The sequence below is a fragment of the Arthrobacter sp. P1_C12_2 genome (genome assembly GCF_056406415.1).
The window spans coordinates 112909-170015 of the sequence record NZ_JBFUAF010000010.1 but is presented as its reverse complement, the minus strand read 5'-3'; the positions used below and the strand labels follow the sequence as shown (position 1 = coordinate 170015).

Sequence of the window (57107 nt, the reverse complement as noted above, 5' to 3'; positions counted from 1 at the left end):
TGAGGGCGACGCCGGTGGCTGTCTCGAAGCCGGCACGCACGGCCGCGGGCAAGGGACTGGCTCCGACCATGGCGTGGCGCAGGCTGCTGATGTCGGCGTTCACGGGGGACGCGGCGAGCGTGGCGTAGACGGTAGGGACGGCGCTCATGGCGGTAAGCCGGTGGTGTTCGACCAGCTTCCAGAAGACACCGTAGAGGGCAGGGTCGCGGTAGCCAAGCGGTCCGGACCACACGACCGACTGGCCCTTGAAAAGGGGAGCGAGGACGGTCACAACGAGGGCATTGACGTGGAACAGCGGCAGTGCGGCGAAGTACACGGCGTCCTCGTCGGGGAGGTCATTGGCTGCGAGCATCCAGGCGTCGGCGACCTCGTTGGCGTGGGTGTGTGCCGCCAGTTTCGGGGTGCCGGTCGTGCCGCCGGTGTGGAAGAGTGCCGCCAGATCGCCTGGTCCGGGCTGATTGCCGTGGAACTGCTCGGACGACGCGTTTGCTGCCCGGCGTGTCAGGTAGTCCACGCTTGCGTATCCGACGGTCGAGGCCGGGCCGGCGGGTGTCTGTCCGGTCGGTGACATGAGGAGCACATAGTCCACCAGGCCCTTCTTCGCGAGGCTGAAAGCGGCCTCGGTGACGACGGGATCGAGATCGGGCCCGGCCGCCACCAGCACACGCGCGCCCGAGCGCTGGAGCAGCTCGGCGATGTGGTCCTCGGACAAGCCGGGGTTGATCGGGACGGCGATTCCGGCTGCCTGGGCGGCCAGGGTGGCCGAGATGAGCTCCTGGCAGTTGGGAGAGAGCAAGGCCACGGTGTCGTGGCGGCCGACCCCGATTTCTGTCAGCAGGTTCGCTGTCCGGTTCACATTGGCGAGAAGCTCAGCGAATGTCAGCTTGACGGGTTCCTGCCAGCGTTCGGTGTTGCGAAGTACTGCCGCCGCCGTCTTATCCGGCCAGAGCCGGGCGGCTCGGCACAGCAGCTCGTACGTCGATGCCGGAAGTCCGCGTTCGGAGAGGGGGGTCCTCTCGATGTCGGCGATGTCATCTGGGCTCGAGTACCGCGGCCAGAGAGGCATGCCGCTCACCGGGCGTCCCTCACCGTCGTGCGCTGGCGCCCCAGGTCGATCTTCCCGTCGTCGGTGCTGATGGCGATCTCGATGACGTCACCGCTCTTGAGGTATTTCGGATTGCGGCCCTGGGCCTTGAAGAACAGGCGCCACTTAGTGGCCCGGGGGAGCAGATTGCTGATGATCTCGACCGGCTTCGGTGGCGCGCTCAGTGCGGTGCCGATAGGGGTGCCAGTCAGGACCAGGTCGCCGGGGGAGAGGCGCTGGAAGCGGGTGAGTGCCCGCAGCGCCTCGACGGGTAGGTAGATCATGTCGGCCACCGTCATGTCCTGACGGATCTCGCCGTTTACCCACAGCCGTAACCGCAGCTCACCAAAGCGGTTCCAGTCCTCGGCGTCGAAGAGCACGAGGGTCGGTCCGGTGGGCGTAAAGCTCGGGTAGGACTTGGACTCGTAGAACTGGGTCTTCGGGAGTTGCAGGTCGCGGGCCGAGATGTCGTTGGTGATCACGAGCCCAGCGACGTAATCGGCGATCGTGTCATCGGTGATGACAGAGCCGACCGGGGTCTCTTGGCCTATCACGAGGCCGATCTCAGCCTCGTAGTCGAGGAACCGCACGTGCGCGGGCCGGACGACGTCGTCATGGGGCCCGCTGATCGAGCCCGAGGACTTGCGGAAGAAGGTCAGTGGGATTTTTTTAGGATCCATGCCGGCGTCCTTCACATGGGAGGCGAAGTTCGTCATCTGGGCGACCACGCGGCACGGCACTGTGATCGGCGAGATCAGGTCCAGGTTTTCCACCGGCACAGTTTCGCCGCCGCCGATCGCGGCTTGGATGGCCGCCCGATCGGCGATCAGCTCGCCCGTGGTGGTCGCAGGAGTGGCGATACGGGCGGCACCGGTGGGCGTGTGGACCCACCAATCGTCGGCGGTACGCAGGATGGAGACGGTCATGAGGTGGCTACTTTCATCAGGCCGCGCAGGCGCGCGAAATCGAACTCGTTGTCGTCGCGGAGCGCGGAGACCATCGAGGCCAGTTCACGCAGCGACTCCCGGCCAGGGGCCATACCGAGGAAGTCCTTGCTGGCCGGAGGGCCCCACTGGGCGAGATTGGACGCGGACATTTGTGCCCAACCGGGCTCGAGGGTGCAGTCAAACATGTCCCCATCGGTGAAGTGCTCGACCAGGAAGCCGTTGGGATCGCGCCAGTAGTCGAAGATTTGGCTGCCCTGGATGTGGCGGCCGATCCCCCACGAACGGTGGTAGCCAAGGTCGTGCAGAAGCTCACCGCCGGCGGCCAGGGCATCGATGTCAGCAACCTGGTATGCCGAGTGCACGTAGCGGTTCGTCGGTCCCAGCGTCATGGCGATGGTGTGATGATCGGTTGGTGTCGAACCCCGGTCGCAGCGGATGAAGCTCATTGTCGGACCGCGCTCACGCTGGCCGGGGTAGTAGAGGAAGTCGCTGACGATCAGGCCGAGGTGCTCCAGGTACCAGTCGAGCGTTTCACGGTACTTGGTGCTCTGCAGCACGACGTGACCGAGGCGCTGAACGGTCGCGGGTTGACGCAGTGGCCGCTGGGTCTGGTTGGTCCGCGTCAGCTCGTGGCCGGTGTTGAACGTGAGGGGCGTCTGGGCCGGCAGCGAAGGGAGTTTGTGCGTGTCTGCGACGACGCGAATCGCGGCGCCGCTCGGATCCATGAGATCGACCCCTATGCCGCCGATCGTCTCCGGTAGTTTTTTTGGGGTCGTGCCGGTCGCGTTAGCCAGGCGAAGGACGTCCGAGGCCTCGGCCGCAGTGAACGCGGCGCCCAGGTATTTTGATCTCGGTCCGCGCCGTACGATCACGCACGGAGCTCCGGTGTCGGTGCCCCGGAGGTGCAGCTCGTCAGCGGTGCGCAGGCTCGTGGCGAAGCCGAAGGCGTGCGCGAAGGTCTCAGCAGCGAGCAGGTCTGGCTTCTGGAACTCGAGCCAGGCGATGTCATGCACCTTGATAATCGGGTTCGCCGCCCGTCCGCGGTGCTCGCCTCGCAGCGCCCCTTGCTCGCTGTGCAGGTCAGTGTGCAGGTCACTGTGGGTCCCAGGGTGGTCATGGTGGTCGTTCATGGATGCCTCACTTTCTGAATATATGTTCGGTTATGAAGATATCGTCAGTCAAGAGGAGTTGAAGATTTCTTCACTGTTGATGGGGCGCTGGTAGGATTCCTATGACCGGATGACTTCAAGGAGCCAGCGTTGACCCAAGCCCCAGCCTCGTCCCCGGAACCAACCCGGTCTCATCGACGGAAGGCGCAGACTCGCGCCGCGTTGGTCCGCGCGGCACAGTCCTTCCTGGCTCGAGGACAGACCAACACGCCGGTGCTGGAGATCACTCAGGCCGCGGACGTTGGGATCGGCTCCTTCTACAACCACTTTGAGTCGAAAGACCAGCTGTTCGAGGCGGCAGTCGAGCACGTCATGGACCTCCTCGGCGCGGTCCTCGACGAGCTCACCACAGACGTCGACGACCCCGCCGTCGCGTTTGCGACCAGCTTCCGGTTGACCGGCCGCTTCCACCGCCGTGAACCTCAGCTCAGCAAAGTGATCCTGCACAACGCACTCGATCTCCTCGGGGCGCAGAAAGGACTGACGCCGCGTGTCCGGCGTGACATCGAGGCCGGCGTCGAATCCGGTCGGTTCACAATGACAGACGTCGACGTCGCGGTGGTGTGCGCCGTCGGCGCGGCAACCTTTCTCGGACAGCTCATCCATGCCGAACCGGACCGCGACGACGCCGAGACGACGGATCGGGCGGCCGAGGCGCTCCTGCGAATGCTGGGTGTGTCTGCCAGCGAAGCGCGCGCAATCTGTCGCAGTCCGCTCCCCGAACTCCACACTGCCGGACTGCGCGGTGCCGACGACGAGGCGACAGCGAGCGGAGGCGCTGCCCGCTGAATTGCCCGACCTCGGGATGCGGACGGAGGTTCGTTGCTGCCTCAGTGACGCTTATGTGGGTCTGAGCCCGGGACGAAACAGTCCACGAGAGACCGGCGCCGGTGCTCCCTCAAGCACCGGCGCCCACTCGCTCCTTCCGAGGTGGTCTTGATGAACTTCTGTTCAGGTGTCAGGGCACCAGGATGAAGCGGATCGGGTCGCCGATCTTGTTCGCCAGCCGGTTCACCGCGTCGGCGGCCTCGGCGAGCGGGAAGTGGTCGGTGATCGAGGGCGCGAGGTCTAGACGGCCGACCTCGGCCAGCCGGACCAGTTCGCTGACGGACTCGGGCGTGCCGCCGTAGTGGCCGCGCACCTGCTTGCCGAGGTAGTTGAAGGTCATGCCCTCGGTGATGGTGAGGGGCCTGGGGCTGATGCCGACCAGGATGAGGGCGCCGTTGAGGCCGAGTACGGAGGCGGCCTGCTCTCGGACGGCGGGCACGCCGGCGCAGTCGAAGGCGAAGTCCAGGCCTCGTCCGCCCGTAGCCGTGCGGATGTGGTCGGCGAAGTCGTCGGCGGCGGGGTCCAGGGCAAAGTCCGCACCGAATGCCAGGGCACGCTCGCGGGCGCTGGGCAGCGGGTCGACGGCGATGACCGGCGCGGCGCCGGCCATACGGGCGACGCGGACGTTGTGGGCGCCGACTCCGCCGGCGCCCCAGATGCCGACGGACTGAGCGGGGCGCACCCCGGCGGTGGCAACGACGGCGGCGTAGGGGGTCGAAACCGCGTCGGGGATGATCGCGGCCTGATCGAAGGGGAGGTTGTCGGGGATGGGGATGAGCGTGTCCTCGCGGGCGAGGGTGTACTGGGCCCAGCCGCCGTCGTAGTCGATGCCGGCGGTGAGCATCTGCGTACAGGGGCGGCGGCGTACGCAGCCGGCGCACTGGCCGCAGGTCTTGCCGGCCTCAAGGGTAACGCGGGTGCCGACGGTCAGGCCGCGCTTGAGGTCATGGCCGAGGGTGTGGATCACACCGGCGACCTCGTGGCCGACGGTGACTGCGTCGGAGGTGGCGAACAGCGGGACGAGGGAACCGTCGAGCAGGTGGACGTCCGACAGGCAGACACCTGCGGCCTTCACCTCGATCAGGATTTCACCCGGGCCCGGAACAGGGATGGGGACCTCCTCCACGGCGAACTTCTTGCTGTCCAGGTGGAAGCGTGCGGCGAGCATGGTATGCATGGTGATCTGCTTTCTCTGAGCGGCATTTCCTGGCGGTTCGGGCCGACGGCTGCCGTGTGGTTGTGGTGTTTCGCAATCGGATAGTGGCCGGGAGGGTGCGGTGTCGGTCCGCCGCACCCTCCCGGGGTCTGGGGATCAGGCGAACGTGTGGGCGCCGCCGCGGTATTCAGTCAGCTGCGGGCTCGCAGTACCAGCCGGCCCATGGCATATGGGTTAGCTCGCCAGCCCGGTGTTCAAGGTGAGCAGGCGGAAGTTGCGGGGGCGGTAATGTCGTTGCATCGGTTTTGCCTGTGGCTGTCAGGATGCCGCCTTGGGCGGCCGTAGCCTGGGTTTCCGTCGCCATGGTGACTCCTTTGTTGACTTGCTTGCCTGGGTAGGTGAAGGTCAGGCCCCCGGTGATGGTGAGGGGCCTAGGGCTGAAGTCGGCCAGGCTGTCCAGGTGGAAGCGTCGGGCGATCATGGCGTGCATAGTGGTCTGCTTTCTGTGTGCGGCGTTTCCCGGCCGTTCGGGCCGATGGGTGTCGTGTTGTGTTTCGCCGGAGAGTAGTGGCCGGGAGAGTGCGGGGTGTCGGGACCRCCGCACCCTCCGGCGTCTGGGGGATCAGGCGAAGACGTCCTGCTGGTAGCGCGCATCGGCTTCGAGCTGGGCGAGCCACTGCTGGGCGGCCTCGTCGTCGCTGCCGGTCCGCTCGCGGTGAATCGCCGCGAGGGCCTCGCGCACGGCGGGCGCCATGCGGCGGCCGTCACCGCAGACGTAGATGTGCGCACCGTCTTCGATGGCTTGCCATACTGTGTCGGCGGCGTTGGCGATGGCGTTCTGGACGAACCGGGCCGGGTGGCCGGTCACCGCGGAGTAGGCGGTGTGCACCTGGGCGATCCCGGCCTGCTCCCAGTCCTGCATCTCCTGCCGGTAGAAGTAGTCGTGCTCCGGGTGGCGGCAGCCGACGAAGACCTGCGACAGACCCACCTTCGTGCCGCTCTCGTGCTGCGATGCGCGTTCCTCCAGGAAGCCGCGCAGTGGCGCGATGCCGGTGCCGGGGCCGATGAGGATCAGCGGCGTGGCGGGGTCGGCCGGCGGGGCGAAGGTCGGGGAGGGCACGCGCACGTAGCCGTAGAAGACGTCCCCGGGCTCAAGGCCGCCGATGTAGGACGAGCAGGTGCCCCGGTACTGGCCGTCACCGGACAGGGCCGGGCCTTCCAGCAGGCCCACGGTCAGGCGCACGTGACGGGGGTTGGCCAGCGGGGCGGAGGAAATGGAGTAGAACCGCGCGCGGATCGGACCCGTCATGTCCAGGAAGACCGCGAGCGGCAGCTCGACCGCCCGGAAGCGCTCCAGCAGGCCCAGCACGGAGACACGCTTGCCCAGGATCTCAGTCTGATAGCGCTCCTCGGCTTCGGCGGTGTCGGCCGTGTAGGCCTGCAGCTGCGGTCGGGTCCACGGGCACTCCGTGTGCTCAGCCAGCGTCTGCATCTGGGAGCGGGTGGCCACGTCCTGCAACTCCAGGAAATCGGTGAGCAGCAGTCCTGCCGTCACAGGGGTGCCCACAGGGAGGTGGGTGCGGCCGCCGGTGGGCAGCTCCAGGCGCAGGACCTGATCGCGGTCGACGCCGAGCGCCGCGAGGGCACGGTTCACCAGGGCCGGTTCGTTCTTGGCGAAGACGGCCAGGTGGTTGCCGGTCTCGTAGGTGACACCCTCCGGCAAGCCGATGGTGATGGACTTCGCCGCCGGGCGCGGCGGCTCGAGGCTGAAGTCCCACAGGCCGGTGGCGTCGGCCACGAGTTCCTCGTTGGCCACCACCGTGAGGGGGTAGGCCTGCTCGGAGACGATCGCGGGGCGCACGTCCGCCTCGGTGAGCAACTGCACCTGGAAGCGCGGGCTGCTCACCTCGGAGGTGTCGGCGGCGTACTCCTCGGCCAGGGTGGCCCACAGCGTTTCCATCCAGCGGCTGGCCATGCCGTCGAAGTCACCGGCGGCATCCGCGGCGCCGCGCTCGATGACGGGGGTGGCGCCGGCGGCCAGCAGGCCTTCTTCGATCCGCTTGGGGAAGCCCTGGTAAGTGGCCACCCACTGGGTGTTGCCGGCCCCCAGCAGTGCGAACCGCACGTCCGACAGCGAACCCTCCGGGAGTCCGGAAGCGAGCAGGTCGTCGAAACGCTGCGCGTTGTCCGGGGCCTTGCCGTTGTAGCTGGAGGCCACCACGACAAGCACGCCCTCGGTGGGCAGGTTGTCGCCCAGCTCGTCCAGACCGATCAGCGTGGTGCCGAAGCCGGAGCGCTCACTGCGGTCGGCGATGGTGCGCGCCAGGTCCTCGCACGAGCCGAGGCTGGAGCCGTAGGCGACGGTCAGGTTCACCCCGACACCGCTGACTGCGGCCTGCGCCGGCGTGTCGCCGGTCTGCAGGTCCACTGCGCCGAACACGGTCCGCTCGTGCTCCTGACGGGACCGCACTTCCAGTTCGAAGCCGCCGGGCTTGCGCGTCAGCGCCTCCTGGACGTCCATCTTGTAGTCGTTGGTGTCGGCGAACTTGAACTTCTGCAGCACCAGCGCGAGGGCCAAGCGGGCCTCGGTGAGCGCAAACTGCCGGCCGATACAGGCACGCACGCCGTTGCCGAACGGCTTGTAGGCGTGCGGGTGGTGGTTGACCCGGTTCTCCGGCAGCCACCGGTTGATGTCGAACTCCTCCGGCCGGTCCCACGCCTTGGGGTGGGTGTGCAGCGGGCCCTCGAGGATGTTGACCCGCGCTCCCTTCTTCAGTTCGTAGCCGCCGCCGATGACGGTTTCCTCCAGCGGGGACTTGCCGATCATCGGGATGGGAGCCCACAGGCGCAGGGTTTCCTCGAGGATGCGCGGGATTACGTCCATCTGCATGATCGTGTCGTAGTCCGGGACCGTGTCGCCCGGAAGCAGGCGGTCCACCTCTGCGTAGGCCTGGGCCAGTACGTGCGGGTTGCGCATCAGCGAGTACGTGGCGAACGACAGCAGACCACTGGTGGTCTCGTGACCGGCGATCAGGAACGTCACCACCTGGTCACGGACGTTGTCGTCGTCCAGCCCCTTGCCGGTCTCCGGGTCGGTGGCCTCCAGCATCAGACCCAGCAGGTCATCCTCAGCAGTGCCCTTCCCCTCACGGCGCTCCCTGATCACACTCTCGACCAGGTCCCGCATCTGCTGGATGTTCGCGCGGTACTTCTTGTCATCGGCCTTGCGCAATTTGGTCATCATCGGCAGCTCCTGCGTGCGCCGCAGCGACTCAACCAGCGACTCCAGCAGCGCGTTGAGGAAGGGGTGCAGATCCTCCTTGGCGAAAGAGTCGAACCGGTAACCGAACCCCGACAGGGCGATGGTGTCCAGGGTCAGCCGGGTGTAGTCGTCGGTGATGTTGACCGGCTGGCCCTCCCTGCGCTCCCACTTGCCCACCAGGTTCTGGGCTATCTCCAGCATCTGCCCGTAGTAGCCCTTCATCGCCCGCTGGCTGAAGGCCGGGAGAAGGACTCGGTGCGCCATGCCCCATTCCTCCTCGTGCTGGTGGGCCGTGAACAGGCCGGCGCCCGTGAAGTCCCGGACATGGGCCAGCGGCGTCTTGTCGATCTGCTTGAAGAACCGCGACTCGTCGCAAACCTCGGCCACCAGGTCCGGGTCCCAGACGAAGACCTGCTCGATGCCGGCGATCTCCATGCTGTAGAGCCCCTCGGGGAACTGCTTGGACAGTTCGCCGAAGTACTCCACCGGGTTGGTGCTGGGGATTTGCGGCGTGTGGCCGAAGAGCGGGACCCCGCGCGGAGACCTGATGGGTCGCGATTCGTTCTTGAACTGAGTGGTCATGGGTTTGCTCCTTTGTGCAGGGCGTGGATGGGCTGTTGCGTCGGTGATGTTGAAGAAACATACGCTGTATGGAATTGCAACCATACATCGTATGAAAGGTTGATCGCAACCCCGAATTGCGGCCGCCTTCCACCTGCCGCACGGGCGGGGTTATTTCCATACGTTGTACGAATCTGATACTGTCCCGGTATGGAAAAGACGAAGAGCTCCCCGCGGGGAACCAGGAAGAGAGAGGTGCCTCTGACCGAGGCCGGGATCTACGCCGCCGCCCTGCGGCTCATCGATGCCGACGGAGTCGAGGCGCTAACCATGCGCAAACTTGCGACCGCGCTAGATGCGAACCCGATGTCGCTCTACTACCACGTGCCGAACAAGGACGCCGTGCTGCGCGGCGTGGCGAGAATGGTCGGCGCCCAGTTCCACACTGTGACGCTGGAGGACGCTCCCTGGCAGAAGCGCATCCGCCTGCTCGCCTCGGATTTCCGGACGCTGGCGCACCGCCACCCCAAATTCGTGGGCTACTCGTTCAGCCTCCAGTCGGACTTCATCGGCCCCGACGACCCGTTCTGGGTTGAGCTCACCGCGATCCTGGACGCCGCAGGGGTGCCGCACTCGGAGCTCTCTCATTTCACCGCTTTCGTGGGGTTCGCCATCAACGGTGTCCTCACCGCCGAACTTACCGGCGCGCTCCATCGGTGGTCGAGCCTCAAGCCCCCCAGTGTTGGCGAAGACGGGGTCACCCCTCCAGGCCATGACGAGAACCGCGTCTTCGACCTGGCGCTGGACACGATCATCATGGGCTTGGAGGGCCAACTCGCCGCCTTTGGTGCGGGCCAAGGCGCCGACCATTGATTGTGCGGTCATGAAGCGTCGCGGTCTCAGAGCGCCCGTGGGTCGGCCGAGCCCAGGCCGCAACGCATGAGGAATGGACGGCTGCTGGGGGTCATGGCCACGCGCGGGCTCTTCAGCACCACGAAGCTGATCCCGGTCCCACCGGCTGGCTGCGGAGAAACCGAAGAAGCTAAATCTGAGGGTGCTCAGGCCTTGATGGACACCCTTGATTGCGCCGCCGATGGCTTGATCGGGAAGGTGACCGGCCTTCGGCGAAGGACCCCGCCCCGGGGTCTGACCGTGGAGCTACGGCGTAGGGGGGAAGACCATCCTGGCCGGGGGAGTTCGGCAACAGCCGCGAAAACCTCTACCAGTACCTCTGGTCAGGGAGCTGACGCACGGTCGCTGTATATCCGCAATGCGTGGCCCGTGGTCAGGCACTCGGTAATGCAGAGGCGTATTCTTTGACTTTGAGGGTGACCGGTGGCTCCACGATCCGCATCCGGCAGGGAGTCGCCGAGGAGTCGATGCCAGAGGCAAGACTGGACTGGCGGGCGTGCTCCTGGAGTTCATCGAATGCCGCGGCCACCACCCCTGCATGCGCGAGATTAACCACCACCTCATACCCTGGAAACTTGGCGACGACCCGGCGGCAGACGACGTAAAGGGCCCGGAGGTTGGTCTGCGTCAGGACGCCTCGAACGGCGACTTTGGCGGTCTCTTCGACGGCGTCTAGTCGCACGACTACTTTGAGCCGCAGGTCCCTGTGGGGCGAGTGGGCAAAGTACGAGCTGGAATGGTGGTGTTGGGAATGATTCACGGAGCAACAGAGCTCCCCTGCAGCCCAAGATCCGCCTGAGCCCCGAGAGGCTCCTTGTGGATTGACATTTGGACGTTGTTTCATGCCCTTTCCTGGGAGGCTGGATACCGCAAATTGTCATTTCCTTCCGGTACCTGCTAATGGTTCGCTTTTTGGGTGGCCCCGACGGTGTCCGGTTGCACTCGCTGGCAGATATTGCGGCCAGATATGGAGGGCTCACGCCAGGTGGGATGACGACGGCGTTGCCGCAGATCTCGCGTCTCGGGGTGCTGCTGGCATCCGGAGAATGGCGGAGGCCTCCATGTCCACGAGCTTGCGTGTTCCGGTCCTTGAGCAAATGATCCAGAACATCTCCACGGACGGCAGGGTCTGGTTCACCCTTCCTCGGTGCAGAAGCTTGCCGAAGCGCCAGGCTTCGATCTCGTCTCCGTACGAAAGTTCCGAACATGAGCGGATAGGTGAGGACTGGGCTGGTGCCATGGTTGTCTCCTTCGGCGCGGTTGCCGCTTCGGTACGACACCTCCCGGTTTTCTAGTGCCGTGGGCGTAATGGGTGTTTGGGCGTTAATTCAGTGAGCTCGGCGAGTTCGGCGAGCCGGTGCGCCCGGGCGGATTCGGCCGGGGTGAAGGGGGCTCGGGGACGGGAAAAGCCGAGAGGTCCATGCCAGGGCGATGGCACTTTCAGAACGGTCCCATCACATGCCGGTTTGCTGGCCGCGGATCCGGTGCTGTCGCAGGGGGGCGCCGCGACGGGTTCGGCGTCGAGCAGTTCGGCGATCGCGAGTTGGAGTTCGTCCGGGTCCTCCACGACCCGCAGGGCCAGGGCAAGCGCCTTAGTCTGGCCGTCCGCCTCGGTTAGGGCTGTCGCCGGCCACGCTCGGACATCCCGCCCTCCGCCCCCGGCGGCGGCAGCGAGCAGTTCCGCGTGGGTGATATGGTCCGGCGCGGACACGACCAACTCGTCCAGCATCCCGCCGGGAACGGCGTGACTCCGGCAAGTGAGAATCTCGGCGTCGACACGAGAGACACCCTCTATCAGTTTCTCCTGCCCTTCGACGCTGTCGTCGATCAGAGTGCGGACCCGCCAAAGGGCTGCAGAGTCGTGCAGCCGGCGCCGGTGGCGCAGGGCCGGTGCGTGCAGCCAGCCCCGCAACGCGCGCCGGACGGAAGGCTCGGCGACCCAGATCACCAGTACGGTGGCCGTCAAAGTCAAGACCAATACCTTCAGAACATGGGGCAGTCCCGCGTTCACCACGGCGGCGTGAACCACCAGCTCAATCGGCAGCATTGCTACGACGTTGGCCAGGGTAAGGCGGGTTTTCGAGGGGTGGGGCAGTTGGCCGCAGGAGTCACACAGCAGCGCTTTGATGGGGTTCGTTCGAGGCGTTGACGTGGCTAAGCCGTGGACGCGCGGAGACCGGCTGGATGGCAGGTCGTTCGTGAATTGTACGGTCATGGGTTGCTCCTTCGTACAGGGCGGTATGGGCAACGGGGCCGACGATGCGGGGTGCACCACAGAAACATACGTTGTATGGAAGTTCAACCATACAACGTATGGAAGGGGGCCGCAATGCGGAGCCGCACGGGCGATTGCCATCCCGCCGCGCGGTCGAGGCAATTTTTCATACACTGTATGAATCTGGTACCGTCCCCGTATGGAAAAGACGAAGAGTCCCCCGCGAGGAACCAGGAAGAGAGAGGTGCCTCTGACCGAGGCAGGGATCTATGCCGCCGCCCTGGGGCTCATCGACGCGGACGGGGTCGAGGTGCTCACCATGCGCAAACTCGCGACCGCGCTCGATGCGAACCCGATGTCGCTGTATCACCACGTGCCGAACAAGGACGCCGTGCTGCGCGGCGTGGCCAGAATGGTCGGCACCCAGTTCCGCACCGTGGCGCCGGAGGACGCTCCCTGGCAGGAGCGCATCCGCCTGCTCGCCACGGATTTCCGGACCCTGGCGCACCGCCACCCCAAGCTCATGGGCTACTCGTTCAGCCATCAGGCGGACTTCATCCAGCCCGAAGACCCGTTCTTGGTTGCGCTCACCGCGATCCTGGACGCCGCGGGGGTGCCGCACTCGGAGCTCCCGCAGTTCACCGCTCTCGGGGGCGTCGTCATCACCGGCGTCGTCACGGCCGAACTCAACGGCGCGTTCCACCGGTGGTCGAGCCTGAAGCCCCCCACTGTCGGCGAAGACGGGCTCACCCCTCCAGGCCGCGACGTCCGCGTCTTCCGCCTGACGCTGGACACGATCATCATGGGCCTGGAAAGCCAACTGGGCGCCGAAGGTGACTTCCAGGGCGCCGACCATTGGGTTGGGCAGTCCTGAAGCGGGGCATCCTCAGAGCGCCTTGGCGGGCGCAGGCCGCAACGCATGAGGGGGCATCCTTGACTTCCGCAAAGGCCCTCTCCATGCGGCCGCTGCAGATGCGCGGCGTGCTGCGGCTAGCTTCACGCCGTCGTGTCGGTCTTCCGTTATCTGTATCGGATTTTCTCGCAGCGCCGGTGCGGGCGGATGGTGTCGCGGTGGGGGACCGGCTTGCGGGTGGCAGATTCAGCTGGAGGAGGCAGGCTGGTCAGGGCGAGCCAGGTCGGCCTGGATCGCGCGGATGATCGAGGCGAGGATTCCGGACGCGAGAAGTCCTGGCCCCAGCGGACCGGCGGAATTCCCCCCGAGAGGTGGCAAGCGCCGAAGCGCGGACCGGGCTTCGGCGCTCATGTGCTCGAGTTGCCAGTGGATCTCGTCGTCGACTGTCTGGGGCCGATCGGGCGCCGCCAGTCCGGCCGCTTTTGCGGCATACGCGGCTGCCCCCAAGGCGTGCGCACCCATGTGGGCGACGGCTGCGGCTTGCGTGGCGGACCGGGCGGCAGCTACCGCAGCAGGGCTATCCACCTCGCGTGCGGCACGGCCAGCCACAAACCGTCGGCGGATCTCTTCGGCGGCACTGAGCTCACCGCGAGCGAAGGCACGGGCTCGGGCGATGGCGTCGCGGGGGCGATCATCTGCCGGCGCCTCTGCCTCAAATAAGGCCACGACCCGCTCAGCGCAGTCTGCGGCCCAAGCCGCGACGACACGGCGCTCGGCCGCGCTTAGCGTCTGCGGAGAAGCCATATCAGTACCATACACACGGCTTGCAGACCGATCCCCTATGCCAACTCGGAGGGCAAGCACGTGCTGTTCTCCCAGGAGCGAGTGAGGTTCAAGGCTCGCTACGGCAACCTCACGGTTCTTACGGCCGGCACAGCTCGACGATGGCACAATGTGGCCCACGTCCTACTCCATCGCCGAGCTCTCATCGGCCGACGAGAAGGTCATCGCGGAGCTGGTACGGAAGGCCACGGGCCAGCTCTGATTCATATCGCCCGGATATCGGTTTGGGGCCGCCTCACGTGGGCTGCGTGCCCGGAAAACGAGGAAACTGGGGGAGTGTCCGCACGCCGATGGCCTATTGGCCTTACGTTCCTGAGGCCTAGCAACACGGGCTAATTGGGCCGATCCGCGTGTCAGTCTTTTTTCAGTTTCTCGGCGAGCATCACGAGGATTCCGCTGGGGCCGCGGAGGTAGGTGAGTTTGTAGACGTCGCCGTAGGTCGCCACGCCGCGTAGCGGATGGCATCCGTGCTTCGCAGCTACCTCAAGGGCCTTGTCGATGTCGTCGACCGAGAAGGCCACGCGGTGCATGCCGATGTCGTTGGGGCGGGTTGGGTTCGACTCGATCGCCTTGGGGTGGATGTATTCGAAGAGCTCTAGTCGACCATGACCGTCTGGGGTCTGGAGCATCGCAATCTTGGCGTGGTTGCCATCAAGTCCGACGGCAGTGTCGGTCCATTCGCCGCTGACCGTGTCACGGCCGACGACCGTGAGCCCGAGGTCGGTGAAAAAGGCGATTGTTGCTTCGAGGTCGCGAACGGCGATACCCACGTTCTCAAGTTTGATGGCCATGCGTTGAAGCTACCAAGGCGGAGCGATTAGCTCCAGTGGCGGGCCGGGACTCGACGTTGATCCGAGCATGAACCTGTACTCGATCGCAAACTGACGCTAGAGGGGACGGTTCAGGTCAAATGGTCGAAGTCGCCTCGCGCCCAAGCAGCGTGCCGTTGGGCGGAATCGTGCAGAATGGCCTGGGCTCCGGACGCGATTACATTGTTGAAGTTGCCGTAGGTCCGGTCGAACTTGAGCTCTCCCAGCTGCGCGGCGATTCGCACCGCCACCGCGCCGGATAGCGGCAAACGATTTGGGTAGCTGCGCATGAAGGCTATGGAACGACGGTCTGGATTCGGAAACACGCTGTCACCGGTCAGCAGAACTCCTCTGCCGCCGGCCCCTGCGGCCCAGTGCACCACCGCGCTGCCCGGGAAATGCCCCCCGGTCTGGTGCAGTGTCAACCCTTCGGCGATAGCTTGACTGCCGGACCAGTACTCGATGATCGGATCGTTGCGCCCCAGCCATCGCCGGTCAGCGTCGGCCACAAGTACTGGGACGCCACCGAGCCGATGCGACCATTCGACCTGCACACCGAACATGTGTGGATGGCTAGCGGCGATTGCCAGGACCGGGCCTCGTTCGAGGACTGCCTTCACAGCGCTGTCATCGACATATCCGACCGGATCCCACAGCAGCGAACCCTCGGGTGTCACCACAAGCTGAGCGGTCTGGCCGATCCCGACTTTTGGCTCCGTCGTGATCCCGATCAGACCCGGCTCGTTCTCCTTCAACACTGTCTGCTGGCCCTCCTGCGCCAGCCCGTCCAGTGTGAGCCACTTTTGCCCGTCCTCGGGCACATACTGCCGCTCATCGGCGCAGATCGGGCAGACCGCCGGCGTAGGTTCGTCGCGTTCGACGGCGCACGTTGCGCAGATCAGCATGGTCGGTCCCTTCTAAGCCTCTTGTGTCCTGCTTTCCCGCCTTCTTCACCTTCGGCCGCAGGCTGGCTTGCCCAGACTATGGCACGCGAAAGTGTTCTAGGAAGAGAGATCCTTGCGATAACGATTGGGTTGGCGGGCCGTCTTCACGTTGGCCGGGCGAACGCCACACATCCGCGGCACCACGAACGACCGCAGCGTCCGCTACAGCCGGGGACGCTCCACCTCACCCATGGCCGTCGCAGCCTTCACCTACGACAACCTTCCCCAACGCCGAAGAAGTTCGGTCACGTTCGAGGCACATTCCGAACCGCTGTCTTTGGGTGCCGGTCAGGCTTAAGGGATCGAAAAGGAAGGCGACAGGGAAGGGGCTTCCCTGCCCTAGTCCCCAACTGCGATGGATGTTCTACTGGTGTGAACGACGCGTGTTGATGTTGGCCTCCGGCCAGATCCCGCGGCGAGCGTTGACGGACAATGAGCCCGTTGGAGGTCCGGTGTGAGCGAGCGGGATGACTTCATGGCCTGGATTGGGTCGCGTCTCAAAGACGCCGAGATCGCCCTGCACAACGGCGATGCCGCTCCGCGGTTCGCCATCTGGTCAAGTAAAGAGCCCGTCACCGTGCTCGGTGCATGGATGTCCGGCAGCGGGCCCGAGGACGTGGGGTACATCTTCCGTCAGCTGGAAGCCTCGTTTTCGGACTGCACGTCTTACTCGCACGAGGTCATCGCTGCCGACGTGATCGGCAACATGGCCTACACCGTTGGCTACGAGCATACAAGTGCCTCGGTGAATGGAGAGCCGAGGGACTACACGCTGCGGGTGACTCAGGTCTACCGCCGCGAGGACGGCGAGTGGAAGGTCGCTCATCGCCACGCAGACACGCTGGCGCAGCCGGACAAGGGGCAGGACGGTTGAGCCCCGTCGCCGAATTTCGCTGGCGATCATATTCGGCCTAATCCGTGTGGTCCCAATGCCTTGAGCTGGCCAATTTGGGTTTGGTGCTGATGGCTGTTGCCGCGGCCACGGAGGCGGCCCGGGCTTGCCAAAGGACTTCGCCGTCGTTCATGCATCGAGCCTGGCTAGCCTGGGGATTTCTTGTCAGGAGGGCAGCGCAGCACGGGTGCGTCGGGCGTCTCTGGAGCGCGGACCGCGGTTGTGATCATGGTCGACATGACTTCGACGGCGTCATCGTCGGAGAGCGCGTTGTCATGGCAAAGGGATCGCCAGGTCCAGAAGGAAACCGCGTGGCTGAGCACGGCGTTAAACCTGCGGTTCCTGTTCGGCTCGGGGAACGGCTCGAGAAGAATATTCCGGAAATGGGCGTTCGTGGAATCGAGGCCTGTGCGGCGTGTTTGGGGGAGCGCATCCCAGTCCGCATAGATTCGGGTGAGCATGGCCTCACCGCGGCGGTAGAACCGGTACAGATCGGACAGGCCAACGCTCAGGCGTTCGACTGGGTCGGCGTGCCGGGACCATTCCTCGGGGTCCGGCAGTTGCTGTTGCGAGAGCCAGTGCGAGGAGCAGGCGGAGAATAGTGCCTCGTCGTCAGGAAAGTGCCGGTAGACCGTCAGCCGGGTGACACCTGCCTTTTCGGCGATGCCCGCGATCGTAGTGCGAGCCGGCCCGATGGAACCGTGCAGGGCCACGGCCGCGTCGACGATGCGCTGGTGAGTTCCGCTTATCTGTTCTGTCCTTTTGCTCATTTCGTAACGGCGGCTCTCGGATGAACGCTGGTGCTCACGCAATGTATTGACTCGGCTCCTTCCCGGGCGGACAATTTCGGTACACACCATTGTATATTGAAATTAGAGGGGTGGTCTGTTATGGACCTTGAAAGGGCTCCGCGGTTGACAGTCGTGCAGCCGGGCCAGGGGCGGGAGGGCAGTCTCGGAACAATCGGGGTTGTCTTCAAGCTTTTCGGCGAGCACACCAATGAACAGATCTCGATTGTGGAGCACCCGTTCCCTGTCGGGGCTCTGGTACCCCCGCACACCCATACGAGGGAGGACGAATACTCGATCGTCCTTGAAGGCGAGATAGGGTTCCGGTCCGGCGATCGTGAGGCGGTGCTCGGAGCGGGAGGCTACATCACGAAACCGCGGGGGGAGCTCCACACGATGTGGAACGCCGGCAAAGTCCCTGCGCGGATGATCGAGATCATCAGCCCGGCCGGGTTTGAGCATTTCTTCTGGGGACTGGCCGATCACTTTGAAGCCGGCCCGCCGGATCCCGAGGTCATTGGCAAAATGGCCGCCGAATATGGGCTTCAGTTCGGCGAGCCGCCCTGGCTGCCGGACATCATCGCCCGGTACGGGCTGACACCTCCGATGGGCTGACACGAGCGGGGCATAGGCATCCTGGCGTCACTTGACCAGGTACGGTTAATGATCCCGGGAATAGGCACGAAATAGCGAGTGGCGGCACCGCCCCAAGCTCTTCGGCACGCCCCTCAGGAAAATGCCGAGGCCGATGCGGTGTTACTTCAAGACGCTGAGGAGGGGAGCTGAGCAGTCGCTTGGAGTCCGCATCGATCGGTCGACGGCGTTGGTACAACGTGCACACTTCGGGCTTCGGACTGGGCAGTACCGCGGTCAGATCCGGTCGGATTCCGCATGTTTCCGCGGGAGTCCCGTGGTTGCAAGGGCTGGAATGCAGTCCGAGTCCCACCTCCGGCACGTGTTTTCCCTGCTCAGGGGCTTGTGAGCCTCTGACTGTGTACAAAATCTCCTTTTATGGGCCCTGCGGGGCCCATTTTTGTTGGTGGCCGTTGCCGTCTGCCGGCTCCTTCTCTTGACTTGGACAGCGGTGTTGCTGCGTACTCCTTCATGGCCGGGAGCGCCTGGACCTGCATGACTTGCTGCGACGACGCGGCGCGCCGGGTTGGGAGGGCGGCAATATCATGACATGTGGGCGGTCGTATGCGGACAGCTGTCTCCAAGCAGTGAACCGACACGCCGACGGGAAAGGCAGCCCCTGCCCGGGCTGGTGAATGGCGTCCGGTGGTTAGCGGCCGTTGTACTCGTCGTCTGTGATGTGCTCGCCCCAGGTGGTGGTCTTGGACGGGTCTTCACCGTTTTGGAGCATGGCGAGGTGTTCCATGAAGCAGCCGGGGGCGGCGGCGTGCCAGTGCTCCTCGCCGGGCGGGGTGTAGATCGTCTGGCCGGGGCGGACTTCGATGATCTTTCCGTCCCGGGTACCGAAACGGCCTACTCCTTGGGTGACGCGTAGGTACTGGCCGTGTTCGTGGGAGTGCCAGGCGGTGCGTGCTCCGGGCGCGAAGCGGACGGTCGCGACGACCATCGTCTGGTCGGACTCATGGGGCAACGCGATCGGGTCGAGCCAGACGTCGCCGGCGAACTGGGCCGCCGGGTTCTTGGTGGTCGGCACAGTGGGTTCAATGTTCATGGTCGTCCTTACTTGTTGTCTGTGAAGAGTTGCTTGGCGACGCCCATCGCGGACATGCCCTTGGGCCAGCCGGCGTAGAGCGTGACATGGGTGATGGCTTCGACGAGCTCTTCCTGGGTGACACCGTTTTCGAGGGCGCGGCCGAGGTGGAAGCCCAGCTGCTCGGTGTTCCCTCCGGCGGTGAGTACGGCCACGGTGATGAGGCTGCGGTCACGTGCGCTCAGTTCTGGACGGTTCCAGACGTCCTCGAAGAGCACGTCGTCGGTGAGCTCTGCAAGCTTCGGAGCGAAGTCGCCGAACATCCTTCGGCCACCGCCGAGCTGCTTGGGTTGGTCAGTCATGATGTTCCTTCTTTCGGTTTGGCATCTGAAGTGGTCAGTTGTTCCGAAGTCTGTCAGTCGATGATTTCGACGCCAGTGAGGCGTTGTTCTTCGACATCGAGCCTGGTTTGAAGACGCCGGGCGACGGTGTCATCGACCGTGCCAGCGAGGCGGAGTTGCAGGAGTACTTCCCGCTTCCTCTCGAGTACGGCTTGGCGGAGCGTTATTTCTTCATGGCGCGATTGTGCAGTTGTCGCCGGATCGGAACCGGCTTTCAGCGCCTGTGTGACCGACAGGTGGGATCGATATTCGTCCGCGAGTCGGCTGTGCACATTTGCGCTCGTCCCGAGCTCGTGAGCGAGTTCGTCGAGGGCGGAGACGGCGGCGGAAGCGATTGCCAGTTCGGCCAGGCGGAGTTCTTCCTCCTCGGGCTCATCGGGGAGCTTGGCCCAGCGGACTACTGCGGGCAGTAGAGGGCCTTGGACGAGCATGGTCAAGACGATCACGCCGGCGGTGATGAAGATGATGTCATCGCGGCCGGGGAGCGGGGTGCCGTCATTGAGTGCCGATGGCACGGACAATGCGATCGCAAGGGATACGGCCCCGCGGAAGCCAGCAATAGAGCTGACGACCCGGGCCCGGTAGCTCATCCTGCGCTGGCGTTGGGAGGGGCGGCGATCCAGAAACCGGATGACAGCGACGCTCACAGTTTGGAACACGAACCGAACCATCATGAGTGTCAGCCACACAGCAACTGTGGACAAAAGTAGCCGGCCCACATCGCGGGCGTTGATTTCGTGCACCGCGGCCTGCACCTGCAGGCCGATGAGAACGAACAAGGCACCGTTTAAAAGGTAGGACCCGAGAGGCCAGGCGGACTCGGTCTGGCGGCGCGATGCTGCCGTGCTGATCCGGCTGGAAGTGAAGGAGATGATCAAACCGGCGACAACAACGGCCAGCACGCCCGAGGCCTCAACAGCTTCGGCGAGCAGGAAAGCAGCGAACGGAGTGATGAGCAGGGCAATGTTGATGATAAGCGGGTCGCGTACCCGGACCAAGAGCAGGTAGGCCGCGCCGGCGACCAGCATTCCGGCGACCGCCCCTCCAACATAGGAGAGGGCGAACAGGCCGGCGATATTGACCGGCGTGTAGCTGCCGCCCAGTGCCGCACCCACGGCTATGGCGTACAGCACCAGGGCTGTACCGTCATTGGTTAGGCTCTCGGCCTTGAGCAGCATGAAGTTCCGGCGCGGCAGCATCCGTCCGAGGGCTGCGACCGCCGTCGCATCCGGCGGAGCCAGAGCCGCCCCGAGGATATACGCGGCACTCCATGGCAGGCCAAGGAGGTTTGCCACGCCCGCCACGGCGAGAGCGGTGGCAACCACCAGCAGAGTGCTGAGTAAGACGATGCCGCGAAGGTCCCGCCGGATCGAGCGGAGCGAGGTTGTCAGGCTTTCCCAGAACAGCATGACCGGCAGGAAGATCAGCAGCACCGTCTCCGGTGGAAGCTCGATCTGCCGCAGTTGCGGAACGAAGCCAAGGACAAGGCCGAAGACCAGCAGCAGCAAGGGTGCGGCGACACGGACGCGGGGAGCCAGGATCGCGCCCGAGAGCACGGTCACACCCAGGAGTACGACGGTTTCCAGGCCTTCCATGGCATTTCCTTTCGATCTGTGTGTTCTATTGCTGTGTCGGAAGGCTGGGCTGCCGGTGTCCGGGTTGTTACCAGGTTGATGCGACTGTGCGGGTGATGACCCAGTCGTCTCCGCGGGGCTCGAACCAGGAGCGCAGCGTCAGGTGCCAGGTGGCTCTGGAGCCCCAGATCGTGGCGTCGGTAAGGGTTCGGGCGGTCAGCGCGGGCGCGGTCCCCTCCGTGCTGAGGGTGGTCTCGACCGTTTCCATCCGGTGGTACTGCATCTGAAGGGTTTCAATGGCATCCAGCCATTCCGCCTTTGACTGCACGTATCCGGTCATGTGCGTAAGGGTGAATTCCTCGGCGAGAATGGCGCCCAGTTCTGCCAGGTCCCCGGCAACCATGGCCTCGCACAACGCGCTGTGGAGCTCCTCCAGGTCCGTGGCGGTCACGGCTGGTTCCGTCGTCGTGCCTGCGCTGTGAGTTCATGTGCGCCGTAGCTGTTGTCATCGGGGTTGATGGTCACGCCGGGTCCGACGAGCTCATCGATGCGGTCCAGCACGTCGCTGGATAACGTGATGTCGGCAGCCGGAAGGTAGGACTCCAGCTGTTCCATGGTTCGCGGCCCGACGATGGCGGCTGTGACGCCCGGGTGGTTGATAACGAAAGATATCGCCAGCTCGATGAGGGTCAGTCCGGCCTGTTCGGCCAGCTGGGCGAGTTCTTCGACGACGTCGAGCTTGCGCTGGTTCGCCGGGCTCGTCATGTCGAACCGGGCGTTCGGACGCGCAGACGAGGTGGGCGTGGATGCTGAGTCTTTGCGCCAGCGCCCGGAGAGCCAGCCACCGCCGAGCGGGCTGTAGGTGAGGGTGCCCATGCCGTGGCGCTGCACAGTGGGGAGGATGTCTTCCTCGATGCCGCGGACCAGGATGGAGTACGGCGGCTGCTCGGTGACGAACCGCTCCAAGTTGCGCTCGCGGGAGGCCCACTGGGCTTCCACGATCTGCGATCCGGAGTAAGAAGAAGAACCGATGTAACGGACCTTGCCTTGGCGGACGAGGTCGGTGAGTGCGCCGAGGGTCTCCTCGACGTCGGTGTTGGGGCTGGGCCGGTGGACCTGGTAGAGGTCGATGTAGTCGGTGTTCAGGCGGCGGAGGGAGTTTTCGACTTCGCGGATGATCCAGCGGCGGGATCCACCGCGCTGGTTGGGGTCTTCGCTCATGGGCATGAAGAACTTCGTGGCGAGGAACACCTCATCACGGCGCCCGTCGAGTGCCTGTCCGACGATTTCCTCGGATGCCCCACCGGAGTAGACGTCGGCGGTGTCGATGAAGTTGATGCCCGCGTCGAGGGCGTGGTGGATGATGCGGATGGAATCGGCGGTGTCTTTGTTGCCCCAGGGGCCGAACATCATCGCACCCAGGCACAAGGGACTGACCTGCACGCCGGTGCGGCCGAGGTGACGGTATTCCATGATGGTTCCTTCTCTCTGTCTTAGGCTTCGGGGATGACCATGGCGAAGCGCTCTTCGCGGGCCTCGTCCGGGTCCGGTCCGTTGCGCATTCCGGTGTCGAGCGCCTCGATGGCGGCGAGTTCGTCGGCGCTGAGTTCGAAGTTGAAGATGTCGAAGTCTTCGGCGATGCGTGCCGGGTTGGTCGATTTCGGGATGGCTGAGCGGCCGTGCTGCAGGTGCCACCGGAGCATGACCTGTGCCGGGCTCTTGCCGTAGGCCCGTGCGATGGTGGCGATTGTCGGGTCTTCCATGACGTTCCGGCGGTCCTGGCCCCACCCTGGGTAGAAGGTGATGCCTCCGATCGGTGACCAGGCCTGGGTGAGGATCCCGTGTTGGGCGTCGGCTGCCTGTACGTCCGGCTGGGTGAAGTAGGGGTGCAGTTCGATCTGGTTCACGGCCGGGACGACGTCGGTCGAGTCGAGCAGTTGCTTCAGATGGTGGGGCATGAAGTTGCTGACACCGATCGCCCGGACGCGCCCGTCAGCAAGCAGGCGCTCAAGGGCTTTGTACGCGGCGATGGTTTTCTCGAACCGGTCGGGCGCGGGCTGGTGCAAGATGAGCAGGTCCAGGTAGTCCACACTGAGCTTGCCCGTTGCTTTGTCCCACGCGTGCAGGGTCTGGTCGTAACCGTAGTCACTGACCCAGACCTTGGTCTCGATGAACACCTCCGAACGATCCAGGCCCGAGCTGCGGATGCCCTCGCCGACCTCCCGCTCGTTGCCGTACGCGGCGGCCGTGTCAATATGCCGGTAGCCGGCAGCAAGCGCGGCCTCGACCGCGGACGTGGTCTGCTCGGGGGCGCTTTGGAAGACGCCCAGGCCAAGGGCTGGCATCGTGATGCCGTTGTTGAGAGTAAGTTTCATGTCCACGCCTTTCACGGTATTCAGAGGTGAGCAGTTGTGGGAGGGCACATCATTACCTCTATCGAGCGGGGGGCGGCACCGCGAGGGGTGCCGTCCGTTGGTCGTTGCCCTGAGTTTGCCGGGCCGCCCGGGTTAGCGGTCGCGGTCGATCGCGGCGTCAAGGCCTGCCGAGAGCGGAGCACCGACGAAGTCGAGGGCGGCGAGGGCTTCATCGATTCGCCGGAGGTCGTCCGCGGTGAGTTCGAGATCGGCTGCGGGGAGGTTGTCGTCCAGGTGCGCGATCCGGGTGCCGCCGGGGATCGGTACGACCCACGGCTTCTGGGCCAGTAGCCAGGCGAGTGCGATTTGCGCCGGGGAAGCTTCCTTCTCGGCGCCGAAGCGCTTGAGGAAGTCGACGAGGGCGAAGTTCGCCTCGAGCGCTTCCGGGGTGAAGCGCGGGAAGTCGGCGCGGAGGTCATCCGGGTTGTCGAACCTCATGTCCCGGGTGATGCCGCCGGTGAGGAATCCCTGTCCGAGCGGACCCCAGGCGACCAGTCCGATCCCTAGCTCCTCGCAGACCCCGAACTTATTGGTTTCAGGCTCTCGCATCCACAGTGAGTAGTGGTCCTGGATGACGGCGATTGGTTGGACGGCGTGGGCGCGGCTGATGCTTGTTTCGCTCGCTTCCGACAGTCCGAAGTGACGCACTTTGCCGTCGGCGATGAGTTCCTTGACGGCGCCAGCGACGTCCTCCATCGGGACGTTGGGGTCAACCCGGTGCTGGTACAGCACGTCGATGTGGTCGGTTCGCAGTCGGCGCAGTGAGGCGTCGACGACATCCCGGATGTGTCCGGGGCGGCTGTTGAGTCCGACTGTTTCGCCTCTGTCGTTGATGTCGAACCCGAACTTGGTGGCTACCAGAACGTCGTCGCGGATCGGCTGCAGCGCTTCGCCGACGAGCTCCTCATTCACATAGGGGCCGTATCCCTCGGCGGTGTCGAAAAGGGTGACGCCGCGTTCGGCGGCGGACCGGATGACGGCAAGCGCTTCGGTCCGGTCGGTAGCGGGGCCGAGGCCGAAACTCAGGCCCATGCAGCCAAGGCCGATGGCCGATGTTTCAAGGCCGTCGCCGAGCTTGCGTGTTTTCATGGGAGTTTTCCTTTGTGTTGTTGAACGCGTGGGTCGAAAGGGAATGAAGGATTGTCCTTCTGGACACTGAAGAAGTGGGTCCTGGTGTCTGGAGAACCTGGGACCAGGCTCTCCAGCAGCTCAGCGGACGCGCTCGGCCTCCGGTACGGGCACGGCCATCCGGGGTGCCCTGGTTCGGCGGGCAGCCAAGTCTGCAGGCAGAATGAGGTTCGCGGTGACGGCCAGGGCAAGGAGCAGGAGGACACTGCCTGTCGTGAGGGCGACGCTGACCTCGGCGGCCAGGTCCGCTACGGCAGAACCCGTGGAAGGGACGGTGGCTGCGGCTGYGACGGCGATGCCGAGCCCCAGGCACATGCCCACCTGGTGGAAGGTGTTGACCAGGCCTGACGCGGCGCCTGCGTCGGAAGCGGGTGCACCAACGATGCCGAATGACGTCAGCGGCGCGAACGCCAGGCCTTGGCCGGCTCCGATGAGGATCATCGGCAGGGCGACACCGGTCAGGTAGCTGGAGTCGACACTGACTCGGCTCAGCCAGAACATCCCGGCCAGGGTCACCAGGATCCCGGCGAAGAGGACAACCGAGGCCGGCATCCGCCCTACGAGCCGCGGGATGCTCATCGCGACAGCGAAGTTAACCGCCGTCATGGGCAGGAATCCGATGCCGGCCTGCAGCGGGTCGAAGCCGAGCACTTCCTGCAGGTACTGGGTGGTGAAGAAGAAGAATCCGATCATCGCGCCGAGGTAGAGGAAGCGGGCAACGTAGGCGCCGGTGCGACGGCGGCTCGCGAACAGGCGCAGCGGCATGATCGGCTGGGTCGCCCTGCGCTCGATCAGTACGAACACGACCAGGAGCACGACGCCGGCGCTGACGGCTGTGACCGTAACCGGGGAAGACCAGCCGGCGTCGACGGTGTTGATGATGCCGAACACGAGCGCGCCGACACCTAATGTGGCGCTGAGCGCGCCGAATACGTCGAAGCGGCCGCGGGCCGGGCCTGATTCCGGGAGGAACCGCGGCGCGAGTGCGATCATCGCCGCGCCAATGGGCACGTTGACGAAGAACCCGGCCCGCCAGGAGATCCAGCGGGCCAGCGCACCGCCGATGACCAGCCCCAGGCTGGCACCAATCCCTGCGGTAGCACCGTACAAAGCGACGGCCCGGGTGCGCTCACGGCCCTCCGGGAAGCTCGCCGTGAGCAGGGACAGCGAGGCGGGCGCGACGATCGCCGCCCCAATACCCTGAACGGCGCGGCCGGCGATCGCCCACCAGCCTGCCGGCGCCAGTCCGATCAGCAGCGACGCGATCGAGAACACCACCAGCCCGAACACGAAAACCCGCCGGCGTCCGAGCAGGTCTCCTGCCCGGGCGCCGAGGAGCAGCAGGCCGCCGAAGACCAGCGTGTACGCATCCTGAACCCAGGAGAGCTCACCAGTGCTCAGTTGCAGGTCTTCCTGCAGGCTGCGCAGGGCCGTGAAGATGACCGAGTTGTCCAGCAGGATCATGAAGTAGCTGACGAGGATGATCGCCAGGATCGCTGCCGGGTGGAGAGCGGTTGTGGGTGCAGGTTTCATGCTTTCAATGCAACCGTGATTCCTTACGGGCCGGGAGTCACTGTCGTTCCGGGTAACGCCAGTGCCTCCCTCGTCCCATCGACCGCGCGTAGCGTGGATGCCATGACACACAGCGACGACGTGCGGAAATTCCTGACCTCCCGCCGTGCAAGGATAACGCCCGAGGAGGCCGGCCTGCCTGCCTATGGCGGCAACCGACGCGTTACCGGGCTGCGCCGCGAGGAAGTCGCCATGCTCGCCGGAATGAGCATCGATTACTACATCCGCCTTGAGCGGGGAAACCTCTCCGGCGCCTCGGACAGCGTCCTTGAAGCCCTCGGTCGTGCCCTGAAGCTCGATGACGCCGAAACGGCGCACCTTTTTGACTTGGCCCGTGCCGCCACCGCCTCTCCCCGTGTGCGGCGCAAGCGCAGCCCGCAGACGGTGCGGCCGAGCGTGCAGCGCGTCATCGATGCGATCACGACGGCGCCGGCCTGGGTCCGCAACGACCGCGGGGACGTCCTCGCCGCCAACGAACTGGGCCGTGCCCTTTATCTGGACATGATGGCAGAGGGGCCCACTCCGCCGAACAGCGCGCGCTTCACCTTCCTGAATCCGAAAGCGCGGGAGTTCTTCGCCGATTGGGAACGCGCAGCGGACGACGTCGTCGCAATCCTGCGCTCGACGGCCGGGAAGAACCCGTACGACAAGGACCTCACGGACCTGGTCGGTGAACTCTCAACCCGCAGCGAGGAGTTCCGCACCCGGTGGGCCCGTCACGACGTGAAGTACCACCGCGCCGGCCGGAAGCGGCTCCACCACCCGATCGTTGGCGACCTGGACTTGAGCTTTGAAGCGATGGAACTCCCCGCAGACCCGGGACTGCGCATCAACGTGTACACAGCCGACCCCGGGACACCGTCCGAGGACGCACTGAAAGTCCTCGCCAGTTGGGCCGCCACCCAGCGTGAAACGACGAAGGCCGCAGTCAAGGAAAATAATTGAGCCACCGTCCCTCCACTGTCCTGATCGTCGGTGCTGGCCGGCGATCGGGTCCGCATCGCGCTCATGACTGCTATCGGCACCACCCGACCTGGCGTCGCCTACGCCCAGTGGAAGCTGCGCAGTGAGCGGCTCATCCGCGCCTGCGGAAACCCGTACACGATCGTGGGCCCCGGCTGGTTCGATTTCAACCAACCCGGGCTTCACACTTTCGCTCTGAGCGGTCAGTGTCGAATATTGATAGGAGTCCGAGCTGACGAACCGCGCCCAGGCGTCTGGATCCCTTTGCTGGTCTGGCTGAGGCTCAAGCGTTGCCCAGGCGGTGATCAGGCCGTAAAGCGGCAAGGTCCACAACCCCGCCCGGGTCCAGTGGGTGATGTTCTGTGCGTTCATGGACCGCCGCCTTCCCCGACCACCTGCCCTGGCCGACCGCCCCAGCCTAGTTCCGGGACGCGTCTCGGGCTAGGGTTCGAAGGACTCGCCTGATCACGGGAATACACGAGGGTTCCTGCCGGTGCCGTCAGTTCGGCGTGTTTGGCCATTTCTGAGCCTCGGTCCCCGGTCGAGTCCTCCGCAGCGTACCGTTCCTCCCGGGGAGTGAAGCGGCTGCCCTTAGGTTGCCAGCCCGGAAGGAACTGGAACTTGCTTGGAGATTCGGTGACACGCGCGATTACCGGGCGTTGAAGACGTCCGGGCCGAAGCTGTTCAGGCCCGGTGCCCCCGCGTATCCGAGCCTGGGTACTGAAAAAATGTCCTCGATGCTGGCAAGCAGGCTGTAGTGGTTGTACATCGTGTCCGACGTCGTTCCCCCCTTGGTGAACGGCGAGATCACCAGCGCACCGACCCGCCCGCCCGCTGTGCCTCCGGCGACTCCCGACGGACCGGAGCCCTTGGCTTCGGATTCGTCGAAGGTGATAACCAGCACCCCGTCCTGTTTGTAGGCCGGGGAGTCCAGGATGGCCGGGACCTGCTGCTGCAGCCAGCTGTCGGCACTTTCGAGACCGCCCGAGCTCCCGTCGACGCAGGGGCTGTCGTGCCCGTCATTACACAAGTTGGGTGTGATGTAGGAAAGGTTCGGTGTTGTGTCCGTGGACTTCAGGTCATCAGCGAAGTGGGTGTAGTCCACCACATTGTTCTGGCAGTCCGGGGACGATGTGATTTCCTCAAAATACACGAACGGGTTGTGGCGCGTTGCGTATTGGTCGCCCTCTTTCGCCTTATGACGCTCGTCCTTGGAGCCGAGTTCGGGATGCTGGCAGGGAGCACCCATATCCTCCATGTAGCCTTTCCAGGTCTTGCCGGCGAAACTGAGCTGGCCTGCAAGCGTGGGAACCGAGGCCGGGTACACACAGCCGGTACCCTGCACTTGGCCCGGCTCGGATGTTCCGGTTTGTTTGAACTCGGCATATATCGGGCAATCGGCGCGCGTCATGGCGTTCGAGCCCTGCCCGGAAATCTGGGCCAGGTAGTCGGGGTTGGAGTTGTGGTCTGTCCCGTAGTACTGGGAGAGCAGCACGCCCTGTGCGCGTAGGGTCTTCGACAAGTAGGTGGCCGCCGAACTGGCGCTCCAGACGTCGTTGTAGTCGTGGTTCTCCAGGTTGATCACGAAGACGTGGCCGGGCTTCCCCGAGGCCTGTGTGGATTGTGGGGAGGGGGTTTTCGTAGGAGTGCCGGGGGTGGCAGTTGTCTTGCCCTGGCCAGGCGACGGCCCGCCTCCTGGCGGAGTGGGCTCACAGGCCGTGGCCGCCACGGCGAGGATCGCAGCAAGGATCAGCGCCGCGGGTCGTGGCGCGCGGCTCCGTCCCAGAAATTTTGCGACATTCCGGCTCATCGGTTCCGGCTTTCTCTCTGGCCCGGCTCCCGATGGGCCAGGTGCCAAGTGGCGTCTACTGTTCCACACCAGAATCAACATTGTGTCTGTAGCCCCTGAGTACTCCCTGTGAAGCCCTTCGGGCCCGGCCTCCACGGGCGGTCCACCGCACGTGGTCGGCCCGGGCGGGTGGTCGGCCCGGGCGGGTGGTCGCCGACGAGGCCAGGATGCTGGACGAACCCCTCCGGGCAGGGGACGAGCTCAGCCGGGCTGCGGATTCTTCGCGTACTCCTCGGCCGTGCCGAAGTGGGCTTTCGTGGGAGTTCCTGCGGCGGCCTCACGCGCTCGCACCTTGTCGATTACTTCAGCGATTTCTACTTCAGCGATTTCGGGTTCGGATAGCCCACGGAGTCTGAGGTTGGGAGTCTGAGGTTGAAGGTCAGGTTTCGCTCGTAGCTCATGCGTTTGCTGCCTGCGAGTCTTTGGCCCCCCGCCGGCGTGAGGCCAGCACGCCATAGAACGCGGTCACGACGAGGACAAACGTTGCAAAAACTGACGCGTTGAGGACGAGCGAGAGTTCCATTTGGTGGGGGAGGAGCATAGTTTCGTCCCACCCCGCATTGTCGGCGCGAGTGATGAAGTCTGCGTCGATCGAATTCCACAGGATGGCCGCGGCGCTTGTTGCCACCAAGGCGCAGAGGCTAAGGACAAGTTGGACGCCGGACAGTACCGACGGCTTTTCATTGTGGCTTGACGGACGTTTGTCCATAGCTTCCTCCGTTTGGTCTCAATAGCGGCCGTTGTCGCCGCTGTCATTACATTGCCCGTTGCCCACCGCCCGGGGCGAAGTCAGCCGGACTGGCCGCTTTGATAAGCAGAGACATGGCCATAGATTCGGCGTGCAGGGGTCGCAAATCGTGCCTCTTGCGTCTCACGAAAGTAGTTCAGCATCTGTCCCCCAAGGTTCGAATCGGAGCCTATAGCACTGGTTGCGCCAAATAGCGCCATTAGATGAGTGCAAGATACGGCCGCGATTCACACGAGTGTCTGTATGGGAATTTTCGCGGCGGGGGAGCCGCCGAAATGTGCTGCGCTGGGGACCGGTATGTGCGACTTGGAAGATTCCGGAGCATGCCGTGTCCAAGGATGCGGAAGCCGCCAGGGTTCCGAACCGTCCTGGGAGTGGCTATCGGTTGGATTGCGACGTTGGTGACAAAACCGCCCTGAGCCCCTGTCCGGGGACCGGGCATGCGCGTAAACTGGAAAGGTGCCCCGGGCAACCAACCCTGGGCGACGCCGGTCCTGCAGACCCGGGCGGTGTCCGTCGGCCGAATCCCGGCCGGACAACTCCACTGAATATCATCGACCTTCCGGAAATGCCGGGTCCGTCGCCGCCGGGGACTGGTTGCGGCAGGAGCAGTGGGGAGGACGAGTCCCTCAAAGGATGAAGCTCATGAACAAGGCTATTCGCATCATCGGAACAACTGCTGTGACGGCGGCTTTGGGCCTGGGCGCCAGCGCCGTCCCGGCCAACGCTGACGTTTCTACCTCCTCCAATATCGTCTGGAACCAATCTTCGTTCGAGCATCGGCACCACATGCGGGATGACAACCGGCATGATTCCGCGCATGGCTGGTGGGACGGGGAGAGCCGGTGGCATGACAATGCCGACGGATGGGGCTGGCGTGACGACCACGGCAATTGGCGTGGCGACAACGACCACAACGGATCGTGGACGGGCCGGGACGGCTGCCGGCATGACAAAGACGGGTTCTGGGACCATCACGGACACCGGCACGATGACAGCAGGCGCCATCACCGCTCCGGCACATGGTGACCAGCTGAGAGCTCTGATGAATCGCGGATTGGTGCCCCCAGCGGGAGGACCGGGGCACCAGGCTCCCAAGCCGGGTGCCGGTACCGGCATGTTGCATGTGGGGCATCGATCTAGTGCCTATGCTTCGATTCTCAAAAACCGATTCCAAGGTTTCGATCGGTCCTGCGATTTCGAGAACTGTTATGGACTGTCGTAACCCCTGAGCTGACAGATGGCACGGCCAGAAGTAGCGGGTAGACAGACCTGTCGTTTCCCTGACTTACGACGGTCGGCACGTTTCCAACCGCCAGCGTGACGTAGTATCCGCTATCAGCGGCGTCGGCCGGCGGGGGGAGCGGCGGGTCTACGGCCCTTCGGCAGGGACAAGATCGGATGGGGCATCACCCGGGCGGACATCGCGGCCTTCACAGCGGATCAGATCAGCAGCAGGAAGTACTCCCAAGCCGCCCCGGCCATCAGCAACTGAGCTCTGCCGTCGCGTCTGCAGTCGCTGCGAGAGGCTTCAATGCGACAGATCCGCAGGCACCATGCTCGCACTGCCGACCGTCTCGGTTCGTTGACTCCAGCGGCTCGACTTGGATGTACTCGCACAGCGTTTCCCGTACTCGACCTTTTAACGCAACCGGCCCTGCCCAGGATTTTTTGCGGGCGCCGCCCCGCGTGGAGAGGTCCTCAGCCGGGACCGGCGGTCCTTTTGACATCGAATTCGTGGGCTGTTCGCTGTTGTCAACAGTCAATCGGTGACGCCGTCGATGTCGATGGGCAGGTGGGAGGGTCCGCGGAGGAACGGACTCGGGCGGTAGGGTGGCGGGTCGGCGGCAAGCCGCGGGTTCTCAAGCCTGCGGGAAAATTCGGTGAGGGCGATCTGGGCTTCGAGCCGGGCCAGGGGCGCCCCAAAGCAGAGGTGGACACCGCCCCCAAATCCGAGGTGTTGGTTGTTGGACCGGTCCGGGATGAAGAGGTCGGGGTCGGTGACGTGGGCGGGGTCGCGGTTGCCGGCGGCCAGGAGCAGCGTGAAGGACGAACCTGCCGGAATGGTCGTGCCGGCGATGTCGATATCGTCCAGGGCTGTGCGGAAGGGAACGAAATGCACGGGCGGCTCGTACCGCAGCAACTCCTCGACCATGGGGATGGCCAGATCGGGGTTGCTGCGCAGTCTCTGAAGCTCGTCTGGGTGGCGCAGCAGGGTCAGCGCGCCGTTGGAGATCAGGTTCACGGTGGTTTCGTGTCCGGCGATGAGCAGGAGAAGCCCGGTGCTCACCAGTTGGTCGTCCGGCATGCGGCCTTCCGGGCCGTCATCGGTGGCCATCGCTGAGAGCAGATCCGTGCCGGGCGCACGCCGGTGGGCTTCGACCAGCTCTTCCATGAAGGAGCGAAGTTCCTTCCCGGCTTCAACCCTCTTCTTTTGCTGGGTTTCGGGATCGAGCCCGGGGTCGGTGGATTGCAGGGCGACGTCCACCCAGACTCGGAAGCGTTGTTCGTCGCCCGGGGGTACGCCGAGAAGTTCGCAGATCACGGTGACGGGCAGCGGATACGCCAGGTCATCGACGACGTCGATCCTGCTGCGGTCCGCCATGTCATCGATCAGTTCGGTGACGATTTCCGTCATCCGTGGTTCCATGCCGGCGACCCGGCCAGGTGTCGTGGGCGGTCCGAAGTGCCGCATGGTGATCCGTCGAAACTTGTCATGGTCGGGTGGGTCCATGCTCAGGAAAGTCGGAGTCATGCCGGGACCGTCCTCGTTGTCCCCGCCTGCGCCCGCCGCGGCGGCGGCCGGATTGCGGGTGATGTCGGAACTCACCCGCGGGTCGTGCAGCAGGGCGGCGATCTCGGCGTAGCCGCTGACGACGTATGTTCCGTCCGGAAGGAGTGTCACCGGGGTCCTGCGGAGCTCGGCGTAGAACGGGTAGGGGTTGGCCCTGTTGGAGTAGTCGAGGATCTGCTCCCAGGTGCTGGCCTGGGTCATGGTGAAGGCTCCTTTAATCGTGGGGCGGTTTCTGTGGGTTTCCGTGACGGGGTGTCCCCGGCGGCGGGGTTGGTCAGTCTGGCGCGGCGTTCATTGGGGTCGTGTCCGGTCACGACAACGGTCGCGTCCTGGGTGGGGCTGGCTGCGGGTTTGAACCCGGCCGGCACGGGCCGGGCCTGGCCTGACTCGTCGAGGTGGTGGAATGGCGGCGCGAAGGGTGCTGCCCGCTCGATCAGCGGTTCGTAGAAGTCGAGCCACTTGTTCTGGTTGAAGGCGACTGCAGCGACGATGCGGCCCTTGTAGCCATAGACGGCCAGGAATCGGCGCGTGTCCACCGATCCTTGGACGATGGCGACCTCGTCGGCGACCGACGGTACCCCGACGCTCTTGATTTCGGTGCCGAACTGGACTGACCAGAATTTCGGCACCTCCAGATGCGGCCACCGTTCGGTCTCGCCGCTGACCATGTTGTGTGCCGCGACCTCGGCTTGGGAGATGGCGTTTCCCCAGTGCTCGACGGCGAGGTACTGGTAGCCGTACATCGGCTGCGGGGCGCGTGCTATGTCCCCGGCGACGAAGACGTCATCGGTGACCAGGCCATTCGCGTCGAAGGCGCGGCAGCCGGCGTCGCACGCGACGCCCCATACGCCGCATGCCAGGCCGGAATCTGCGAGCCATTCGACATTGCGGACGGAGCCGAGCGCGGCGACGGCCACATCCACGTCAAGAGTTGTGCCGTCGGACAGAATGGCCCGGCGCAGCTGTCCGGTGGCATCACCTTCAAGGGATAGGACGCGGACGCCGCAGCGGAGGTCCACGCCATTCTCGATCTGCAGCTCCCCGGCGACTGCGCCGATCACCCCGCCGAGGGCAGCGACGAGCGGAGCCGGGCCGGCCTCCGCGACGGTGACCGGCAGGTCCAGTTCCCGGCACACGGACGCGACCTCGGACCCGATGAACCCGGCGCCGATGACCAGCACCCGACGCGGACGGCCCGCGAGGTGTTGTCGCAGGGTTGCGGCGTCCTCCCGGGTGCGCAACGTCATCACTCCTGCCAGGGCCGCCTCCACAGGGTTAGGCCAGGGGCGGGCCCGCAAGCCGGTTGCGATCAATAACTTGTCGAATCCGATCCGGCTGCCGTCGGCGAGGTGGAGTTGCTTCGCGGCCAGATCCAGTCCGGTCGCCGCCATACCCAGACGCCAAGTGGCGCTGATGTCGCGGTGGCGTGGCAGCGAGGTGTCTTCCAAGGGCACAGACCCGGCCAGGACCTGTTTCGACAGCGGCGGCCGGTCGTAGGGTTCGTGCGGCTCCTCGCCGACCAGAGTCAGCGAACCGGTGAACCCTTCCTCGCGCAACCGCTCCGCCGCGCGCAGCCCCGCCATCGATGCCCCCACGATGACGATCCGTCCAGTTCTCTTAAACGTGCTCCCGCTGTCTTCGACCGGAGCAGCCGTCGCCGGTCGAGTGGCCGGATGCAGCGGTCCGTCCTGCCCGTCCCGCTGTTCGAGCCGGATGGCCTGAACCGGACACGCAGCGGCGGCCCGCCGAATCCTCGTCAGCTGCGCCCCGTCAGGGTGCGGGTCATAGGTCAGTGCCTCGTCCCCCTGGATCGTGAAGACGTCCGGGGCGAGAAAGGCGCACTGGGCGTAGCCCTGGCATTTGGTGAGATCGACGAGGATCCTCATGCCGCTTTTCTCCCTCTAGCGGGCTTGCGCCGGGCCAACCAGCCGGCATCTCTTCCGATCCAACCGGGCCGCCCCGCGCCCGTCAGAACTTCCGCTCCCCGAAGCTGGGCAGCGGAACGGTGCCTGCGCTCGATTCGATTTGATGAGTGTAGGCCCGATGGGCACACGGCGAAAGAGGCCTGCGACCGGACAGGGCGGGGCATCCGTCGAGCGTTTTAGACCGGAGGAACCCGAGTTCCTAGTTGGTGCCTCGTATCGCCCCGCCACTGCGGCGACAGGAACAGCTGCCTAACCGGGAATACCGGGGCTGGACGTTCAACTGTCGGGGCCGAGGTTGATCCCGGGCGGGACACTTAGGCCCCGGCTTCATTCAGCGTCGGGCACGCCGTCCCCTGACGCTTCCGCTGACTTGAGCTTCCGGCGTCTGCGCCGGCGCCATACGATCAGCAGGCCAAGTACGATGACGGGGAGCAGTACCCAGCCGCCGATGTCGAGAGCGTCACCGATGGCATGGGCCAGCGCCCCGGCCAGATAGGCGAGAACGCTGAGGCTCGCAACCCAGGCAATGGACCCTGTGATGGTCCACAGGAGGAACGTGGGCCACGGCATCTTGGCAGCCCCCGCGGCAATGGCGCCCCAGAGCCGGACGACAATGACCCAGCGGCCGAAGAACAAGGCTTTGCCGCCGTGCCGTTCGAAGAAGGACTCCAGTTGGGTGATGCGATTCTGGTCGGCGTGGAAGCGCTGTGCAAGTCGCAGCATCAACGGACGGCCTCCCACCCGCCCAAGTACGTAGCCAATAGTGCTCCCGAGCATGGCGCCCAGGCTGCCGACCGCAATAACGGCAGCAAGGTTCAGATCTCCGTGGCGCGCCGAGGCGTAGGCCCCAAGCAGTACGGCCACGGCGGGAAGCGGTACACCGGCGCACTGGGCCAGCACAATCACGAAGACGCCGAAGTAGTACCCCCAGTCGTCCGCAATCCCTGCTTCCGCGGCGATGAAGCCTGCCCAGCCGAGCGCCACGAAGCGGAGGGCAGCTAATCCGGTCATCGCTCACACCTCACTCCGCTGCTCCGCCGTGGTTCATAATGACGGTCCCCGGGCTGCCCGCGTTTGTTCTGCGGCCGTGACCCCCGCGACGACACCGGGATGGCCCTTGTATACCCTTGTGGCCCGGGCCGCGTCAAGAGCCCGCTGCGGTCACAGCCCACGCCCGGCGACGGCACCGCGTTTCAGGTCCGCGGCCCCAGCCCCGCGGCTCCGGCAGGATCGGTCCCACGGCCCGGAAAACCTCCCCGCCACCACCGCCCCCTACGACCGCCGGCTCCTGCGCGTCTTCTACCTCTCCGGCCTTTAGGCCAAGAAGAGCTGCCCGGCTTCCCGGCCCATCCACGGACGCGGCCCTCAAGGTCTTGAGCCAAGAATGGAGTCACCGCCGAACTGCCGGAACAGGACCGCAAGCCCTACCCGGTGCGTGAGGTCACCCGGCGCGGGTGAGGCGCGGCACCTCCCCGGGGGCACAGAATGAAGCTGTGGCGGTCCGTCGGATCGCCTTGTCCCCAATGAGAATCGGAGGTCAATCAGCATGGCTGAGACATTGGATGAACTAGGGCCGGTGGACTGGCTCGTCGTGGAGTTCCCCGGGCCCGACTTCGGCAAAGGCCAGATTGCCCCGTTCCTGGAGGACCTGGTCAAGCGTGAGCTCGTCAGGGTGCTCGACTTGGTGTTCCTGAGGAAGACCGAGGATGGCACGCTCGAGACGGCGGAGATCTCCGACCTCGACCCGAGCGAGCTCGGCGAGGTCCGCATGGCCGAGGCCGACCTGGCCATGGTGCTCTCGGAGCAGGACGTCATGGACCTGGCCGAGACGATCGAGCCCGGCCACTCCGCCGCGGTGCTCGTCTGGGAGAACCTGTGGGCGGCCCCGTTCGGCACGGCAGTCCGCAAGGCCGGCGGCCAACTCGTGGCCAGCGGCCGGATCCCGACCCAGGCCGTCATCGCCGCCTTCCAAGCTGACGCCGAAGAAATGAAGGAAGGAGCCTGACATGCCACTGGCAGCACGACGCAGGCGCAGGACCGCCGCCGCTGTCGGCGGGGCCGTTGTCGTCGCACACGGGATCAACCGTCGCGGCGACCGGCGGGACGACCGCCGGGACGACCGCCGGGACGACCGCCGGGATGACCGGGGCGACCGCCGCGACTGACACCACAGAGCCGGCTCCCGGCACGCGCAGGTGCGCATGACCCGTCTGGGGTCATGCGCACCCCCATACGACGCCCACTCCCCACCCGGGGGAACCGCCTCAGGACAACAAAAAGCATCGGCAGCTACTATTCGGCCCGCCACGACACAGTCGCAGGAGCCGGGAATGACGACCGGGTCAGCGGGTGCGCATGTACTCCGCACCGGGATCAGGCACGATCCACTCGGTCACAATCGAGGTGTCGGGCGAGCTGATCCGCGACAACGACGCCGATATCGCCCGACTGTTGGCGCAGCAGTAAGGCGGAAAGAACCAGCCACCCGGCGGGAATTTTCGGTCGGGGCCGGCGTTAGTCTGAGTATGAAAGCAATCGTGTACCGTGCCACCGGCGATCCGTCTGTTCTCGAGCTCGTCGACCGCGAGATCCGCGACCCGGGGCGCGGGGAGGCGCGCGTGCGGATCATGGTCTCCGCGGTGAACCCCACCGACTGGAAGTCGCGCCGCGGCGCCAAACCGGGCGAGCCCTTGCCCTTCGCGGAGGTCGTGCCGAACCAAGACGGCGCCGGAGTGGTGGACGCCGTCGGACCCGGCGTCGAGCATCTCCACGTCGGTGACAGGGTCTGGCTGGCATTGGCCGCCTACCAGCGCGCCGACGGCGGGACAGCGCAGGAGTTCGCCGTCCTGCCGGCCGAGCGGGTCTTTCCGCTGCCGGAGAACGCCGGGTTCGACCTCGGCGCAAGCCTGGGCGTTCCCGCGATCACCGCCCACCGGGCCCTGACCATCGCCGAGGACGGCCCGCGGCGGCTGCACCCGGGAGCCTTGGGCGGCAAAGTAGTTCTCGTCGCTGGAGGGGCCGGCGCCGTGGGCCATGCGGCGATCCAGCTCGCCAAGTGGGCCGGCGCCGTTGTGATCACGACCGTGAGCGGACCGGCGAAGGCTGCGCTGGTCAGGGCCGCCGGCGCCGATCACGTCATCAATTACCGGGAAACCCGCGCGGCCGCGGAGATCCGCCGGATCGCTCCCAACGGCGTCGACCAGATCGTGGAGGTGGCACCCGCGCAGAACGCGGAACTCGACCTGGCAGTGATCCGCAACCGCGGCTCCGTCGCCGTCTACGCCAACAACGGCGGCGATCAGTTGAGCCTGGACGTGCGCAGGCATTTCAGCCTCAACGTCCGCTACCAGTTCGTGCTGCTCTACACCGTTGGCATGGCGGCGGTGCAAGCCGCCGCCGAGGACATCAATGCGGCCATCGCCGACGGCGCCCTTCCGGTGGGAGAGGCCGCAGGCCTGCCGCTGCATCGCTTTGACTTGGCTGACACGGCTGCGGCCCACGCGGCGGTGGAAGAGGGCATCGTCGGCAAGGTGCTGATCGATGTGTCAGCGGTCTAGCCCCAATCCAGCACCAGAACCAGGGTCCAGAAAACAGTAACGGGGGCCCTAATTGGGCTGGGCGTAGGGTGGAAGTTAGACGAAAGGACACTTCATGAAGAAAATCCTCATGGTATTGACCAGCGTTTCCGAGATCGGCGATACCGGAGAGAAGACCGGCTACAACGTGGCCGAGGCTGCACATCCCTGGAAGGTCTTCAAGGATTCCGGGCATTTCGTCGACTTCGCGTCCATCCAGGGCGGCCAGCCCCCGCGCGACGAGGTGGACTCAGAAGATCCCATCCAGGTCGCCTTCACGGAGGACGAGACCACGCGCGCCGGTCTTTACAACACTGCCCGCGTCGACGTCGTTGATCCCGACCAGTACGACGCCGTCTACCTTGTGGGCGGCCACGGCACCATGTGGGACTTCCCGGACAGCGAAGGCTTGCAGAATCTGGTGGCCAGCGTCTACAACGCCGGCGGCTTGGTCGGCGCGGTCTGCCACGGACCGGCCGGCCTGCTGAACGTGGAATTGGAGAACGGGCTTCGCCTCGTCGAGGGCCGGAAGGTGGCAGCCTTCACCAACGACGAGGAGGTTGCCGCGGGGAAGGACAAGGTCATCCCGTTCTTCTTGGCAGACCGACTGGAGGAACAGGGCGCCACCCACGTCTCCGCTGGCGTCTTTGAGGAGAAAGTCGTGGTTGACGACCGGCTGGTGACCGGCCAGAACCCGGCCTCGGCCGCCGGCGTGGCCAAGGAGATGGAGAAGCTCTTCGCAGAGGTCATCCACCAGGAAAAAGCCGAGGAACAGCACGACGCGCAGGCTCTGCGCGCCGAGAAAAGCGCCAGGAAGGCTGCCGCAGAAGCGGAGCACTAACGCAGCGACGCGGCATGGCGTGGTTGGACGCTATGAAGGCATTCGACCACTTTTTGGACATCAGGATCAGAGAGAGAATGATGCAACTAGGCGGGCGAGCGGCGGAGGCGCATGTCCGGGCGGCAATGCGTCGACTAGCAGTGGCGCGTATCGGACCTTGTTACCGCTGCGTCCTCCGAAGAACCGGCGCAACTGGGCCGCTATGGGCCGCTCTCGCAGTGACGGCTGGCGTTGGAGGAGCCGGAACGACGCGAGCTCGCCTTGAGCTGCGATGACTTTGAGCACGGCATCGATCCCAAGGCAGCGGATGAGTTCGTCCTCGAGATCGGCGTGACAGACGTGGAACCCAAGCTCGGCCAGCGAACCGGACCCGATACCTGCCCGGCCGAGCGCGCGGGCGATGCCACGAGATTCCCCTGCATCACACAGGCCGAACAACCGGTGGCCTGCGCCATTCGGGCCGTAGCGGTCGAGGAAGTGGACGATGCTCGTCGCGCCTCCCATTGGTACGACCGACACCCGCAAAGCTGTCAGGTCATGGCCAAGGCGAAGGGCCAGCGTCTCGACCGCCAGCCGGTCACTCTCGCCCTCGACCAACACCGTCGTCGCCTGCATAGAACCAGTATGGCCGGTTCGCCCCGGGTTCTGGCTGGCTCGTGACGCAGGCTCCTTGCCCGGCGCGTTCGATATCCGTCATCGGGGGAGTGGCTTTGCCATAGGCTGATTGCTTGGACCTGGAATCCGCAATAATGGAGTGTTATGACCGACGCAAGAGTTTTCGAACTACCAGAGAGCGGCCTGCAGCACGCCGGAAAGAAGACCCGGTCGCCCGCGGGCTCGGCCAAGCTCTCTGAGGTGGCCGCTCTCGCGGGTGTCAGCGAGGCCACGGTCAGCCGCGTGCTCAACCGCAAGTACGGTGTCTCGCAACGAACGCGTGAGCAGGTCGAGGACGCCTTGCGCCAGATCGGCTACGAACGCACGCTCAAGGGCGAGATAGTCCTCGTTCTTGTGCCAGGTTTGAAGACCCCGTTCTTCGGCGAGATGTGCAACGCCATAGAGAGCGAATTGAGCCCGCACGGCTTGCGTGCCGTGATCGGCCCGGTCCTGCCCGGCTCCGTCTACGAACGGGACTACGTCGAAGCATTCGTCGACACCGGCATCGTTGCCGCCATCTTCCTGTCCTCGAGCAACACCCTGACCAATGCGGACGATTCGGCGCGCGCGCTGTTGGAATCCCGGGGCGTGCCCTACGTCTGTGTGAACGGCGGCTTCGCGGCAGGCGATTCCCCGGTGGTCTCCACGGACGACTGGCGCGCGGCCGAGCTTGCCGTGGAGCACCTGTACGGCCTTGGCCACCGTCGAATCGGCATGAGTGCCGGCCCCGTCGGCAACATCCCCGCCGACCGGAGGGTGGAAGGCTTTCTCAATGCGATGGATGCCCGTAACATCGACGGCGCGGAGGACTTCGTGCTGCGGCACCACTTCAGCGTGGACGGTGGCAGGCACGCCGCTGATGCGCTCCTCGACCTGGGCGCGACCGCGATCGTGGCGTCGAGCGATGAGATGGCCCTTGGCGCCATTCGGGCCGTCACCCGGCGCGGGCTTCGCGTTCCCGAGGACGTTTCCGTCATCGGCTACAACGACTCCTACATCCTCGAGTTCACCGCCCCGCCGTTGACAAGCGTCAGCCAGCCAGTGGAACACCTCGCCCAGGCCGTCGCCCGCACTGTCGTCACCATGGTCCAGAACCGCGCCGTGCCCACCGACGAGGTCTTCATGGAGCCCGCACTGCATGTGCGGCTGTCCACCGCCCCGGTGCGCCCCGAAGCCCCGGTGCGCCCCGAATAGGGCTGGCACGGCGCACGGCGTTGCCCGACGCGCAGACCTCTTTGCCAGGGCTGGCTCCCGCTGGTTGAGCGTGCCAGGGATGGACACGCACAACCAGCGGCAGTGGCCCGGCCAGTAGTTGACGGGGCATCCCGTCGCTCAGGGCAGCGTCAGCCAGCGGCGTTCGCCGGGGTCGAGCGTCAGCGTGGGAGCGGCGGTGCCGGGTTCGTCGAGGTGCGGGTCGTGGAAGTCGGTCCTCGTCCCTGCGAAGATCCGCCAGCCGAGCGGATGTTCGGTGCCGTTCCTCAGCCACAGCGTGCCGTCGGAAGCGCCGACGTCGATGGTGCCTTCGCCGAACGGGATGTCGAAGGCTTCGAGTCGCGAGACGCCAGTCGGCAGGATTGTGCGGGTCGTGACCGAGCGGCTGGCTGCGCTTGGCTGCACGCCGAGCAGGCCGCCCACGATCTGGGAGAGGAGGGTAAACGACACCTCTGGGTAGGAGCCGTTCACCCCCTGTTGCGGCACGTCATGCGGGTTGTTGCGGCGGGCGTAGATGTGCCGGATCCAGCGCCAAGCGGTGTTCGCATCGCCGTGCCGCAGGTAGAGATCGGGCACGTAGGTCAATGCTTCGATGTTCGCCGGCGCGCCGACGGGGTCGGAGCAGAGCCTATCGATGTCCTCCAGCAGCGGAACAGATCGTGGGTCGCCGGCGAAGAGTCCCTTAAGTGGCATGAAAAAGGTTGTCTCTCTGCCCCACTCTGTGACAGGCTCGCCATCGATCGTCCAACCGTTCACGACGGCGTCATCGTTGCCGCTGTGGCTCCACGTGTCGCGGAAATACGAGGCCAGGACCTGCCCCGTGTGCTCGAATTGCGCAGCGGCCTCGGGCTCGCCGCAGGCCCGCTCCAGCGCGGCAGCGTGCAGCGTGGCGGCATATTGTGCGCCGACAGCGTCCCCGGCCTCACGAAAACGCGCGGTGGGGTGTTCGTTGTAGCTGGCGGCCCCCTGGAAGATGCCCAGGCCGCTGCCCTCTGCCACACCGTTGGGGCGATGTGTGTCGTGTGCAGCAACGAAACTGCCCAGCGTATTGCGCCAGAAGTCCCGGTGCTCGAGCAGTAGGGCGTCGCCCGTCCACCGATACAACACGTGAACCAGCTCGACCATTTCGAAGATGGCGGGAACCTCGCGCACAAACTCATGCGGTGTGCGATAGTCAATGGCGAGCGGCGTTTCGCCGTCGAAATTGAGTGCCCACACCGGCCAGCCGCCGTGCTCGGCGGTGGCCGTTTCGAGCAGGGCGTTGAGCATGCCCGCGTTGTGGTGCTGCCAGCCGAGCAGTTGGGCCCCCACCGCCTGGTGGGCGAAGTCGCGCAGGTAGTAGCCGCTGCGGTGGGCGTAGCCCGCCCGGTAGCTTGCGCGATATGGTGCCTGCCGGTAGGGCCCGGGGTTTACCTCAGAGACGTCGAGCGGGCCCAGAATGCCGTCGGCGAACACCGACTCGGCGGCGGTGCGCTTCGCCCACTCAAATATTTCCTCCAGTTCACCGCTGTCGGATTCGACGCGGACCGTGCTCATGCCTCTCGCACTTCGATGAGTGCCGCTTCCTGCGGGCGCAAGGTGGGCATGGGCAGGCCGATCTTTGTCAGGTTTGAGCCCCGACACACGAATTCCTCGTCCCACCAGGCCGGTTGCGGGCGTGTGGAGATCGAGTCCACCGCGCCTGCAATGCGTACGCGCGAGACACGATAGTGGCGATCGGGGTCGAGGCCGGCCAGGCGCAGGGGCGGCCCGGGGATGTGCGGCGGGGAGTCGATCGCCGCGAGGGTGACAATGGCGTGGCGCGCATCGCCTGAGACCACGCTCTGCGCGATGTGAGCGTCCTCGGTCTCCAATCGGTGGAGTGTGCCGCGTTCGACCAGGGGAGCGAGCCGTTTGACCTCCCGGATCCACGCGGTGAGTTCCTCCAGGTCTGCCTCGGACGCTTCGCGCAGATCCCACTCGATGCCGAAGCTGCCAAGCAGTGCGGTGATCGCCCGGAAGCCAAGCGAGCTGTGCCGGCCCGTGACGTGTGCGCGCGCGGCCCCGACGTGCGATCCGAGCAGTTCAGGCGGCATCAGCAGGCTGGTCCATCGCTGGATGCGCTGCCGTTCGAGGGGATCGTTGGAATCAGAGGTCCAAAAGCGATCCACGTGCTCGACGATGCCGAGGTCTATGCGCCCCCCGCCCGCCGAGCATGACTCAATTTCCAGCCAGGGGCATGCAGCCCGGATCTCGTCGATCAGCCGGTACGTCGCGAGCGTCTGCCGGTGCACGCCGGCGACGCCGGTGGTGCGGTCGACGGGCTCCAGCAGATCGCGGTTGTGGTCCCACTTGATGTAGTCGATGCGGTGTTCGGTGACAAGTTCGACGATCCGGTCCCGCAGGTAGGCGAAGGCATCGGGGTGGGCGGTGTTGACCACCAGTTGCTGACGGGCCAACGGGGCATCGCGGTGCAGCGGTGCCAGAATCCAGTCGGGGTGTGCGCGGGCCAGTTCCGAGTCGGGGTTGACCATCTCGGGTTCGAACCAGATGCCGAACTGCATCCCGAGGGAGCGAACGTGATCGACCAGCGGGGCGAGTCCGTTGGGCCAGATGCCCGGATCCACCAACCAGTCGCCTAGGCCAGCGCGGTCGTGGCGGCGGCCGAGGAACCAGCCATCGTCGAGGACGAAGCGTTCGACCCCGACGCGATGCGCGAGATCGGCGAGTTCAACGAGCGGGGGCAGCGAATGGTCAAAGTAGACGGCCTCCCACGTGTTGAGAGTGATCGGGCGGCCAACAGGCGGATGCTCGGGCCGGGCCCGCAGCATGGTATGAATCCGGCCAGAGGCCTCGTCGAGCCCTTCACCATAGCTGGCGTAGAGCCACGGGCTTTCATATTCCCCGCCCGGCTGCAGCACGAGTTCACCGGTGTGCAGCAACTCGCCGGCGCCGAGGAAACTGCGTCCGCCATTCGTCCGCTCCGCCCACATGCGCTGGTTTCCCGACCAGCCGCTGTGGACGGCCCACACTTCGCCGCGCGCAAAGTCGAACCCGGGGGTGCCGGCGAACAGCAGGGTGGCGGCATCCGGCCCGGTGCGCCCGCGGCGGTTCTCCCGGAGGTGTGTGCCGTCAACGAGGGTGCGCCGCTGCGGACGCCTCTCGCCATTGTGGCGGCCGGCAAGGTCGAGCAACTCCGTGGCCCGGCCCGGGATGGGCAGCGCGAGATCGAGGCCCTCCAGTCGGTACTCGTTCGCGCCGTCGTTGCGTAGTGTGGCTCGGGTGCGCAGCAGCCCGCTGGGCAGCAGCTCGATCTCGAGCGTCACACGGACAAGGCCCGAAGCATCGAGGCCACGGGCGATGAGCCGCTGCGGCACTCCGGGAGTCACCTCGGGCGTGTAGTCGTAGCTGACATCGCAAACATCGGAGAAGGAGCCCTGCCCATCGCGGTGTCCCGCGATGCCGGGGAAGCCCAGCCATCCCTGCTTGGCCTCCGGCAATATGCCGATCGGCCGCGGAACATCGGGTTCGCTCGTGGCGCGCTGTGGTCTGATGTCATCCACGATGCGTTGTTCGGTTGCATCGTCCAGCTGCCCCAGGGCCGTGCCCCAATAGGCTACGACGGGCAGCGAATCGGATTCAGCCACGAGGACGACGCTTACTCCGGCGCATGTCAGGTGTACAAGCGAGGGCTTCATTTCACTCCTTTGTAATTTTGCAGAAAATGTCTGCATATATACTTTTACCATGCTACTGTCGTGTGATCAGCCTCCCTCCGAAAGGTTTTCGAACAATGAAGTTCTCCACGCCCATGCCGGGACGTCGTACCGTACTGACGTCCCTTGCCGCAGCCACAGTTGTTGCACTCGTCGGATGCTCGGCCCCGACCGGACAGCCTGCTGCCAAGGGAGAAATCTCCGGCAAAATCACCGTTTGGACCTGGAATGCGCCCGGCGACGGCCTCAAGGCTGCCATCCCGGCTTTCCAGAAGCTTCACCCCGGTGTTGAGGTCGATGTCCAGGACGTCGGCAACCCCGCGATCTGGGAAAAGATCACCACCGGCATGGCGGCCGGCGGCAGCGGTCTCGCCGACGTACTCAACATCGGCATCGATTACATGGGCAACTACTCGGAGAAGTTCCCGAAGCAGCTTGTCGATCTGCGCGACCTGGGTGCCGACAAGCTCGCCACCCAATTCCCCGCAGGTTCGTGGAAGAGCGGCTCCGGTCCCAACGGCCAGGTTTTCGGCGTCCCGTATGAGGTCAATGCCGCGGGCTTCTTCTTCCGCCGGGACCTCTTCACCGAGGCCGGTCTCGACTACACCAGAATCAAGACCTGGGACGAGCTGCTCGCAGCGGGCGTGACCCTCAAAGAGAAGACCGGCGCATCGCTGTTCAGCATGGACAAGCCGGGTACCGTCGGTGACTCCGCTGGCCTCTTTGAACTGCTGATGGGCCTGCAGGGATCGTTCTACTTCAACGCCAATGGTGAGATCACCATGAACGGCACGGAGGCTGTGCGCGCACTTGAGATCATCAAGAAGGCCAACGACCTCGGTCTCGTCGCGGATGTGCCGGGCAGCTGGGACAACCTGTTGGTCACCCTCCGCGGTGAGCGCAAGGTTGCCACCACCTCCTCGGGTGGATGGTTGAGCGGCGTAATCGAGGATGAGGCCCCCGGTATGGCAGGCAAATGGGGCGTCAGCCTTCCGCCGGCGGTCACGCCCGGAGGCTTGACCGGTGCCGTCAACGGTGGCACCTACCTCTCAGTGCCGAGCTCGAGCAAGAACCAGCAGACAGCATGGGCGTTCATCGACTTCGCTCTCGGAACGGTCGAAGGCCAGAAGCTCGTCTACGACGGCGGCGGCATGTTCCCCGGCTTCAAGCCGATGCTTGAGTCGGAAGGCTTCGTCGCACCCAACAAGTACTTCGGCGGGCAGAAGGTGAACCAAATCTTCATCGACGAGCTTCACCAGGACACTCCCGCGGTGAACTACACGAGCGACTACGCGCGGGCGCTGAAGGCCTACGTCGACGCGCAGACGCGCGTCGTCCTCAACGGAGCCGACCCGAAGACGGCGCTGGATGAGGCCGCGAAGCAGGTCGCGCAGCAGACCGGCCGCAAGCTGGCCACCAACTAGCAGTCGAACCAGGGTGCGCCGGCCACCGGGCGGCGCACCCATGAAAAGGCCCTCACCATGAATACACTTCTTCAAACATCGACGCCGAAAACGGCCGAGAAGCCTCCGACGCCGCGGCGCCGACGGTCTTCTGTCGGGTACCCCAGGATCACCCCGTATCTGTTCCTGCTGCCCATGATCGTGCTGTTTGTCGGGTTCAAGCTCTACCCCTACATCTCTGCATTCTGGCTGAGTCTGACAAAGAACGTCGGTGGCGAGGTCGAGTTCGCCGGCTTGGCCAACTACGAGCGGCTTATCCAGGACCCGCTGTTCTATACGGCACTGGGCAATACGGGGATCATTCTTCTCGTGCAGGTGCCGATCATGCTCGTGCTCGCGATCGTGCTGGCCGTTGCCTTCAACTCAATGCTCTTGAAGATGCGGTCTTTCTGGCGCACCGCCTACTTCGTGCCCATCGTGATGGGTCTTGTCGCCTACGGAATCCTGTTCCGGGCACTGTTCAACACGAACGAGGGGTTCGTCAATTACCTCATCAGTTTCATCGGCATGTCTCCGATCCCGTGGCTCGGCGATCCGATGTGGGCGAAGATCTCGATCGTCATTGCGATGACCTGGCACTACACAGGCCAGAATGCCATCATCTACCTCGCCCAGATGCAGTCGATCGGTGGCGAACTCTACGAGGCAGCGCACGTGGACGGGGCCAACGCGTACCAACGGTTCTGGCACGTGACATTGCCAGGTCTTCGCCCGGCAATCGTGCTCACCGTCATCCTGTCGACGATCGGCACCCTGCAACTCTTCGACGAGCCCTATGTGCTCACCAACGGTGGCCCGGACAATGCAACGCTCACCGTCGGCATGTACCTCTACCAGAACGGGTTCAAATTCTTTGACTTCGGCTATGCCTCCGCAATCGGCTACGCCCTGACCCTCATCATCGGCGTGATCTCGCTGATCCAGCTGCGCTTGTTCAAGGAGAAGTCCTAATGACACACACCAACATTGTGGTGCTGAAGAGTCGCGGACGCTCACTTGTGCTGACTACCGCCATTGCGGCCGGTGCGGTGTTCATGGTCCTGCCGTTCTACTGGCTTCTGATCGCCACCACCTACGGCGCGCAGGACATCTTCGCCACGCCACCGAACTTCCTGCCCGGACCGGCCTTTGTCGACAACTTTGTCGGACTCTTCCGAGACACCATGTTTGGCCGTTCCATGCTCAACTCGGTGCTCGTGTCGACCACCTACACGGCGCTGGGGCTCATTGTCTGCACGGCCGCGGGCTACGCCTTCGCAAAATTCAAGTTCCGTGGCCAGGGGCTCATGTTCGGTGCATTGCTGGTGACGCTGGCATTGCCCTCACAGGTGACGCTGGTCCCACTGTTCCAGATCATGGTCTCGCTCGGCTGGCTCGACAGCTACCAGGCACTCGTCCTGCCGAATCTCGCGCTGCCGTTTGGCATCTTCCTGATGCGGCAGACGATGTCTGCCATACCCGATGAGATGATCCAGGCCGCGCGCATTGACGGTGCCAACGAGTTCCGTGTGTTTAGCCAGATCGTTCTTCCGACGATCCGCCCGGCGCTTTCAGCCTTGGCGATCTTCCTCTTCCTGGCCCAGTGGAACGACTTCGTCTACCCGCTCGTCGTTCTGCGCTCACCCGAGTCCTACACCGTGCCAGTCGCCTTGGCCTCGCTGCAAGGCATCGGCACCACCGACTACGGCCAGCTCCTGATGGGCACCATGCTCTCGATGCTGCCGGTTCTCGTCCTCTTCCTCTTTCTCCAACGTCAATTCGTCGCAGGCATTCTGGCCGGCGCCGTGAAGCAATAAGGAACCACCGTGCTACTTGAAGACCACCAGCTCCAGTCCGTGAACTGGGCGGAGCTTTCGCGAGGCATCAAATTCGGAGTGGGCGGGGGATGCCTCGTCGAGGGCGTCGAACGCCGCGGCCTCGTCGACATCGTCACCGTGAGCATCGCCCCCGGGGGACAGATTGTTCTCGAAGCTCCGCTCGGCAACGCCACCGCCTACTGGCACCCAGGGTTCGACCCCGGGGATTGCCTGCCCGCAGACTGGAAGGGGCGCGAGGGGTTCAGTGCCGTGCGTTCGGCTCCGATCGGTGTGCTGTGCGACGCGAACGGCCAGAGCGCCTTCGCCTTCGCCTTCGACTGCCTCACCCAGGAAGGTGAGCTTGAATTCGGCGCCTCAGAGGAAGCGAAGACCTTCGTCGTGCGGTTGGGCATCGCCCAGGGCTTGGCCGAGGCACGTTCCATCCTGCGGCTCGCCGTCGTGGCACCGGAAACCGGCTACGAGCGGGCGATCCGCGAACTGTCACTGATTCTGCACGACGGCATTGCCGGCAGGCCGACATCCGTGATCGCCCGCGAACCGGTCTACTCCACCTGGTACGCCTACTCGCAGCAAATCTCCCATGAGGTCATTATGCGCAACGCTGAAGCCGCGCGGGGGATCGGTTGCAAGTCAGTTTTCATCGATGACGGGTGGCAGAAGTTCGGTGATGGCCGGTGGTATGCCGGCTGTGGTGACTGGATGCCGGACACGGCGAAGTTCCCCGATCTTCGCGGCACAGTGGCAGACCTGAGCAAAGCCGGTGTCGAAACGGTGATGTGGGTTGCACCGTTCCTCCTCGGTGAACTGAGCGCGGCGTACCCCGCTCTCGCCCCGTTCGCAAGCCACTACTCCGAGACGCTGCGGACCTGGGTGCTTGACCCGCGCCACCGCGAGGTACGAGAGCACTTGGTCGCGGTCTGCACGCGACTGATGGCCGACTACGCTCTGGACGGGCTCAAGATCGACTTCCTCAACAACGTGATGTCCTACGCGAGGACCCCATCGACCGGTGACGTTGCCGACGTCGGTGACGCCATGGCGCTGGTGCTGGGCGAGATCTCGGCGGCCATCGAAGCCGTGCGCCCCGGGGCGCTCATTGAGTTCAGGCAGCCGTACATCTCCCCGGCCGTCGCGCCTTTTGCCGACGTCATCCGGGCGAATGATTGCCCGGCGGATGCCGACCAGAATCGTCGTTCGACAATCAACCTCCGGTTGCTCGCAATCGACCAGATCGTGCACTCCGACCCCGTGATGTGGGATCCAACGGCTCCCGTCGAGACCGTGTCGCGGCAGCTGCTCAACATCTTCTTCTCGGTACCGCAGATCTCGATGCCGCTGGACACGCTCCCCGAGGCTCATCGCGTGCGGGCCACCGAGCTGCTGGCAGAATGGCGTTCCCTGCGCGAGGTGCTGCTCAACGGCGTGCTAAGTGTCGCACTGCCGAACGAGGGCTACCCGGTTGTGTCTTCTCGCCTCGGCTCGACACTCATCGTGGCCGCCTACCAGCCGCGCCAGCTCGAACTTGACCTCGAGGGGGTCAGCGAACTCGTCATTCTGAACTCGACGGCGTCGCTCGCCCTGCCGTACTCAGCGGTCGGCGCAGCACCCCGAGGCGGCTCGCGGCTCGTCGCGGGCGACACCACCGCCGGCCGCATCGCGCTCAGTGGGCGCGGATTCATTGACGTGGCCGCGTGGGGCATCACGCGAATCACGCTCGATATCTAGCAGTATCCCTCCGATGCGGGCGCCAATGGGCGCCCGCATCGGCAGGAGCCCGCGAGTAACCGGCCAACAACCTTTCGACGAATTCGGACTGCTTCTTAGGATTTCACTATGACAACCCACGCTTCCGGTGCATCGCTCATTGAATTGCCGCCCGTTCCGTCCGGGCTGCGCGGCCACGCCGTCGCCTGCTGGGCTGAGCCGCTCGTGATCGACACGTACATGCCGCTGGCTCCGGACAGCAAACCGGCATTCTTTGAGCAGCGCGTTTACCAGGGCTCCACCGGCGCCGTCTTTCCCCTGCCGTTCCACGAGCGCGTCAGTCAGGAGAAGGAGCCTCACGCCTGGACAGCACTGCACCTCGAGAACGAGTGGCTGCGCGTCGTGGTCCTGCCAGAGCTGGGCGGACGCATCCACATAGGCTACGACAAGGTTGCCGGCTACGACTTTTTCTACCGGAACAATGTCATCAAGCCTGCCCTTGTGGGCCTGGCCGGTCCGTGGATCTCCGGTGGCGTGGAGTTCAACTGGCCGCAGCACCACCGCCCGGCGACGTTCCTGCCGACCGATTTCGAGATCGAGCACGAGGACGACGGTTCGGTGACGGTGTGGTGCTCCGACCACGACCCGTTCACCCGGATGAAGGGCATGCACGGGATCCGCCTGCGCCCGGACAGTGCCGCCATCGAGGCACGGGTACGTCTATACAACCGCACCGAGGAGACGCAGACCTTCCTGTGGTGGGCGAACGTTGCGGCCGCCGTTGATGACCAATACCAGGCATTCTTCCCCACGGATGTCGACCAGGTCGCCGACCACGCGAAGCGGGCAACCACCAGCTACCCGGCCGTCACCGGCAGCTACTACGGCGTCGAATACCCCGCGCAGCGCACCGATGAGGTGCCCGACGGCGACCGTCTCGACTGGTACCGCAACATCACGGTGCCCACCTCCTACATGGTCGCGAAGACCGAGGACGACTTCTTCGGCGGCTACGACCACGGCCGCGGTGCCGGTTTCGTGCACTGGGCGGACAAGCATTACGCACCGGGCAAGAAACTCTGGACGTGGGGCGACGCCCCCTTCGGCCATGCTTGGGACGCGGCCCTGACCGATGGCGACGGCCCCTACATCGAGCTCATGGCCGGCGTCTTCACCGACAACCAACCCGATTTTTCCTTCCTCGCCCCGGGCGAGACGAAGACGTTTAGCCAGTTCTGGTACCCGATCCACCAGATCGGACCGGTGCACCAGGCCACGACCCAGCTTGCCGTGCGCCTCGACGTCGAACCCCGCGTTGCCGGCACTGAGGTCGTTCTCGGGGTGGCAGCTGCCGAGCTGTTGCCCGGCAGCACCGTGGAACTGCGCACCGCAGGCGGCGGGCTGCTCCATGGCGAAGCGGTGAACCTGGTTCCGGGCGCCCCGCTCGTGCGCACGCTCGCCGTCGGGCAGCGCCTCGCGGCGACCGGGATCGTGCTGACAGTGCGCCAGGGGGAGAATGAACTGATTCGCTGGCAGCCGCGGGCGCACACAAGCTCCCATGGTGAGGTTGCCGATGCCGCGACCGAACCGCCCGCACCGGAGGAGGTGGGCTCGGTCGATGAGTTGTTCTTCATCGGCCAGTACCTGCGCCAATACCGCCATGCCACGCGGCTGCCCGAGCCCTACTGGTTGGAGGCTCTGCGCCGCGACTCCGGGGATGTGCGCTCCAACATCGCGCTGGCTGAACGTGCCACATGGGCAGGCAACCTTGCGCAGGCCGAGGATCTGCTGCGCACCGCGATCGCCCGCATCGCCGGCCGTGTGTCGAACCCTGCGGACGGGGAGGCGCACTATCGCTTGGGCATTGTGCTCACCCGGGCCGGGCGCGACGGCGAGGCCGAGCGCCCCCTCGCGAAAGCGTGCTGGAACTCGGCTTGGCGAGTCCCGGCAGGCTTCGCGCTAGCCAAGTTGAAGGCCCGTGCCGGCCGGTACGATGATGCCGCCACTGAACTGCGGCAAGTATTGGCACTCGACTCGGCGCATCTGCAAGCTGCGGATCTGCTGGCCCGCGTGCTGCGTGCGCTAGGCAGCGCAGGGGAGGCTGAAGCACGTCTCAAAGCGACGCTCCAGCTGGACCCGCTCGACCAGTGGGCACGTGATCTGGAAGGTTTGCCGCTAACCGCCGACGCTCCCACTCTCCTGGATGTGGCCGTTGAGTATTCCAGCGCCGGATTCACCGACGACGCCCTGCGCGTGCTCGACCTCGCCGCAGTCGCGGCCAAGGAGAACGCGCTCGGCCAGGTCCAGGTGGCACCACTGGTGCACTACCACCGCGCGGCGCTGCTGGAAGCGGCCGGGCGGTCGGAGGAAGCCCGCGCAGCGCGGACCCTGGCACAGTACGTGGACCGCTTCCTCTGCCAGCCCTCCCGGACAGCGGACATCGCAGTGCTGCAGGACGCGCTGGTCCATGATGATAGCGATTCCCTCGCAGCCATGCTGCTCGGCAACTGGCACTACGACAAGCGCCGCTACCCCGAGGCGATGGAGCTGTGGCAGAGGGCGTCTACGCGCTTGCTCGCAGCGGAGGCCGAAGCACTCAGCGCCCAGGAGCGCGACTCGCTGGTGGTTCTGTTCCGCAACCTCGGCATCGCCGCCTACAACGTGCACAGTGACGGCGGCAGCGCACTCGAGGCCTATGAGCGCGCCCGGCTCCTGGCCCCGGATGACGCCAAGCTCCTGGTCGAGTACGACCAGCTCGCTGCCCGCCTCGGTGCCTCTGGGCAGTCGCGACTGGAGCGCTTCGAAGAGTTCGGTGCGCTTGTGGAATCGCGTGACGATCTCAGCGTTGTCTACTCCGGACTGCTGACGGACGCCGGCCGCGCCGCCGACGCGCGCCGCTGGCTGGTTTCGCGCGTCTTCCAACCCTGGGAAGGCGGGGAAGGCCAGGCCCTAGGTGCCTGGGACGCCGCCAACATTGCGCTGGCCGAGAAGGCCCTGTTCGCTGGGGACGCAGCTGCGGCACTCGGCTGCTTGGATTCCGCAGTCGACAGCCCGGCCTCACTCGGTGAGGCGCGGCATCCGTTGGCTAACGCGGCCAGGCTGCAGCTACTGCGCGGGGATGCCCTCGCCGCCTTGGGGCGGGTCGACGAGGCCACGACGGCGTGGGAGCACTCCGCCTCGTTCCAGGGCGACTTCCAGGCGATGAACGTGCAGAGCTACAGCGAGCAAAGCTGCTACTCGGCCATGGCCCTCCGGAAGCTCGGCCGCACCAAAGAGTCTGAACAGCTCATAGACGGTATCGCCGGCTACCTCCACGAACTCGCGGCAACCCCGGCAACGATTGACTACTTCGCCACTTCGCTGCCCACCATGCTGCTTTTCACCGAGGACCCGCAGATCGGGCGCGACCGGCTGATCGCACAGCTGCGCGGACAGCTTGACGTACTGCGCGGCTTGACTGCATGAGCAATCTTGTGAGCGGCCCCGGTCTTCTCTGCGAGGTGCACGTGGACCGTGGAGCCCGCATCGTGAGCCTGCGCGGCGACGACGGCTACGAGTGGCTGGCACCAAGCCAAAGAACGGCTTCGCCGGGCCGCGGCCAAAGTTTTGTGCGGGAGGGCATGGGCGGCTGGGACGAGATCGCGCCGACCGTGCAGACGGATGTGGGCATCACCGATACCGCCGGCAACGCGCTCGCCGACCTTCCCGACCACGGCGACATATGGAATGTTCCGTGGAAGCTGGACTCTGCGTCGCCGACTGTGCTGGCGACGTCTGTGCAGTTGTTGAGCATGCGGATCCTGTTGGAGCGCACCATCGCCGCCAGTGCCACCGGGCTGAGCATCAGTTACCGGGCCAGCACCACGGCCTCGGGGCAGTTGCCCTTGATGTGGTGCGCGCATCCGCAGTTCGCAGCCGGAGGTGGTGCCACTGTTGCCTTGGAATCGGCCAGTGCGCCAATCACTCCGCAGCTGATCGAGATGCATCCGCTGGCGGGGCGCCGGCTCCCGTTCCCCGACGGACCCCTCCATCATGATTTGGCGCCGGCATCGTCGGTGAAGGCCTTCGTTGCCCCTGCAGTCCGCGCTGACGCCGCGGTGCTGCACGTCGGCCCGCGCCGGGCCCTGCGGCTTGCCTGGGACGCGGAGCAATTGCCTTACCTCGGACTGTTCTGGGACAACGGCGAGTTTGCCACCGAGCCAGTGCTCGCAATCGAGCCCTCCACAGCCTGGGGCGAACGGCTCTCCGCGGCCGTGGCACTGCTGCGGGTGCCGACGGTCTCCCGCGGCCGGCCGCTTGAATGGACGCTCCACCTATCAGTGGAATCTGGGGGCACACACCAGGAATACCCTGTGTGACATGATGTGGCGGAGAATTTCCGAAGGCTTTCTTGCCGGGCGCTCCGATCCCGTGTCCTGGTCCCCGCGGTGCCGGTCTCTGGCGGAGGGCCGGGGCCATCCCACTTTCTTTGCCTCTAAAGACGGCGAAGAACACAACTAAGAGGAACCGAGATGGATTCTGTACTGAACCAGCCCCTGACTATCGCCAACGCCCTGGTCTTTGACGGCATCTCGCCGGAGCTTCGCGAGGCATCCATCGTCTTCGTCGGTGGGCTCGTTGCGGCGGTGGGAGACGTGGCGCCGCAGGGTCAAGTGGTTGACGCCGCGGGCAAGGTGGTTGTGCCGGGGCTGATCGACGCGCACTTCCATGCGTATGCCGTCGGGCTGGGAGGCATGGACGTGGAACGGTCTCCGCTGAGCTATTCCGCGCTGGTGGGGGCCAAACGGCTGGGTTTGGCACTGCGGCGGGGTTTCACCACCGTCCGAGATGTTGCCGGCGGCGACAGGGGCCTTGCCCGGGCCGTTGAGGGCCGCCTCATAGCCTCGCCTCGCTACTACTACACGGGTGCGGCTCTCAGCCAGACCGGCGGGCATGGCGACCCACGCTCGGCCGACATTGACATCTGTTTCAGCCACGGCCACATGTGTGACGTGGTGGACGGCATCGACAACCTGCGCCGGGCCGTTCGGGAGCGGTTCCGCACGGGCAGCCACGCGATCAAGATCATGGCCTCCGGCGGCGTGGTCTCCCTGACCGATCCGATCCGCCTTCCCCAGTATTCCGCCGAGGAAATCCGTGCCGTGGTTGACGAGGCGGTGCGGCGCCAAAGCTACGTGGCGGCACACGCCTATTCGCCGGAGGCAATCCGGCACTCGGTGGAAAACGGTGTCCGCTCCATTGAACATGGAAACCTGCTTGACGCGCCCACTGCCGCGCTCATGGCCGAGCATGGCGCGTTCCTGGTGCCAACCCTGGCCGCCTACGATGCCATGAACCGGCGTGGCGAGGCCTTGGGCTTGAACCCCGTATCCCAGGCCAAAAATGCCGAGGTGCTCTCGGCCGGCAAGGAGGCCATCGGGTTGGCATTGCAGGCCGGCGTCAAGGTGGGCTTTGGCTCGGACCTGATGGGCGATCTGGAAGACGACCAGCTGGTGGGCGTACGCCTGCAGATCGAGGCCGCGGGCGTCCTTGAAACCTTGCGGTCGATGACATCCGTCAACGCGGAGCTGCTGCAGAATCCGGACATTGGCTGCATCGTCGCCGGCTCTGCGGGCGACGCCATACTCCTAGACGGCAATCCCTTTGAGGATCCTTCGGTGCTGTGGGATGAAACCAGGCCACGGCTGGTTATCCAGGGCGGCCGAGCAGTGGTCTGAGCCGCCGGCAAATTTCGTCAGCCAAGCAGTTGGTTTTGGCCGGACGCACATCTTGCTCATGATCTCCCTGTTTGAAAGCGAGGGAGCTTGGGTTCTAGGCGTTGTAGCCGTGCGGGTTGTTCTTCTGCCAGCGCCAGTGGTCCTCGCACATCTCGTCCACGGTCTTGGTGGTTGACCAGCTCAGGTCGGCCAGGGCCGAGCTCGCGTCGGCCCAGAACGCGGGGAGGTCTCCGGCGCGGCGTCCGGTGAGTCCGTAAGGGATCGGACGGCCCACGGCTTTCTCGAAAGAGTGCAGCACCTCGAGCACGGAGGAGCCCTTGCCCGAGCCGAGGTTCCAGCGGAAGACGCCGGTCCGGGCCGCTACGTGGTTGAGTGCGGCGACGTGTCCTTGGGCCAGGTCCACGACGTGGATGTAGTCGCGCAGGCAGGTGCCGTCCGGGGTGTCGTAGTCGCCGCCGAACACCATCAGCTTCTCGCGCCGGCCGACGGCGACTTGTGCGATGAAGGGCACAAGGTTGTTGGGGACGCCCTGCGGGTCCTCGCCGATCCGGCCGGAGGGGTGTGCACCGACAGGGTTGAAGTACCTCAGGAGGGCGATGTGCCAGCGGTCGTCCGCCGCTCCGAGGTCGGCGAGGATGTCCTCGACCTGTTCCTTGGTCCGGCCGTAGGGGTTGTTGGCGCCGATCTCCATCTTCTCCACGTAGGGGATCGGATTGTGTTCCCCGTAGACCGTGGCGGAGGAACTGAAGACGATTGTGCGCACGCCGTGCCGGTCCATCGCCCGGAGCAGGCTCAGGGTGCCCACGAGGTTGTTGTAGTAGTACATCAGGGGCTCCCGGACTGATTCCCCGACGGCTTTGAGGCCGGCGAAGTGGATGACCGCGTCGATCGGTTGCTCGGTGAAGACGGCGTCCACGGCCGGCTCATCCACCAGATCCACCCGGTGGAAGGTCACGGGCGTGCCGCTGAACTCGGCAACCCGGCGCAACGACTCCTCGCTGGAGTTGACCAGGTTGTCGATCACCACCACTTCATGGCCGGCTTCCTGCAGGGATAAAACGGTGTGCGAGCCGATGTAGCCGGCGCCTCCGGTGACCAGAATTCTCATTGGGGCCCTTCGTGGGGGATTGGGGCTAGATTGCCGTGCGCTAGTGGGGCGGCCGCGCCGGACACGCATCAGGCGATGCGTGCGGCCCCAGCCGAGGGGGAGACGGTGAAGATTTCCGGCCGGGTGAATCCCGCCTCCGCGAAGGCACGGATGACGGCGTCGCGGACCTGCTGCTCGTCCTGCACCGGGGTAAGGGCGATCGCCGAGCCACCGAAGCCGCCGCCGGTCATGCGGGCACCGATGGCACCATGGGTCCGTGCCGTGCCGACGGCGAGGTCCAGTTCCGGGCAGGAGATCTCGAAATCGTCCCGCATGGAGGCGTGGCTGGCATCGAGGAAGGGGCCGATGTGGGCCGGGCCCTGGGACCGGAGCGTGTTGACTGTCTGCAGCACGCGGTCGTTTTCGGTGACGATGTGACGCGTGCGCCGGAACGTCGTGGCATCGAGGAGTCCGCTGGCCTCCTCGAGGTCCGCGACGGCGAGGTCCCGCAGGGCCTTGACGCCCAGGACTTCGGCGCCGAGCTCGCACGATGCGCGGCGGGAGGCGTAGCCGCCGTCGGCATGCGAATGTGCCACCTTCGTGTCGATGACCAGCAGGACGAGTCCGGCTTCCCGCGCCTGGAACGGCACGAGTTCCACGGACTGGTCGCGGCAGTCAAGGAAGACGGCCTGGCCGGTGGCGCCTCGCAGCGACGCCGACTGGTCCATGATGCCGGTCGGAGCTCCTACGAAGGCGTTTTCCGCGTGCTGGGTCAGCATGACCATTTCCTCGGCCGAGAGCCCGGCGCCGGTGAGTTCGTTGAGGGCGGTGATGACGGCGCATTCAATGGCGTGCGAGGAGGACAGCCCTGCGCCGAGCGGGACGTCGGATTCAAGGAGGAGGTCGAAGCCGGGGACCTCGATGCCGTGCTGTTGCAGCGCCCAAACCACTCCGAGGGGATACTTGGCCCAGCCGGTGACGGCGCCCGGCGCCACGGCAGCGGCGTCGGTCTCGACGAGCCCGTGGTCTCCGAACGTGGACAGCAGCC

50 protein-coding genes (2 of these 50 only partly in view) are annotated in these 57107 nt (G+C 65.3%); 19 read left to right on the top strand and 31 right to left on the bottom strand.

What is annotated here, in order from left to right; genetic code table 11:
• The 3 genes in view from AC1DZQ_RS12885 to AC1DZQ_RS12875 are tightly spaced (at most 5 nt apart) and all read right to left on the bottom strand, a layout consistent with a single transcriptional unit that may run on beyond the window.
• A protein-coding gene (locus tag AC1DZQ_RS12885) for an acyl-CoA synthetase (protein WP_476963904.1) crosses the window boundary here: on the bottom strand, positions 1-1066 show its 5' portion. It extends 824 nt beyond the left edge of the window; 1066 of the gene's 1890 nt are visible here — the first part of the coding sequence; its start codon is at positions 1064-1066; its stop codon lies beyond the left edge, outside the window.
• Positions 1067-1071: 5 nt separating this feature from the next.
• A complete protein-coding gene (locus AC1DZQ_RS12880) occupies positions 1072-2010 on the bottom strand; it encodes a fumarylacetoacetate hydrolase family protein (RefSeq protein ID WP_476963894.1) in 939 nt (312 codons plus the stop codon).
• Positions 2007-3161 carry a VOC family protein gene (locus tag AC1DZQ_RS12875; RefSeq protein ID WP_476963893.1) on the bottom strand — a complete coding sequence of 385 codons (1155 nt, stop codon included), beginning with the start codon at positions 3159-3161 and terminating at the stop codon, positions 2007-2009. The genes AC1DZQ_RS12880 and AC1DZQ_RS12875 overlap by 4 nt, the downstream gene beginning before the upstream one ends.
• Before the next feature lie 129 nt (positions 3162-3290).
• On the opposite strand from AC1DZQ_RS12875, the gene AC1DZQ_RS12870 reads away from it, so the two are divergent.
• Positions 3291-3989, top strand: coding sequence for a TetR/AcrR family transcriptional regulator (locus tag AC1DZQ_RS12870; protein ID WP_476963892.1), 699 nt, complete (start codon positions 3291-3293; stop codon positions 3987-3989).
• A gap of 169 nt (positions 3990-4158) precedes the next feature.
• Here the strand turns inward: AC1DZQ_RS12870 and AC1DZQ_RS12865 are convergent, their stop codons facing one another.
• The 3 genes from AC1DZQ_RS12865 to AC1DZQ_RS12855 form a co-directional block, all read right to left on the bottom strand.
• Positions 4159-5205 carry a zinc-binding dehydrogenase gene (locus AC1DZQ_RS12865; RefSeq protein ID WP_476963891.1) on the bottom strand — a complete coding sequence of 349 codons (1047 nt, stop codon included), beginning with the start codon at positions 5203-5205 and terminating at the stop codon, positions 4159-4161.
• A gap of 166 nt (positions 5206-5371) precedes the next feature.
• Positions 5372-5674, bottom strand: coding sequence for a hypothetical protein (locus AC1DZQ_RS12860; protein ID WP_476963890.1), 303 nt, complete (start codon positions 5672-5674; stop codon positions 5372-5374).
• 132 nt (positions 5675-5806) lie between these two features.
• Positions 5807-9028, bottom strand: coding sequence for a bifunctional cytochrome P450/NADPH--P450 reductase (locus AC1DZQ_RS12855; protein WP_476963889.1), 3222 nt, complete (start codon positions 9026-9028; stop codon positions 5807-5809).
• A gap of 234 nt (positions 9029-9262) precedes the next feature.
• Here AC1DZQ_RS12855 and AC1DZQ_RS12850 point away from each other — a divergent pair, with 234 nt between their 5' ends.
• Positions 9263-9880, top strand: coding sequence for a TetR/AcrR family transcriptional regulator (locus tag AC1DZQ_RS12850; protein ID WP_476963888.1), 618 nt, complete (start codon positions 9263-9265; stop codon positions 9878-9880).
• Positions 9881-10292: 412 nt separating this feature from the next.
• Here AC1DZQ_RS12850 and AC1DZQ_RS12845 read toward each other — a convergent pair whose 3' ends face one another.
• The 3 genes from AC1DZQ_RS12845 to AC1DZQ_RS12835 form a co-directional block, all read right to left on the bottom strand.
• Positions 10293-10679: a hypothetical protein gene (locus tag AC1DZQ_RS12845; protein ID WP_476963887.1), complete on the bottom strand. Its 387-nt coding sequence runs from the start codon at positions 10677-10679 to the stop codon at positions 10293-10295.
• Between the two features lie 216 nt (positions 10680-10895).
• Positions 10896-11159 carry a hypothetical protein gene (locus AC1DZQ_RS12840; protein ID WP_476963886.1) on the bottom strand — a complete coding sequence of 88 codons (264 nt, stop codon included), beginning with the start codon at positions 11157-11159 and terminating at the stop codon, positions 10896-10898.
• Positions 11160-11210: 51 nt separating this feature from the next.
• Complete coding sequence (locus AC1DZQ_RS12835; protein ID WP_476963885.1) at positions 11211-12134, bottom strand: putative antibiotic biosynthesis monooxygenase; 924 nt, start codon at positions 12132-12134, stop codon at positions 11211-11213.
• A 244-nt stretch (positions 12135-12378) separates the two neighbouring features.
• Between AC1DZQ_RS12835 and AC1DZQ_RS12830 the strand changes: the two genes are divergently transcribed.
• On the top strand, positions 12379-13008 hold the full coding sequence (locus AC1DZQ_RS12830; protein WP_476963884.1) for a TetR/AcrR family transcriptional regulator: 630 nt from the start codon (positions 12379-12381) through the stop codon (positions 13006-13008).
• Positions 13009-13233: 225 nt separating this feature from the next.
• Here the strand turns inward: AC1DZQ_RS12830 and AC1DZQ_RS12825 are convergent, their stop codons facing one another.
• From AC1DZQ_RS12825 to AC1DZQ_RS12815, 3 genes are all read right to left on the bottom strand, one after another.
• Positions 13234-13791 (bottom strand): putative immunity protein, encoded by a 558-nt coding sequence (locus AC1DZQ_RS12825; protein WP_476963883.1) that lies wholly within the window; start codon positions 13789-13791, stop codon positions 13234-13236.
• 392 nt (positions 13792-14183) lie between these two features.
• Entirely contained in the window at positions 14184-14621 is a 438-nt protein-coding gene (locus AC1DZQ_RS12820) for a VOC family protein (protein WP_476963882.1), read from the bottom strand.
• 110 nt (positions 14622-14731) lie between these two features.
• Positions 14732-15544 carry an MBL fold metallo-hydrolase gene (locus AC1DZQ_RS12815; protein WP_476963881.1) on the bottom strand — a complete coding sequence of 271 codons (813 nt, stop codon included), beginning with the start codon at positions 15542-15544 and terminating at the stop codon, positions 14732-14734.
• Positions 15545-16037: 493 nt separating this feature from the next.
• Here AC1DZQ_RS12815 and AC1DZQ_RS12810 point away from each other — a divergent pair, with 493 nt between their 5' ends.
• On the top strand, positions 16038-16457 hold the full coding sequence (locus AC1DZQ_RS12810) for a nuclear transport factor 2 family protein (RefSeq protein ID WP_476963880.1): 420 nt from the start codon (positions 16038-16040) through the stop codon (positions 16455-16457).
• 164 nt (positions 16458-16621) lie between these two features.
• On the opposite strand, the gene AC1DZQ_RS12805 is transcribed toward AC1DZQ_RS12810, so the two are convergent.
• Positions 16622-17245 carry a TetR/AcrR family transcriptional regulator gene (locus AC1DZQ_RS12805; RefSeq protein ID WP_476963879.1) on the bottom strand — a complete coding sequence of 208 codons (624 nt, stop codon included), beginning with the start codon at positions 17243-17245 and terminating at the stop codon, positions 16622-16624.
• Positions 17246-17398: 153 nt separating this feature from the next.
• On the opposite strand from AC1DZQ_RS12805, the gene AC1DZQ_RS12800 reads away from it, so the two are divergent.
• Positions 17399-17878 (top strand): cupin domain-containing protein, encoded by a 480-nt coding sequence (locus tag AC1DZQ_RS12800; protein ID WP_476963903.1) that lies wholly within the window; start codon positions 17399-17401, stop codon positions 17876-17878.
• 667 nt (positions 17879-18545) lie between these two features.
• Here AC1DZQ_RS12800 and AC1DZQ_RS12795 read toward each other — a convergent pair.
• The 8 genes from AC1DZQ_RS12795 to AC1DZQ_RS12760 all read right to left on the bottom strand — a co-directional run bounded on the left by AC1DZQ_RS12795 (position 18546) and on the right by AC1DZQ_RS12760 (position 25976).
• Positions 18546-18947 carry a (R)-mandelonitrile lyase gene (locus AC1DZQ_RS12795; RefSeq protein WP_476963878.1) on the bottom strand — a complete coding sequence of 134 codons (402 nt, stop codon included), beginning with the start codon at positions 18945-18947 and terminating at the stop codon, positions 18546-18548.
• An 8-nt stretch (positions 18948-18955) separates the two neighbouring features.
• Complete coding sequence (locus tag AC1DZQ_RS12790; protein ID WP_476963877.1) at positions 18956-19288, bottom strand: carboxymuconolactone decarboxylase family protein; 333 nt, start codon at positions 19286-19288, stop codon at positions 18956-18958.
• 53 nt (positions 19289-19341) lie between these two features.
• Positions 19342-20922, bottom strand: coding sequence for a Na+/H+ antiporter (locus tag AC1DZQ_RS12785; protein ID WP_476963876.1), 1581 nt, complete (start codon positions 20920-20922; stop codon positions 19342-19344).
• A gap of 67 nt (positions 20923-20989) precedes the next feature.
• Complete coding sequence (locus tag AC1DZQ_RS12780) at positions 20990-21352, bottom strand: nuclear transport factor 2 family protein (protein WP_476963875.1); 363 nt, start codon at positions 21350-21352, stop codon at positions 20990-20992.
• A complete protein-coding gene (locus tag AC1DZQ_RS12775; RefSeq protein ID WP_476963874.1) occupies positions 21349-22374 on the bottom strand; it encodes an aldo/keto reductase in 1026 nt (341 codons plus the stop codon). Before AC1DZQ_RS12775 ends, AC1DZQ_RS12780 begins: the two co-directional genes overlap by 4 nt.
• Before the next feature lie 20 nt (positions 22375-22394).
• Positions 22395-23276, bottom strand: a complete 882-nt coding sequence (locus tag AC1DZQ_RS12770; protein WP_476963873.1) for an aldo/keto reductase — start codon at positions 23274-23276, stop codon at positions 22395-22397.
• A 132-nt stretch (positions 23277-23408) separates the two neighbouring features.
• Positions 23409-24404, bottom strand: a complete 996-nt coding sequence (locus AC1DZQ_RS12765) for an aldo/keto reductase (protein ID WP_476963872.1) — start codon at positions 24402-24404, stop codon at positions 23409-23411.
• 120 nt (positions 24405-24524) lie between these two features.
• The gene (locus AC1DZQ_RS12760) at positions 24525-25976 is read right to left on the bottom strand and encodes an MFS transporter (protein ID WP_476963871.1); all 1452 of its coding nucleotides are present in this window, start codon (positions 25974-25976) and stop codon (positions 24525-24527) included.
• A gap of 102 nt (positions 25977-26078) precedes the next feature.
• Here AC1DZQ_RS12760 and AC1DZQ_RS12755 point away from each other — a divergent pair, with 102 nt between their 5' ends.
• Positions 26079-26960 carry a helix-turn-helix transcriptional regulator gene (locus AC1DZQ_RS12755; protein ID WP_476963870.1) on the top strand — a complete coding sequence of 294 codons (882 nt, stop codon included), beginning with the start codon at positions 26079-26081 and terminating at the stop codon, positions 26958-26960.
• 667 nt (positions 26961-27627) lie between these two features.
• Here AC1DZQ_RS12755 and AC1DZQ_RS12750 read toward each other — a convergent pair.
• A complete protein-coding gene (locus AC1DZQ_RS12750) occupies positions 27628-28788 on the bottom strand; it encodes an alkaline phosphatase family protein (RefSeq protein ID WP_476963869.1) in 1161 nt (386 codons plus the stop codon).
• 436 nt (positions 28789-29224) lie between these two features.
• The gene (locus AC1DZQ_RS12745) at positions 29225-29536 is read right to left on the bottom strand and encodes a hypothetical protein (protein WP_476963868.1); all 312 of its coding nucleotides are present in this window, start codon (positions 29534-29536) and stop codon (positions 29225-29227) included.
• A 675-nt stretch (positions 29537-30211) separates the two neighbouring features.
• On the opposite strand from AC1DZQ_RS12745, the gene AC1DZQ_RS12740 reads away from it, so the two are divergent.
• Complete coding sequence (locus tag AC1DZQ_RS12740; RefSeq protein WP_476963867.1) at positions 30212-30604, top strand: hypothetical protein; 393 nt, start codon at positions 30212-30214, stop codon at positions 30602-30604.
• Between the two features lie 733 nt (positions 30605-31337).
• Here the strand turns inward: AC1DZQ_RS12740 and AC1DZQ_RS12735 are convergent.
• The 3 genes from AC1DZQ_RS12735 to AC1DZQ_RS12725 form a co-directional block, all read right to left on the bottom strand.
• The gene (locus AC1DZQ_RS12735; protein ID WP_476963866.1) at positions 31338-32570 is read right to left on the bottom strand and encodes a cytochrome P450; all 1233 of its coding nucleotides are present in this window, start codon (positions 32568-32570) and stop codon (positions 31338-31340) included.
• A complete protein-coding gene (locus AC1DZQ_RS12730; protein WP_476963865.1) occupies positions 32567-34255 on the bottom strand; it encodes an FAD-dependent oxidoreductase in 1689 nt (562 codons plus the stop codon). The genes AC1DZQ_RS12735 and AC1DZQ_RS12730 overlap by 4 nt, the downstream gene beginning before the upstream one ends.
• Positions 34256-34621: 366 nt before the next feature.
• Positions 34622-35305 carry a DedA family protein gene (locus AC1DZQ_RS12725; protein WP_476963864.1) on the bottom strand — a complete coding sequence of 228 codons (684 nt, stop codon included), beginning with the start codon at positions 35303-35305 and terminating at the stop codon, positions 34622-34624.
• 535 nt (positions 35306-35840) lie between these two features.
• Here AC1DZQ_RS12725 and AC1DZQ_RS12720 point away from each other — a divergent pair.
• The 4 genes from AC1DZQ_RS12720 (at position 35841) to AC1DZQ_RS12705 (ending at position 38710) form a co-directional block, all read left to right on the top strand.
• The gene (locus tag AC1DZQ_RS12720; RefSeq protein ID WP_476963863.1) at positions 35841-36299 is read left to right on the top strand and encodes a DUF6325 family protein; all 459 of its coding nucleotides are present in this window, start codon (positions 35841-35843) and stop codon (positions 36297-36299) included.
• A gap of 1 nt (position 36300) precedes the next feature.
• Positions 36301-36459 (top strand): hypothetical protein, encoded by a 159-nt coding sequence (locus AC1DZQ_RS12715; protein WP_476963862.1) that lies wholly within the window; start codon positions 36301-36303, stop codon positions 36457-36459.
• A 360-nt stretch (positions 36460-36819) separates the two neighbouring features.
• Entirely contained in the window at positions 36820-37851 is a 1032-nt protein-coding gene (locus AC1DZQ_RS12710) for an NADPH:quinone reductase (protein WP_476963861.1), read from the top strand.
• Positions 37852-37945: 94 nt separating this feature from the next.
• A complete protein-coding gene (locus AC1DZQ_RS12705; protein WP_476963860.1) occupies positions 37946-38710 on the top strand; it encodes a type 1 glutamine amidotransferase domain-containing protein in 765 nt (254 codons plus the stop codon).
• A gap of 66 nt (positions 38711-38776) precedes the next feature.
• Here AC1DZQ_RS12705 and AC1DZQ_RS12700 read toward each other — a convergent pair whose 3' ends face one another.
• The gene (locus AC1DZQ_RS12700) at positions 38777-39325 is read right to left on the bottom strand and encodes a TOPRIM nucleotidyl transferase/hydrolase domain-containing protein (RefSeq protein WP_476963859.1); all 549 of its coding nucleotides are present in this window, start codon (positions 39323-39325) and stop codon (positions 38777-38779) included.
• A 144-nt stretch (positions 39326-39469) separates the two neighbouring features.
• On the opposite strand from AC1DZQ_RS12700, the gene AC1DZQ_RS12695 reads away from it, so the two are divergent.
• The gene (locus AC1DZQ_RS12695) at positions 39470-40558 is read left to right on the top strand and encodes a LacI family DNA-binding transcriptional regulator (RefSeq protein ID WP_476963858.1); all 1089 of its coding nucleotides are present in this window, start codon (positions 39470-39472) and stop codon (positions 40556-40558) included.
• A 138-nt stretch (positions 40559-40696) separates the two neighbouring features.
• On the opposite strand, the gene AC1DZQ_RS12690 is transcribed toward AC1DZQ_RS12695, so the two are convergent.
• Positions 40697-42112: a hypothetical protein gene (locus tag AC1DZQ_RS12690; protein ID WP_476963857.1), complete on the bottom strand. Its 1416-nt coding sequence runs from the start codon at positions 42110-42112 to the stop codon at positions 40697-40699.
• Complete coding sequence (locus tag AC1DZQ_RS12685) at positions 42109-44202, bottom strand: alpha-galactosidase (RefSeq protein ID WP_476963856.1); 2094 nt, start codon at positions 44200-44202, stop codon at positions 42109-42111. Before AC1DZQ_RS12685 ends, AC1DZQ_RS12690 begins: the two co-directional genes overlap by 4 nt.
• A gap of 146 nt (positions 44203-44348) precedes the next feature.
• Here AC1DZQ_RS12685 and AC1DZQ_RS12680 point away from each other — a divergent pair, with 146 nt between their 5' ends.
• From AC1DZQ_RS12680 to AC1DZQ_RS12650, 7 genes are all read left to right on the top strand, one after another.
• On the top strand, positions 44349-45695 hold the full coding sequence (locus AC1DZQ_RS12680; protein ID WP_476963855.1) for an ABC transporter substrate-binding protein: 1347 nt from the start codon (positions 44349-44351) through the stop codon (positions 45693-45695).
• A gap of 57 nt (positions 45696-45752) precedes the next feature.
• A complete protein-coding gene (locus AC1DZQ_RS12675; protein WP_476963854.1) occupies positions 45753-46685 on the top strand; it encodes a carbohydrate ABC transporter permease in 933 nt (310 codons plus the stop codon).
• Positions 46685-47530 carry a carbohydrate ABC transporter permease gene (locus AC1DZQ_RS12670; protein WP_476963853.1) on the top strand — a complete coding sequence of 282 codons (846 nt, stop codon included), beginning with the start codon at positions 46685-46687 and terminating at the stop codon, positions 47528-47530. Before AC1DZQ_RS12675 ends, AC1DZQ_RS12670 begins: the two co-directional genes overlap by 1 nt.
• Positions 47531-47539: 9 nt before the next feature.
• The gene (locus tag AC1DZQ_RS12665; protein ID WP_476963852.1) at positions 47540-49276 is read left to right on the top strand and encodes a glycoside hydrolase family 36 protein; all 1737 of its coding nucleotides are present in this window, start codon (positions 47540-47542) and stop codon (positions 49274-49276) included.
• A gap of 108 nt (positions 49277-49384) precedes the next feature.
• Positions 49385-52720 carry a tetratricopeptide repeat protein gene (locus tag AC1DZQ_RS12660; RefSeq protein ID WP_476963851.1) on the top strand — a complete coding sequence of 1112 codons (3336 nt, stop codon included), beginning with the start codon at positions 49385-49387 and terminating at the stop codon, positions 52718-52720.
• Complete coding sequence (locus AC1DZQ_RS12655; RefSeq protein ID WP_476963850.1) at positions 52717-53613, top strand: aldose epimerase family protein; 897 nt, start codon at positions 52717-52719, stop codon at positions 53611-53613. The genes AC1DZQ_RS12660 and AC1DZQ_RS12655 overlap by 4 nt, the downstream gene beginning before the upstream one ends.
• A gap of 153 nt (positions 53614-53766) precedes the next feature.
• Positions 53767-54972 (top strand): metal-dependent hydrolase family protein, encoded by a 1206-nt coding sequence (locus AC1DZQ_RS12650; RefSeq protein ID WP_476963849.1) that lies wholly within the window; start codon positions 53767-53769, stop codon positions 54970-54972.
• Between the two features lie 94 nt (positions 54973-55066).
• Here the strand turns inward: AC1DZQ_RS12650 and galE are convergent, their stop codons facing one another.
• Positions 55067-56080 (bottom strand): UDP-glucose 4-epimerase GalE, encoded by a 1014-nt coding sequence (gene galE, locus AC1DZQ_RS12645; protein WP_476963848.1) that lies wholly within the window; start codon positions 56078-56080, stop codon positions 55067-55069.
• Between the two features lie 68 nt (positions 56081-56148).
• A protein-coding gene (gene galK / locus AC1DZQ_RS12640; RefSeq protein ID WP_476963847.1) for a galactokinase crosses the window boundary here: on the bottom strand, positions 56149-57107 show its 3' portion. Its footprint extends 214 nt past the window's final position; only the last 959 of its 1173 coding nucleotides appear in the window; its start codon lies beyond the right edge, outside the window; it ends in the stop codon at positions 56149-56151.

Coding starts and splice junctions, on each gene's coding strand:
- AC1DZQ_RS12880 (WP_476963894.1), bottom strand. CDS start 2,010: ATGACCGTCTCCATCCTGCGTACCGCCGACGATTGGTGGGTCCACACG.
- AC1DZQ_RS12875 (WP_476963893.1), bottom strand. CDS start 3,161: ATGAACGACCACCATGACCACCCTGGGACCCACAGTGACCTGCACACT.
- AC1DZQ_RS12865 (WP_476963891.1), bottom strand. CDS start 5,205: ATGCATACCATGCTCGCCGCACGCTTCCACCTGGACAGCAAGAAGTTC.
- AC1DZQ_RS12860 (WP_476963890.1), bottom strand. CDS start 5,674: ATGCACGCCATGATCGCCCGACGCTTCCACCTGGACAGCCTGGCCGAC.
- AC1DZQ_RS12855 (WP_476963889.1), bottom strand. CDS start 9,028: ATGACCACTCAGTTCAAGAACGAATCGCGACCCATCAGGTCTCCGCGC.
- AC1DZQ_RS12840 (WP_476963886.1), bottom strand. CDS start 11,159: ATGGCACCAGCCCAGTCCTCACCTATCCGCTCATGTTCGGAACTTTCG.
- AC1DZQ_RS12835 (WP_476963885.1), bottom strand. CDS start 12,134: ATGACCGTACAATTCACGAACGACCTGCCATCCAGCCGGTCTCCGCGC.
- AC1DZQ_RS12825 (WP_476963883.1), bottom strand. CDS start 13,791: ATGGCTTCTCCGCAGACGCTAAGCGCGGCCGAGCGCCGTGTCGTCGCG.
- AC1DZQ_RS12820 (WP_476963882.1), bottom strand. CDS start 14,621: ATGGCCATCAAACTTGAGAACGTGGGTATCGCCGTTCGCGACCTCGAA.
- AC1DZQ_RS12815 (WP_476963881.1), bottom strand. CDS start 15,544: ATGCTGATCTGCGCAACGTGCGCCGTCGAACGCGACGAACCTACGCCG.
- AC1DZQ_RS12805 (WP_476963879.1), bottom strand. CDS start 17,245: ATGAGCAAAAGGACAGAACAGATAAGCGGAACTCACCAGCGCATCGTC.
- AC1DZQ_RS12795 (WP_476963878.1), bottom strand. CDS start 18,947: ATGAACATTGAACCCACTGTGCCGACCACCAAGAACCCGGCGGCCCAG.
- AC1DZQ_RS12790 (WP_476963877.1), bottom strand. CDS start 19,288: ATGACTGACCAACCCAAGCAGCTCGGCGGTGGCCGAAGGATGTTCGGC.
- AC1DZQ_RS12785 (WP_476963876.1), bottom strand. CDS start 20,922: ATGGAAGGCCTGGAAACCGTCGTACTCCTGGGTGTGACCGTGCTCTCG.
- AC1DZQ_RS12775 (WP_476963874.1), bottom strand. CDS start 22,374: ATGGAATACCGTCACCTCGGCCGCACCGGCGTGCAGGTCAGTCCCTTG.
- AC1DZQ_RS12770 (WP_476963873.1), bottom strand. CDS start 23,276: ATGAAACTTACTCTCAACAACGGCATCACGATGCCAGCCCTTGGCCTG.
- AC1DZQ_RS12765 (WP_476963872.1), bottom strand. CDS start 24,404: ATGAAAACACGCAAGCTCGGCGACGGCCTTGAAACATCGGCCATCGGC.
- AC1DZQ_RS12755 (WP_476963870.1), top strand. CDS start 26,079: ATGACACACAGCGACGACGTGCGGAAATTCCTGACCTCCCGCCGTGCA.
- AC1DZQ_RS12750 (WP_476963869.1), bottom strand. CDS start 28,788: ATGAGCCGGAATGTCGCAAAATTTCTGGGACGGAGCCGCGCGCCACGA.
- AC1DZQ_RS12745 (WP_476963868.1), bottom strand. CDS start 29,536: ATGGACAAACGTCCGTCAAGCCACAATGAAAAGCCGTCGGTACTGTCC.
- AC1DZQ_RS12740 (WP_476963867.1), top strand. CDS start 30,212: ATGAAGCTCATGAACAAGGCTATTCGCATCATCGGAACAACTGCTGTG.
- AC1DZQ_RS12735 (WP_476963866.1), bottom strand. CDS start 32,570: ATGACCCAGGCCAGCACCTGGGAGCAGATCCTCGACTACTCCAACAGG.
- AC1DZQ_RS12730 (WP_476963865.1), bottom strand. CDS start 34,255: ATGAGGATCCTCGTCGATCTCACCAAATGCCAGGGCTACGCCCAGTGC.
- AC1DZQ_RS12725 (WP_476963864.1), bottom strand. CDS start 35,305: ATGACCGGATTAGCTGCCCTCCGCTTCGTGGCGCTCGGCTGGGCAGGC.
- AC1DZQ_RS12720 (WP_476963863.1), top strand. CDS start 35,841: ATGGCTGAGACATTGGATGAACTAGGGCCGGTGGACTGGCTCGTCGTG.
- AC1DZQ_RS12715 (WP_476963862.1), top strand. CDS start 36,301: ATGCCACTGGCAGCACGACGCAGGCGCAGGACCGCCGCCGCTGTCGGC.
- AC1DZQ_RS12710 (WP_476963861.1), top strand. CDS start 36,820: ATGAAAGCAATCGTGTACCGTGCCACCGGCGATCCGTCTGTTCTCGAG.
- AC1DZQ_RS12705 (WP_476963860.1), top strand. CDS start 37,946: ATGAAGAAAATCCTCATGGTATTGACCAGCGTTTCCGAGATCGGCGAT.
- AC1DZQ_RS12700 (WP_476963859.1), bottom strand. CDS start 39,325: ATGCAGGCGACGACGGTGTTGGTCGAGGGCGAGAGTGACCGGCTGGCG.
- AC1DZQ_RS12695 (WP_476963858.1), top strand. CDS start 39,470: ATGACCGACGCAAGAGTTTTCGAACTACCAGAGAGCGGCCTGCAGCAC.
- AC1DZQ_RS12690 (WP_476963857.1), bottom strand. CDS start 42,112: ATGAGCACGGTCCGCGTCGAATCCGACAGCGGTGAACTGGAGGAAATA.
- AC1DZQ_RS12680 (WP_476963855.1), top strand. CDS start 44,349: ATGAAGTTCTCCACGCCCATGCCGGGACGTCGTACCGTACTGACGTCC.
- AC1DZQ_RS12675 (WP_476963854.1), top strand. CDS start 45,753: ATGAATACACTTCTTCAAACATCGACGCCGAAAACGGCCGAGAAGCCT.
- AC1DZQ_RS12670 (WP_476963853.1), top strand. CDS start 46,685: ATGACACACACCAACATTGTGGTGCTGAAGAGTCGCGGACGCTCACTT.
- AC1DZQ_RS12660 (WP_476963851.1), top strand. CDS start 49,385: ATGACAACCCACGCTTCCGGTGCATCGCTCATTGAATTGCCGCCCGTT.
- AC1DZQ_RS12655 (WP_476963850.1), top strand. CDS start 52,717: ATGAGCAATCTTGTGAGCGGCCCCGGTCTTCTCTGCGAGGTGCACGTG.
- AC1DZQ_RS12650 (WP_476963849.1), top strand. CDS start 53,767: ATGGATTCTGTACTGAACCAGCCCCTGACTATCGCCAACGCCCTGGTC.
- galE (WP_476963848.1), bottom strand. CDS start 56,080: ATGAGAATTCTGGTCACCGGAGGCGCCGGCTACATCGGCTCGCACACC.